The 57,671-nt window shown below is 43.0% G+C and carries 59 protein-coding genes, 1 tRNA gene and 1 riboswitch (2 of these 61 cut by a window edge); of the genes, 42 read left to right on the top strand and 18 right to left on the bottom strand.

Annotation, left to right across the window (positions count from 1 at the left end; translation table 11 throughout):
* The 14 genes from rseP to WC743_RS10890 all read left to right on the top strand — a co-directional run.
* Window positions 1–1,219 carry the 3' portion of an RIP metalloprotease RseP gene (rseP, locus tag WC743_RS10825; RefSeq protein WP_373011991.1) on the top strand. 116 nt of this gene lie to the left of the window's left edge, so the window shows 1,219 of its 1,335 coding nt (coding positions 117–1,335); the start codon falls outside the window, past its left edge; its stop codon occupies window positions 1,217–1,219.
* A gap of 3 nt (window positions 1,220–1,222) precedes the next feature.
* The gene (locus WC743_RS10830; protein ID WP_373011992.1) at window positions 1,223–1,822 is read left to right on the top strand and encodes a hypothetical protein; all 600 of its coding nucleotides are present in this window, start codon (window positions 1,223–1,225) and stop codon (window positions 1,820–1,822) included.
* 4 nt (window positions 1,823–1,826) lie between these two features.
* Entirely contained in the window at window positions 1,827–2,429 is a 603-nt protein-coding gene (locus WC743_RS10835) for an HD domain-containing protein (protein WP_373011993.1), read from the top strand.
* 467 nt (window positions 2,430–2,896) lie between these two features.
* Window positions 2,897–3,586, top strand: a complete 690-nt coding sequence (locus tag WC743_RS10840; RefSeq protein ID WP_373011994.1) for a response regulator transcription factor — start codon at window positions 2,897–2,899, stop codon at window positions 3,584–3,586.
* On the top strand, window positions 3,570–4,835 hold the full coding sequence (locus WC743_RS10845; protein ID WP_373011995.1) for a sensor histidine kinase: 1,266 nt from the start codon (window positions 3,570–3,572) through the stop codon (window positions 4,833–4,835). The genes WC743_RS10840 and WC743_RS10845 overlap by 17 nt, the downstream gene beginning before the upstream one ends.
* Window positions 4,836–4,906: 71 nt before the next feature.
* Entirely contained in the window at window positions 4,907–5,527 is a 621-nt protein-coding gene (locus tag WC743_RS10850) for a VTT domain-containing protein (protein ID WP_373011996.1), read from the top strand.
* Between the two features lie 90 nt (window positions 5,528–5,617).
* Window positions 5,618–6,622, top strand: a complete 1,005-nt coding sequence (locus tag WC743_RS10855) for a YncE family protein (protein WP_373011997.1) — start codon at window positions 5,618–5,620, stop codon at window positions 6,620–6,622.
* Window positions 6,619–7,905 (top strand): TolC family protein, encoded by a 1,287-nt coding sequence (locus WC743_RS10860; RefSeq protein WP_373011998.1) that lies wholly within the window; start codon window positions 6,619–6,621, stop codon window positions 7,903–7,905. The genes WC743_RS10855 and WC743_RS10860 overlap by 4 nt, the downstream gene beginning before the upstream one ends.
* Before the next feature lie 6 nt (window positions 7,906–7,911).
* The gene (locus WC743_RS10865; protein ID WP_373011999.1) at window positions 7,912–8,826 is read left to right on the top strand and encodes an efflux RND transporter periplasmic adaptor subunit; all 915 of its coding nucleotides are present in this window, start codon (window positions 7,912–7,914) and stop codon (window positions 8,824–8,826) included.
* Window positions 8,827–8,830: 4 nt separating this feature from the next.
* Window positions 8,831–11,950: an efflux RND transporter permease subunit gene (locus WC743_RS10870; RefSeq protein ID WP_373012000.1), complete on the top strand. Its 3,120-nt coding sequence runs from the start codon at window positions 8,831–8,833 to the stop codon at window positions 11,948–11,950.
* 19 nt (window positions 11,951–11,969) lie between these two features.
* Window positions 11,970–12,593, top strand: coding sequence for a phosphatase PAP2 family protein (locus tag WC743_RS10875; RefSeq protein ID WP_373012001.1), 624 nt, complete (start codon window positions 11,970–11,972; stop codon window positions 12,591–12,593).
* Between the two features lie 11 nt (window positions 12,594–12,604).
* Window positions 12,605–13,018: an EamA family transporter gene (locus WC743_RS10880; protein WP_373012002.1), complete on the top strand. Its 414-nt coding sequence runs from the start codon at window positions 12,605–12,607 to the stop codon at window positions 13,016–13,018.
* Window positions 13,018–13,659: a phosphatase PAP2 family protein gene (locus WC743_RS10885; RefSeq protein WP_373012003.1), complete on the top strand. Its 642-nt coding sequence runs from the start codon at window positions 13,018–13,020 to the stop codon at window positions 13,657–13,659. The genes WC743_RS10880 and WC743_RS10885 overlap by 1 nt, the downstream gene beginning before the upstream one ends.
* A gap of 119 nt (window positions 13,660–13,778) precedes the next feature.
* Window positions 13,779–14,447 (top strand): HAD family hydrolase, encoded by a 669-nt coding sequence (locus WC743_RS10890; RefSeq protein WP_373012004.1) that lies wholly within the window; start codon window positions 13,779–13,781, stop codon window positions 14,445–14,447.
* Between the two features lie 24 nt (window positions 14,448–14,471).
* On the opposite strand, the gene WC743_RS10895 is transcribed toward WC743_RS10890, so the two are convergent.
* The 6 genes from WC743_RS10895 to WC743_RS10920 are packed head-to-tail and all read right to left on the bottom strand — an operon-like array spanning window position 14,472 to window position 19,126.
* Entirely contained in the window at window positions 14,472–14,912 is a 441-nt protein-coding gene (locus tag WC743_RS10895; RefSeq protein ID WP_373012005.1) for a universal stress protein, read from the bottom strand.
* Between the two features lie 19 nt (window positions 14,913–14,931).
* Entirely contained in the window at window positions 14,932–15,306 is a 375-nt protein-coding gene (gene crcB, locus WC743_RS10900; RefSeq protein ID WP_373012006.1) for a fluoride efflux transporter CrcB, read from the bottom strand.
* A gap of 8 nt (window positions 15,307–15,314) precedes the next feature.
* Window positions 15,315–15,683, bottom strand: coding sequence for a DUF190 domain-containing protein (locus WC743_RS10905; protein WP_373012007.1), 369 nt, complete (start codon window positions 15,681–15,683; stop codon window positions 15,315–15,317).
* Window positions 15,673–17,073, bottom strand: a complete 1,401-nt coding sequence (locus WC743_RS10910) for a voltage-gated chloride channel family protein (RefSeq protein ID WP_373012008.1) — start codon at window positions 17,071–17,073, stop codon at window positions 15,673–15,675. Before WC743_RS10910 ends, WC743_RS10905 begins: the two co-directional genes overlap by 11 nt.
* An 11-nt stretch (window positions 17,074–17,084) precedes the next feature.
* Window positions 17,085–18,368 (bottom strand): phosphopyruvate hydratase, encoded by a 1,284-nt coding sequence (eno, locus tag WC743_RS10915; RefSeq protein ID WP_373012009.1) that lies wholly within the window; start codon window positions 18,366–18,368, stop codon window positions 17,085–17,087.
* Window positions 18,369–18,397: 29 nt separating this feature from the next.
* Window positions 18,398–19,126, bottom strand: coding sequence for a phosphatase PAP2 family protein (locus WC743_RS10920; RefSeq protein ID WP_373012010.1), 729 nt, complete (start codon window positions 19,124–19,126; stop codon window positions 18,398–18,400).
* 161 nt (window positions 19,127–19,287) lie between these two features.
* Window positions 19,288–19,354, bottom strand: a riboswitch (Fluoride riboswitch).
* Between the two features lie 260 nt (window positions 19,355–19,614).
* On the opposite strand from WC743_RS10920, the gene WC743_RS10925 reads away from it, so the two are divergent.
* Window positions 19,615–20,667 carry a hypothetical protein gene (locus WC743_RS10925; protein WP_373012011.1) on the top strand — a complete coding sequence of 351 codons (1,053 nt, stop codon included), beginning with the start codon at window positions 19,615–19,617 and terminating at the stop codon, window positions 20,665–20,667.
* A 60-nt stretch (window positions 20,668–20,727) separates the two neighbouring features.
* Here the strand turns inward: WC743_RS10925 and WC743_RS10930 are convergent, their stop codons facing one another.
* Complete coding sequence (locus WC743_RS10930) at window positions 20,728–21,087, bottom strand: response regulator transcription factor (protein ID WP_373012012.1); 360 nt, start codon at window positions 21,085–21,087, stop codon at window positions 20,728–20,730.
* A gap of 161 nt (window positions 21,088–21,248) precedes the next feature.
* Between WC743_RS10930 and WC743_RS10935 the strand changes: the two genes are divergently transcribed.
* From WC743_RS10935 to WC743_RS10945, 3 genes are all read left to right on the top strand, one after another.
* Entirely contained in the window at window positions 21,249–23,483 is a 2,235-nt protein-coding gene (locus WC743_RS10935) for a heavy metal translocating P-type ATPase (RefSeq protein ID WP_373012013.1), read from the top strand.
* A 17-nt stretch (window positions 23,484–23,500) separates the two neighbouring features.
* Complete coding sequence (locus WC743_RS10940; RefSeq protein ID WP_373012014.1) at window positions 23,501–23,713, top strand: heavy-metal-associated domain-containing protein; 213 nt, start codon at window positions 23,501–23,503, stop codon at window positions 23,711–23,713.
* Window positions 23,714–23,778: 65 nt separating this feature from the next.
* On the top strand, window positions 23,779–24,300 hold the full coding sequence (locus WC743_RS10945; RefSeq protein WP_373012015.1) for a helix-turn-helix domain-containing protein: 522 nt from the start codon (window positions 23,779–23,781) through the stop codon (window positions 24,298–24,300).
* A gap of 209 nt (window positions 24,301–24,509) precedes the next feature.
* On the opposite strand, the gene WC743_RS10950 is transcribed toward WC743_RS10945, so the two are convergent.
* Complete coding sequence (locus tag WC743_RS10950; protein ID WP_373012016.1) at window positions 24,510–24,632, bottom strand: hypothetical protein; 123 nt, start codon at window positions 24,630–24,632, stop codon at window positions 24,510–24,512.
* A 504-nt stretch (window positions 24,633–25,136) separates the two neighbouring features.
* Here WC743_RS10950 and WC743_RS10955 point away from each other — a divergent pair.
* From WC743_RS10955 to WC743_RS11035, 17 genes are all read left to right on the top strand, one after another.
* On the top strand, window positions 25,137–25,853 hold the full coding sequence (locus tag WC743_RS10955) for a TylF/MycF/NovP-related O-methyltransferase (protein ID WP_373012017.1): 717 nt from the start codon (window positions 25,137–25,139) through the stop codon (window positions 25,851–25,853).
* 51 nt (window positions 25,854–25,904) lie between these two features.
* Window positions 25,905–26,345 (top strand): GNAT family N-acetyltransferase, encoded by a 441-nt coding sequence (locus WC743_RS10960; protein ID WP_373012018.1) that lies wholly within the window; start codon window positions 25,905–25,907, stop codon window positions 26,343–26,345.
* Window positions 26,346–26,498: 153 nt separating this feature from the next.
* Window positions 26,499–27,749: a hypothetical protein gene (locus WC743_RS10965; protein ID WP_373012019.1), complete on the top strand. Its 1,251-nt coding sequence runs from the start codon at window positions 26,499–26,501 to the stop codon at window positions 27,747–27,749.
* An 84-nt stretch (window positions 27,750–27,833) separates the two neighbouring features.
* Window positions 27,834–28,283 carry a hypothetical protein gene (locus WC743_RS10970; protein WP_373012020.1) on the top strand — a complete coding sequence of 150 codons (450 nt, stop codon included), beginning with the start codon at window positions 27,834–27,836 and terminating at the stop codon, window positions 28,281–28,283.
* A gap of 74 nt (window positions 28,284–28,357) precedes the next feature.
* The gene (locus WC743_RS10975; protein ID WP_373012021.1) at window positions 28,358–28,858 is read left to right on the top strand and encodes a DUF3347 domain-containing protein; all 501 of its coding nucleotides are present in this window, start codon (window positions 28,358–28,360) and stop codon (window positions 28,856–28,858) included.
* Window positions 28,859–28,926: 68 nt separating this feature from the next.
* A complete protein-coding gene (locus tag WC743_RS10980; protein WP_373012022.1) occupies window positions 28,927–29,526 on the top strand; it encodes a DUF3347 domain-containing protein in 600 nt (199 codons plus the stop codon).
* Between the two features lie 8 nt (window positions 29,527–29,534).
* Window positions 29,535–29,993, top strand: coding sequence for a heme-binding domain-containing protein (locus WC743_RS10985; RefSeq protein WP_373012023.1), 459 nt, complete (start codon window positions 29,535–29,537; stop codon window positions 29,991–29,993).
* Between the two features lie 11 nt (window positions 29,994–30,004).
* Window positions 30,005–32,662, top strand: coding sequence for a multicopper oxidase domain-containing protein (locus WC743_RS10990; protein WP_373012025.1), 2,658 nt, complete (start codon window positions 30,005–30,007; stop codon window positions 32,660–32,662).
* Between the two features lie 12 nt (window positions 32,663–32,674).
* Window positions 32,675–34,753, top strand: a complete 2,079-nt coding sequence (locus WC743_RS10995; RefSeq protein ID WP_373012026.1) for a copper-translocating P-type ATPase — start codon at window positions 32,675–32,677, stop codon at window positions 34,751–34,753.
* A gap of 127 nt (window positions 34,754–34,880) precedes the next feature.
* Window positions 34,881–35,210: a hypothetical protein gene (locus tag WC743_RS11000; RefSeq protein WP_373012027.1), complete on the top strand. Its 330-nt coding sequence runs from the start codon at window positions 34,881–34,883 to the stop codon at window positions 35,208–35,210.
* Window positions 35,211–35,552: 342 nt separating this feature from the next.
* Window positions 35,553–35,921 (top strand): hypothetical protein, encoded by a 369-nt coding sequence (locus tag WC743_RS11005; protein WP_373012028.1) that lies wholly within the window; start codon window positions 35,553–35,555, stop codon window positions 35,919–35,921.
* A gap of 117 nt (window positions 35,922–36,038) precedes the next feature.
* Entirely contained in the window at window positions 36,039–36,287 is a 249-nt protein-coding gene (locus WC743_RS11010; RefSeq protein ID WP_373012029.1) for a heavy metal-binding domain-containing protein, read from the top strand.
* 45 nt (window positions 36,288–36,332) lie between these two features.
* Window positions 36,333–37,607 carry an efflux RND transporter permease subunit gene (locus tag WC743_RS11015; protein WP_373012030.1) on the top strand — a complete coding sequence of 425 codons (1,275 nt, stop codon included), beginning with the start codon at window positions 36,333–36,335 and terminating at the stop codon, window positions 37,605–37,607.
* On the top strand, window positions 37,604–39,496 hold the full coding sequence (locus WC743_RS11020) for an efflux RND transporter permease subunit (protein ID WP_373012031.1): 1,893 nt from the start codon (window positions 37,604–37,606) through the stop codon (window positions 39,494–39,496). Before WC743_RS11015 ends, WC743_RS11020 begins: the two co-directional genes overlap by 4 nt.
* On the top strand, window positions 39,496–40,719 hold the full coding sequence (locus WC743_RS11025) for a TolC family protein (RefSeq protein WP_373012032.1): 1,224 nt from the start codon (window positions 39,496–39,498) through the stop codon (window positions 40,717–40,719). Before WC743_RS11020 ends, WC743_RS11025 begins: the two co-directional genes overlap by 1 nt.
* 10 nt (window positions 40,720–40,729) lie before the next feature.
* The gene (locus tag WC743_RS11030) at window positions 40,730–41,962 is read left to right on the top strand and encodes an HlyD family efflux transporter periplasmic adaptor subunit (RefSeq protein ID WP_373012033.1); all 1,233 of its coding nucleotides are present in this window, start codon (window positions 40,730–40,732) and stop codon (window positions 41,960–41,962) included.
* Window positions 41,955–43,160 carry an efflux RND transporter periplasmic adaptor subunit gene (locus WC743_RS11035; protein WP_373012034.1) on the top strand — a complete coding sequence of 402 codons (1,206 nt, stop codon included), beginning with the start codon at window positions 41,955–41,957 and terminating at the stop codon, window positions 43,158–43,160. The genes WC743_RS11030 and WC743_RS11035 overlap by 8 nt, the downstream gene beginning before the upstream one ends.
* A gap of 6 nt (window positions 43,161–43,166) precedes the next feature.
* On the opposite strand, the gene WC743_RS11040 is transcribed toward WC743_RS11035, so the two are convergent.
* The 10 genes from WC743_RS11040 to WC743_RS11085 form a co-directional block, all read right to left on the bottom strand.
* Window positions 43,167–43,823, bottom strand: coding sequence for a metallophosphoesterase (locus WC743_RS11040; protein ID WP_373012035.1), 657 nt, complete (start codon window positions 43,821–43,823; stop codon window positions 43,167–43,169).
* 1 nt (window position 43,824) lies between these two features.
* Window positions 43,825–44,583, bottom strand: coding sequence for a metallophosphoesterase (locus WC743_RS11045; protein ID WP_373012036.1), 759 nt, complete (start codon window positions 44,581–44,583; stop codon window positions 43,825–43,827).
* Window positions 44,580–45,662 (bottom strand): ACR3 family arsenite efflux transporter, encoded by a 1,083-nt coding sequence (gene arsB, locus WC743_RS11050; RefSeq protein WP_373012037.1) that lies wholly within the window; start codon window positions 45,660–45,662, stop codon window positions 44,580–44,582. Before arsB ends, WC743_RS11045 begins: the two co-directional genes overlap by 4 nt.
* Before the next feature lie 42 nt (window positions 45,663–45,704).
* On the bottom strand, window positions 45,705–46,331 hold the full coding sequence (locus tag WC743_RS11055) for a hypothetical protein (RefSeq protein WP_373012038.1): 627 nt from the start codon (window positions 46,329–46,331) through the stop codon (window positions 45,705–45,707).
* Window positions 46,332–46,395: 64 nt separating this feature from the next.
* The gene (locus WC743_RS11060; protein WP_373012039.1) at window positions 46,396–46,818 is read right to left on the bottom strand and encodes an arsenate reductase ArsC; all 423 of its coding nucleotides are present in this window, start codon (window positions 46,816–46,818) and stop codon (window positions 46,396–46,398) included.
* Window positions 46,815–47,267: an arsenic resistance N-acetyltransferase ArsN2 gene (gene arsN2, locus WC743_RS11065; RefSeq protein WP_373012040.1), complete on the bottom strand. Its 453-nt coding sequence runs from the start codon at window positions 47,265–47,267 to the stop codon at window positions 46,815–46,817. The genes WC743_RS11060 and arsN2 overlap by 4 nt, the downstream gene beginning before the upstream one ends.
* A complete protein-coding gene (locus WC743_RS11070) occupies window positions 47,251–47,820 on the bottom strand; it encodes a DUF6428 family protein (protein WP_373012041.1) in 570 nt (189 codons plus the stop codon). The genes arsN2 and WC743_RS11070 overlap by 17 nt, the downstream gene beginning before the upstream one ends.
* 56 nt (window positions 47,821–47,876) lie before the next feature.
* Window positions 47,877–48,206: an ArsR/SmtB family transcription factor gene (locus WC743_RS11075; protein WP_373012042.1), complete on the bottom strand. Its 330-nt coding sequence runs from the start codon at window positions 48,204–48,206 to the stop codon at window positions 47,877–47,879.
* 407 nt (window positions 48,207–48,613) lie between these two features.
* A tRNA-Ala gene (locus tag WC743_RS11080) sits at window positions 48,614–48,687 on the bottom strand.
* Between the two features lie 163 nt (window positions 48,688–48,850).
* Entirely contained in the window at window positions 48,851–50,029 is a 1,179-nt protein-coding gene (locus tag WC743_RS11085) for an alginate lyase family protein (protein ID WP_373012044.1), read from the bottom strand.
* 829 nt (window positions 50,030–50,858) lie between these two features.
* Here WC743_RS11085 and WC743_RS11090 point away from each other — a divergent pair.
* The 7 genes from WC743_RS11090 to WC743_RS11120 form a co-directional block, all read left to right on the top strand.
* Complete coding sequence (locus WC743_RS11090) at window positions 50,859–52,055, top strand: MFS transporter (protein WP_373012045.1); 1,197 nt, start codon at window positions 50,859–50,861, stop codon at window positions 52,053–52,055.
* Between the two features lie 78 nt (window positions 52,056–52,133).
* Window positions 52,134–53,222: a class I SAM-dependent methyltransferase gene (locus WC743_RS11095; protein ID WP_373012046.1), complete on the top strand. Its 1,089-nt coding sequence runs from the start codon at window positions 52,134–52,136 to the stop codon at window positions 53,220–53,222.
* 333 nt (window positions 53,223–53,555) lie between these two features.
* Complete coding sequence (locus tag WC743_RS11100) at window positions 53,556–55,259, top strand: HAD-IIB family hydrolase (protein WP_373012047.1); 1,704 nt, start codon at window positions 53,556–53,558, stop codon at window positions 55,257–55,259.
* Between the two features lie 204 nt (window positions 55,260–55,463).
* Window positions 55,464–55,658 carry a cold-shock protein gene (locus WC743_RS11105; protein ID WP_373012049.1) on the top strand — a complete coding sequence of 65 codons (195 nt, stop codon included), beginning with the start codon at window positions 55,464–55,466 and terminating at the stop codon, window positions 55,656–55,658.
* Between the two features lie 326 nt (window positions 55,659–55,984).
* A complete protein-coding gene (locus WC743_RS11110) occupies window positions 55,985–56,716 on the top strand; it encodes an acyl-CoA desaturase (RefSeq protein ID WP_373012050.1) in 732 nt (243 codons plus the stop codon).
* Window positions 56,717–56,759: 43 nt separating this feature from the next.
* Window positions 56,760–57,083: a hypothetical protein gene (locus WC743_RS11115; protein WP_373012051.1), complete on the top strand. Its 324-nt coding sequence runs from the start codon at window positions 56,760–56,762 to the stop codon at window positions 57,081–57,083.
* A gap of 46 nt (window positions 57,084–57,129) precedes the next feature.
* On the top strand, window positions 57,130–57,671 hold the 5' portion of the coding sequence (locus WC743_RS11120) for a fatty acid desaturase (RefSeq protein ID WP_373012052.1). 502 nt of this gene lie beyond the right edge of the window; only the first 542 of its 1,044 coding nucleotides appear in the window; it begins with the start codon at window positions 57,130–57,132; its stop codon lies beyond the right edge, outside the window.

Raw genomic sequence — 57,671 nt, forward strand, 5'->3', positions numbered from 1 at the left:
TTATTTGTTCTTTGATGCCTGGGGTTTGAGCCTGTTTAAATTTAAAAGAAATGGAACCGAATACGGTATAGGCTGGTTACCCTTGGGTGGCTACCTGCAAATGGCTGGTATGCATGAGGTTGACGATGATTTGGACAGCAACGTCCCGAATGGGGACATCGCGTCATTCCGTACAAAACCTGCCTGGCAACGGCTGATCGTTATGTCCGGAGGCATAATCTTAAACCTGCTGCTGGCGGTGCTGATTTTCTCCGTGCAAATGGCGATATACGGCAAAAATTATATAACCAAACTAAAAGCAGATTATGAAATATTGCCCGGCGAGATCGGTTTAAAAGCCGGATTATTGCCGGGTGATAAGATAATTGCGCTTAACGGGGACTCTGTCTTTTACCAGGATGAATTATTGAGTACACGTATCCTGAAAGGCAACACGATACTGACGGTGGTTAGGACCAAAGCCAACGAAAAGGTGCATATGCATCTCAAAATCTCTCCGGAGATCATGCGCCTGCTGGCGGATAAGGCACCGACCGAATTCTTCAGGTTGGGCACGATCTTTAAATTCGATTCTATTTATACCAACAGTGACCTCAAAACTGCCGGGATCCAGAAAAACGATCGTGTGACTGCACTTGATGGAAAGCCGGTGAATTTCTATGAGGATTTTCTGGTAAGATTACAAAAAAACAAAAAAAAACAAATTCAATTGACCATTATCCACGATGGAAAAACAAGCCAGGTAATAGCCCACAAGGATAAAGACGGGCACATCGGCTTTTCATTGCAGGCCATCCACCCTCAAATTAAGCCCGTGGAGATCAGTGTCCCGCAGACCTTGTCATATGGTGCCGAACGTACATGGTCGGCGTTTTCAGATAATGCCAAAGGACTAAACGATATCATGAGCGGCAGGGTAAAAGTTGCCGACGCGGTAACCGGCCCAATAGGTATAGCTATGTTGTTCGGCGGAAGCTTTGATTGGCTCCGGTTCTGGCGGCTGATCGCCGTACTTTCTACGGCAATAGCATTTTTTAATTTGTTGCCGCTACCTGTGCTTGACGGTGGACAAGCTTTTTTTATAGGAGTCGAAGCGATCAGAGGAAAGCCGATCAGCACTACGATAACCGCTTACCTGCAGATCGGCGGGTTAGTCATTCTGGCACTGCTGGCAATTTATGTATGCTTTATAGATATAATGAGACTTGTTAATATATAATAAATGAAAATCATCATCATAGCTTTATTGATTTACGGCAGTTTGGGCGTAACCCATGGTGTTCAAGGCCATTCAATTCCTTTAAAAAGTAATAACTTTCAGTCAGTCGATTCCTCCCTGAGCAAATTGCTCAGCGCGCGCGTTGCTAAATTCAAAGCGATCCCAGTGGAAAGCGGTACGGACAATTACTACATTAAGCTCATGCTGGCTTTGTACGATGGAGCAAACGACATGGTAAAATTCCAAATAAGGAATGGGCAGTCAAACAGCCTTTCACAACAATCGGCATTGTTTCAGCGATTTCATAGCCAAATGAGTAACCGCTTTGTCGGATTTATGTCGGTTAGATCCAAAGAAACAACTGTAGACGCACGCTTTAAATTAACAGTTGATGCCGCTTTACAGCATTTCAGCAGGTTCAACCACCAGCCAAACATCAAATCCGGCAATCCATTGGCAGCTGTCCTAATTGAATTCTATGAAAACATGGACCAGATCAGTGTGGCTTTTGTATCAATGGGGCAAAGTGAGCAGTTGAAGGAACTGGCCTGGGACAGTATTAAAAAGCAAAATAAATTGATTGAACTTTTAAAACAAAGGTAAGGGGATGTTAGAAGTAGTGAAAAGATCAAAAATATTTGTCAGGGAATTTCTAACAACCAATCTACCGGCAGACATGCACTTTCACAATATTGGTCACGCGGAGGATGTAGCTTACGCTGTTAACCGGATTGGCTTGAACAGTTCGTTGCATGAAGGCGATCTGGATGTCCTGACCGTAGCGGCCTGGTTTCACGATACCGGTTATTGCTTTGAATACGAAGGGCACGAAAATTCCAGCATTGATATTGCAACTGGTTTTCTGAACAACGAAAATTGCGAACGATCTTTTATTGAAAAAGTATTGAGCTGCATTTGGTCGACCCGGTTTCCCCAAGAACCGAAAACTTTATTGGAGCAGATCATTTGCGATGCCGATCTCTATCATTTTTCAAAAAAAAATTATATCGATTATGCTCGGCATCTTCGAGCGGAATGGTCTTTAGTTTTGCATAAAACCTTTACAGATCGGGATTGGAATTTACAGAATCTCGATCTGTTGAGGAAACACCAGTTTCATACAGATTATGGACGGCAAATTCTGGAGAGAAGAAAACAGGTAAACATCAAAACACTGAGTTCCGCGATTGTTAAAAAGGACATTGGTTAATAGCTTATTATATAAGTATTACATCGTGAGTCATAATTTGATTTTTGAAAAGAAGCATTTTTATATAAATATTTTTTTTCAAGCATTTAATTAGGTATTGTATTTACGTTTCTGCTAAAACAAAACAAGGAGGCTTTGTGGATCTGTAAATAAAACTTGCATCGATCTAACTACCTATGCGGTATGTTGCCAGTTATGCAACGTCAGTTTTTCTGGTAGTTGCTTAAATATATTCTTCACATAATTTTCCACCAGATCAATATCTATCAAATTTCCCATGATTTCAATTTGGTGTAAATAACGGAGGCAATTCTGAAAAGAATTAGAAATAAGGCCTGAAAAACTTATTTTTCAGAAAGTGTTCAGATTTCATATAGAATATTGCCGCATCGCTTAGTTAATTGATGATCAATATCTGAAGCAATAGATTAATGCGATATTTAAGTGATGAAAACTAACTTCGTAAGATGAAAATCCTGATCGTAGAAGATGAGCCGGAATTATCAGGAAGTATTGCTTCCTATCTTCAGCATGAGCAGTACCGCTGTGAAACTGTACTGGATTTCCCGGAAGCGAAAAACAAGATCATAGATTTTCAATATGATTGCGTGATCGTGGATGTTGGCTTGCCTGGAGGTAACGGCCTTGAACTCATCAAACTGATCAAGAGCATGAAGCGGAACGACGGCATTATTGTGATCTCTGCCAACAGCGGCCTTAATGATAAATTAATGGGCCTTAACCTGGGGGCTGATGATTACCTGGCCAAGCCTTTCCATTTATCTGAATTAAGTGCCCGGTTAAATTCTGTGATCCGCAGAAGAAATTTTCAGGGTTCCAGCACATTTAATTTCAATGAATTACAGGTAAACATCGATGACAAAACAGTGCTGGTACATAGTAAACCGCTGTCGCTGAATAAAAAGGAATTGGATCTTTTGTTATTCCTGGTGGCCAATAAGAACCGGGTCATTTCCAAATCCGCAATTTCGGAGCATTTATCGCAGGATGAATCAGGTTATTATCGCGGGTATGATGTTGTTTACGCACACATGAAGAACCTTAAAAAAAAGCTTGCTGAGGCGGGCAGCAAGGATTATATAAAAACGATCTATGGTGTAGGTTATAAATTTGAATGTTATGAAGCTGCTGGATAAAACGGTCAGAAACTTACTGGGCTACGCCGTTGTGGTACTACTGATCAGCATTCCGGTTTTCTATTTTATCATCGAGGAATTGTATTACCAGGATGTCGATGATGCTTTGCGCCTGAAAAAAAAGGAACTAATCATCCGCACCCATAGCTTGAAAAATGAACATGACATGCGCCTGTGGCTGGGTATGGATCAAGAGGTACGGATGTACCCTTTGCCGAAAGGCGACGTATCTGGGGATACTATATATCCTAAATTATATTTGGACACACTGGACAAGGAAATGGAACCTTACCGGGAACTGCGCACCACGTTAACAATTAATGACAAAACCTATTTAACCACGATCCGGCGTTCATTGGTCGAAAGCCAGGACCTTATTGTGGGCATTGCGGAAGCCCAAGCCATCTTACTGATCCTGCTGTTTGGCGGGTGGATTATCATCAACCGTCAAACTTCGCGCAGGATCTGGTTGCCATTCGAAAGGATCATTGAGTGGCTTAAAGATTATGAGATGGGAAAAAACCCGCAATCAGGTATTCCTTCTTCCGGTATTTCGGAATTTGATACCCTGAACGAAGTAGTGAATGATCTGATCCAAAAAAATCACGGGATCTTTACCCAACAAAAGAACTTTATTGAAAATGCTTCCCATGAGATGCAAACGCCGGTCGCTATCCTTCAATCTAAACTTGATCTTTTAGTGGTATCGGAAGGCCTAACAGCAGAGCAGGCCAGGTATATTCAGTCGCAGTATGAAGCCATCGAACGGCTTAATCACCTGAACAAAAGCTTGCTTTTACTTTCACAGATCGAAAACCACCAGTTTGAGGAGACTTCTTCGGTTTCTGTAGAAAATTTGACCAACAAAATACTCGGTCACCTGGAAGAAGCTATTCATGACAAACAAATTAGCGTAAACACAGTCATTACTGTGGATAAAATACTACAAGGCAACCCCATGCTGATCGAGATCTGCTTATCAAACTTATTAAGTAACGCCGTAAACCACACACCTGAAAAAGGTACTATAGAAATTATTTTGGATGAGAACATACTGCGCATCCGTAATTCAGGGCAGCCACTTGGTTTTAGTGAGAAGGTCCTTTTCACTCGTTTTGGAAAAGACAAAGCCAGCAAACATGGGGTTGGGCTGGGATTGGCTATCGTACGTCAGATCACAGATTTGATGAAGCTGAGCGTAGATTATACTTATATTGCAGATAACCATCAATTTACCATACGTTTTTAAACGCCTGTTCAGAATCTTTTCAGTATTGACTGTTTTATTTGAGATGGACATTATACCAATTGACCATATCTATGGATTTTCTGCTACACATTGATAAATATCTTGCCGGCCTGATCGATCATTATCATAACTACACCTATCTTATTTTGTTCGGTATGATCTTCATTGAAACAGGGATCGTTATTGCTCCGTTCATACCCGGAGATTCATTACTTTTCGCTACCGGAGCACTGGTAGCGGGCGGGCATACCGGTCTGAACATTTACCTGCTGGCCTTATTACTTATTATCGCTGCCTTCTCAGGAGATGTATTGAATTATCGTCTTGGCGGCTATTTCGGCCCACGGATCTTTAAGCAGGGCAATAAGATCCTCAAGCCAGAGTATTATCATCGTACAGAAACATTTTTTAAGCAGCATGGTGGTAAATCCATCGCATTGGGAAGATTCATGCCGGTAATCCGGACATTTGTACCATTTGTCGCCGGCGTTAGCCGCATGTCAACTGCAAGGTTTCTTGGGTTTAATATAACCGGAGGCAGTATTTGGGTGCTCTTGTTCCTTTCCCTCGGCTACTTCTTTGGGATTATCCCCCTGATCAAAAATAATTTTACGCTTTTTATCATTGGTATAGTGATCATTTCTCTGATCCCAGTTCTACTGGCCGCTTTCAGCAAAAAAAAGAAGGAATAAAGATTTTTAATCTGGACTTACGTTTCAGAAACTTTTCAGATTGTTACGGCAGTTTTGTCCCGGCAGCATCAATCAACTGCCGCTAAAACGGTGTATACTTTAAAAAAAAAGGCTATTTGCAATCTCCTTGGTTTGGGATTGCTATGGCTGACAAACAGCGGACAGGCGCAAACGAAAGTACAGGCACTGATTCCACAAGACGAGATTGTGATGCCCGCAGTAAAAGGCGGCTTTGATCTGATGGCTTACGATTCACGGCATCAACGACTTTTCTTATCTGCACAGGATAACCATTCTGTAGAAGTGATCGATCTCAAAAATAATAGACCTGTTAAAAGCCTTCCCGGCTTTAACGAACCGAAATGGGTTTTCTATCATCCGGAAACAAACGTGTTGTATGTAGCTACAGGTAAGGATGGCAAAGTAACGGCTGTGAATGCAGCTAACTATAAAACAATAAAAACCTACGCATTCAAAGAAAAATGTAATAACCTCCGGTATGATCATCGCACCAACCAGCTTTTTGTGGGGGTTGGTGACACCTTTGGCGCTATTGGTATCATAGACCTTAATAAGCATAAAATTACTTTGCAAATTCCTTTGGCAGGTTTTCCCAAGCAGTTTGAATTGACCCGAGACCGCATTTACGTGAATGAGCCAGGCAAAGGTCTCATAGAAGTGATCGACCGTAAAACGTATAAAGTGGTTACCACCTGGCGCGTCAACAATCATAAGGATAATGTACCGATGGCAATTGATCAAACCAAGCAACGCCTGTACATCGGCTGTACAGGTGGTCATTTAATCACATTATCGATGCTCAATGGAAAAGAGGTCAATAGGATCACCATTCCAAAAGATGTGGACGGAATTTATTTAGACAGTAATCGTGCGCGCTTATACGTATCCTGCGGCGAAGGTTTTTTAGATGCTTTCAGCGTCAAAAGGGACGAGCTTTCGCTTATCCAGCAAATCCGTACCCGAAATGGCGCGGGTACAAGCCTGCTCATACCCGCAGCGAATCTTTACTTACTGGCGGAACCCCAAACAGACCTCCTTCCAGCAGCCCTTAGAGTATTTCAGCCAGCCTTATGAAGAATATATATATAGCTGTAACTATCCTGCTTTTCTTGTCGGTTACCCGTCTGCAAGCACAGTCCAACCTTCCGGACTTTTTAAATCTGGCCTATACCAACAGCCCGCTGATCAATGACAACAAGAATCAGCAGATCAATAACCAGGCGGAAGCCGAACGGATCAGGGCAATGACTACCAAGTTACAGTTGAGCCTCAACGCGAATTATTTATTTGCGCCGGTGTATGTCACCGATGCGGGCCATAAGGGTTTTGATCTTAATTCAACAGGTGCTACTAATTACTACGGTTTTGATCTTGGCACCACGAACGGCGGTAGTATGCAGGGCCTGGTTACCGTTAATCAGCCTTTATTCGCTGCCAAACGTGCGGAAATACTCGCTGAACAATCGCGGGTAAGCTCTCTGATCAATACCAATGCCATAAAGCTCACCCGGCATGACCTGGAGAAATCTATTACTGACCAGTATATTTTGTGCCTGTTGGATAAAAAGCAAATTAACAATGCTTCGGAAAATATGAAGATCATCGATCAGCAGCGGATCATCGTTAAAAAACTGGTTAATGCCAGCTTACTTAAAAACTCCGATCTCATCCTGTTGAATATCGAATACGAGAATAACCAGAACGTTTTCCTAACCTACCAGGCGGCCTATCATAAAGATTTGCTCGAACTACAAATCATGAGTGGCAGCAGAGATACCACCGCAATTGAATTGGATACGCTTCAATTGGAACTCAAAGCACCGGCGCAACAATCGGCCTACGTGGAAAAGTTCCGGCTGGATAGCCTGAACCTGGTTGCCACGCAAAAAGCATTTGAAACCAGGTACCAACCACAGTTAAGCGCATTCGGAAATACCGGTCTTAACGGCACACACTTCAATACCTTGCCCAACCGCTTTGGTTTAAGTGCCGGACTCAACCTAACCTGGAGCATTCTTGATGGCCATCAGAAAGAGATCACCCGGCGAAAGACAGCGGTTCAATTACAAACGGTCGCATTCAGTAAAAACAACGCGCAGTTTCAGAACGACCTGCGCCGTACGCAGGCGCTTGATGAACTGAAGTCCTATGAGGCAAGGGTGCAAAACCAACGTAAGCAACTAAGCGAGTATCAATCGCTTCTGAACAGTTACCGAACTCAGGTAATTCAGGCACAATTATCAGTAATCGATTTTATCAATGTTTTAAAAAACCGGACAACTGCTCAACGGGATCTGCTGCAATTAGAGACCAACCGCAATCTATTAACCAACGCATATAATTACTGGAACTGGTAACAACCTATGAAAATATCAACAACTGTATTATCAGGCTTGCTTTTATTGAGTGCCTGTCATAACAACAACTCCGCGCCGGCAAACGAACCCAAGCCGAGATCCAATGTCCAAATTACTGTTATCCAATCGGGCAATATCAGTGATAACCTTGTACTTTCAGGGACTTCTGTTTACCTGAAAAGGAATATGGTGACATCTTCCATCGCCGCCTTTATCACCAATGTTTACGTCAAATTAGGCGACCACGTGAAAAAAGGACAGGCGCTTTATCTGCTGGAATCAAAGGAACGCAAAGCATTAGGTGCTGATATCAGCAAGGTAGATCCCTCACTGAAAGGGTTTGGTTTGATAAGAGTTACCGCTCCGGCCTCGGGCATTGTAACTACTTTTGATAAACAACAAACAGGCGAATATGTACTGGAAGGCGCGCAACTATGCACCATTGCCGCCAGCAATGACCTTGCCTTTCAGGTAAATGTACCTTATGAATATACTGATCTGGTGAAACCGGGAAAGAAATGTACGATAACGCTGCCTGACGGTTCACAACATACGGCCACGATCACTACACCGCTGGCTACGATGAATGTAACCGAGCAAACACAAGTATTGCTGGCACGCCCGGACCAGAACTTGTTCCTGCCGGAAAATCTCCTGGGCAAGGTGCAGTTTAATCGCTCGGCTCCCGGCAATCAACAGCTGCTCCCTAAATCATGTGTGCTTAGTGACGAATTGTTGAAGGAGTTTTGGGTGATGAAGTTGGTCAATGACAGTATGGCCGTCAAAGTTCCGGTTAAGACCGGCAGCAAAGACCTGCGATTAATCGAGATACGATCTCCGAAATTTCAGACTGGCGACAAAATCCTGATCAGTGGTAATTACGGATTAGCGGATACTGCCCTGGTCATGGTAAATAAATAAGGCCATGGAAGAAAAAAAGAACTATTTTAAAAAGTTTTCGCGGCCAATCCTCTTTGTTGGTGCGATCCTGGTGGCTGCAGGTGCTTACTTCTATACGCACATGCAAACTAACCTTTTCCCGGAAGTGCTGTTCCCGCGCGTTGCCATTATTGTTGAGGCCGGACAGCTGCCCATTGACCGCATGATGCTCACGGTTACCAAACCAATCGAAAGCGCGGTGAAAAAAGTGCGGGGTGTAACTATCGTCAAAAGCAGTACCAGTCGCGGCAGTGTAACCATTGATGTTTATTTTGATTGGGGATTGGATACCTACGCGCAGAAAACCCAAATCGAAAGCCGGGTCAACGAGATCAAAAATTTCCTGCCTGCCGGCATCAATATGTCCATCGAGGCGATGAATCAATCGCTGTTCCCGGTTTACGGTTATACCCTTTCGAGTAAAACACATGGCCAGGTCGCCCTCAAAGATCAGGCTTATTTGACCTTGCGGCCGATTTTTTCACGGGTAAAAGGTATCGCGAATGTGGTCACGCGTGGCGGGCGGTCTAAAGAATTTGTGATCATTCCGGACCCGGTGAAAATGTCCGCTCTGGGTATTACTCCCGCAGCGGTAACCACAGCTTTTGCTAATAATAATTATGTGCTTTCCAACGGGAACCTGGCTGATTTTAATCGCCTTTACCTCACCTTGACCGATACCCGCGTGATGGACGTTGACGCACTATCCAATCTGACCATTCGCAACGATGGCTCCCGGTTGATCAAACTTCGGGATTTCGCTACAGTAGATGTGCAGGAGCAACAAGAATTTGTGATCGTAAATGCCAACGGTAAAAATGCCATACAGATCGACCTTGTTAAACAGCCTGGCGTCAACCTGATCGATTTCGCCAAAGACGCGGCCGCAAAAGCGGAGGAAGTGCGCAAAGCTTTACCCGATGATTACGAACTCACACCCTATTATGATCAGAGTGCATTTGTCGGCGACAGCATCCACAGCGTGATCAAAACGATTTATGAGGGCTTGATCCTGGCTATAATCGTGATGATCTTTTTCCTGAAATCATGGCGGTCCAGCCTGGCGGTAATGCTATCCATCCCGGTTACGTTAGGCTTTACAATTACTGTACTTTATTTGGCGGATATCACCATTAATATCATGTCGCTCGGCGCTATTGCAGCTTCTGTCGGGCTGGTCATTGATGATGCCATTGTGATCATTGAACAGATCCACCGGGAGCATGAAGAATATCCGGATAAGCATATTTATCAAATCGTGATCGATGCCATCAAAGCCTTATTTCCGGCGATGATCGGTTCCTCGGTGGCAACTATCGTGATCTTTTTTCCATTCCGTTTGATGAGCGGCCTGGCCGGTAGTTTTTTTAAGGAGTTATCTGACACCATGCAGATCACTTTGGTCTGTTCGTTCCTGGTGACCTGGCTGTTGCTGCCTGTATTGCATATGGTCGTCGGCTACCGCCCGCACAAAGGTAGCGAGCACAGACACAATGACTTTACGACCAATAAGCTTTCGTGGCTGACCTGGACGTTTAAAAAACCGGGCTTTGCGCTGGTATTTATCGCTCTATTAGGTATATCAGCTTATATCGCTTCCGGTAAGTTGGAAACCGGCTTCCTTCCAAATTTGGATGAAGGAACGATCGTGTTAGACTATTTCTCACCCGCCGGAACTTCCCTGGAGGAAACCGACCGCTTATGTAAGCAGATGGAGAAGATCGTTACCGCTCAACCCGAGGTGGAGACTTATTCCCGCCGTACCGGGGTGAAAATGGCGTTTAAAACTACCCAACCAAACTTCGGGGATTATTCCATACAACTGAAAAAAGACCGTAGTAAAACCACCGATGAGGTGATCGGAGAGCTACGGGATAAGTTATCCGCCCATGTGCCGGTGATGCATATCTCTTTCGGACAGCGTATTTCGGATTTATTAGGAGATTTAATGAGTACGCCAGCACCTATCGAGATCAAGATCTTCGGTGACGACTATGCCAAATTGCAAGAACTGGACAAAAAAGCCACCGGTATCTTGCAAAAGATTCCGGGCGTTGCCGATTTGGATGATGGATTGATCGCCGCCGGGCCTTCACTTGAATTTATTCCTGATCAGGATAAACTTGACCTGTATAACATTCCGTTGACCGACTTCCAAATGCAGCTGACCGCCTATACGGGCGGTGTTCCGCTGGGCATGAACTCAAACATCGCGGAACCATCGGCCTCACAGGCAGCATTGACCGGCGGCATACAGATCGGCGAATTGCAGGACGGTCAGCAAATGCGCAAGATACTATTGCGTTTTACGAATTTCAAAGACAATGACCTGGAGCATATCAAAAAGCAACTGATCTTTTTACCAAATGGGAAAACCCGGCCGCTGTCCTTTTTCTGTGCCGTAAATGTTTTACCGGGCGAAGTGCAGCAAACGAGGGAGGATCTCAAATCAAATATAATTTTAACGGCGAGGCTGGATGGCCGCGACCTTGGCAGCGCTGTCACGGAAATCCGGCAAAAGCTATCGACTGGGTTAAACCTCCCTAAGGGATATTTTATCAGCTATGGCGGCGCTTACTCGGAGCAACAACAATCATTCAATGAATTATTATTAATTCTCGGTTTGGCAGTGGTATTGGTGTTTGCGGTTTTGCTTTTTCTGTTCCGTGACTGGTTGCTGGCGAGCTTGGTGATCCTGATCTCGGTATTGGGTATTGGTGGCAGTATTCTGGCGCTGTTTATCTGCAATATTCCGCTTAATGTGAGCAGTTATACCGGGATCATTATGATTGTGGGCATCATTGCCGAGAACGCCATTTTTACATTGAACCAGTTCCGGTTTAATCTGGCGGATAGCGGCGATGTAGACACTTCTATCAATTACGCGATCAGCTTGCGTATTAGGCCCAAATTAATGACTGCGATAGGCGCGATACTGGCGTTGATGCCGCTGGCTTTAGGTATTGGCCTGGGGGCGCAGATGCAGCAGCCTTTAGCCGTAGCTGTTATCGGCGGTTTTATCGCTGCACTGCCTTTATTGCTATTTGTATTTCCGTCCCTCATCCGCCTGGGCTATCGTAAGCATATGAAAACTCATGAAGTGTAAATTGGCTAAACACCCTTATATGAAATATTCTATCAAACTATTGTTGGCCCTCCTGCTGGTTACCGGCACTTTGCAAAGCAAGGCGCAAAGCTGGGATTTACGTTTATTAGAGCACATTAACGGCCCAGTTAATCCGGGGCCGGATTCCCGCTGGCGTTTTGTGACCAATACGATGGCACCAGTGGCTGTTGCTGAACCGCTCGGCTTATTGATTGCCGGTCATTTTGGTCATAACGAATATCTAAAACAACAGGCACTGGTTGGCCTCGTTGCTATTGGCGGGTCGGCGATATTGAGCACAGGTGTCAAACTGATCACGCACCGCGAAAGGCCATATCTTGCTTATCCCGATCTAATCACAGGCAAACATGGTCCGACCGATTACAGCTTTCCATCCGGGCATGTAACTACAGCCTTCGCCACGGCAACTTCTTTAAGCCTGGCTATTCCTAAGTGGTACGTGATTGTGCCCTCCTATACTTACGCCGCCGCGGTGGGTTACTCACGCATGTATCTTGGCGTGCATTATCCCAGCGACGTATTGGGCGGCGCCATCCTGGGTTCAGGTACCGCTTTCCTGACTTACAAAGCCAATCAATGGTTGCGGGGAAAAAAGAAAAACAAAACATTTAACTCAAATTAAACAAATAAGCTATGTGGTGGATCTATGCCCTGTTGTCCGCGTTTTTTGCTTCATTAACCGCCATCTTCGCCAAAATTGGCGTAAAGGATGTCAACTCAGACCTCGCTACGGCTATCCGAACGGTAGTGATACTTGTCATCGCCTGGAGCATCGCTATGGCCCGTGGTGAGGTAAAAGGCATCAGTGATCTCTCGAAAAACACTTGGATCTTCCTGGGACTGTCCGGTCTGGCGACCGGGCTATCCTGGATATTTTATTATAAGGCGCTGCAAATAGGCAAAGTATCGCAGGTTGCTCCGGTAGATAAGCTAAGTGTGGCCCTAACCATTATTTTATCAGTTATTTTCCTCAAAGAAACCGTTTCGCTTAAGGCCGCAATCGGAGCAGTTATGATCCTTGGGGGAACGCTCGTTTTGATCTTCTAATGATGACGAACAAATCTTTTTCCTACCCTAAGATCGGCTTGTTGTTGCTTTGTTTTCTGAGTTTCTCAGTAATATTAGCAACAATCTTTTATAACTACGATAAGTCATTGGTGATTCACTTCAACCAACTACGGAATCCGTTCTGGGATTTATTTTTTTTGAATATCACCAATAGTGCTGGTTTTATAGCTTATGGAACATCGATCATTTTATTGCTTTTATCCTTTTTAATCAAGGAGCGCGCAGTGAAGTATAAATTTTACAAGATTGCATTGGCCGGAGTTTTTTCAGGCCTGGCGGTTACGCTATTAAAAAATGGGATACAAAGGGTCAGGCCTTTCCAACTTTACCCAGCTATCCATTCGCTTGGTCCTGGCGGTGGGTGGTCTTACCCTTCCGGTCATACTTCCGACGCGTTTTTCCTGGCCGCTATTATATGGTTAGTCTATCCAAATCGGCGCTTACTGATCGTTGCAGTTTACCTTTGGGCGACCCTAGTAGGCATTTCGCGCGTTTATTTAGGCGTACATTACCCGTCGGATGTTCTTGCGGCCGTTGCAGTCGGCAGTGTCTCATCGCTGGCGGCTTTCGTGGTACTGGACTGGTTTATCAAACGTAGTTCAACCGGCCAATTTGGATAGTAAGCTTGCGGACTTATCAATCAAAATCCTGGCGATAAACGATGGTTAAATACCGATAGTGTCTCAGTTTAAAATTAGCCGCTCTGAGCTAAAAATCATATTTTTACTATTTTAGCCGTATGAAAATAAAAGCCGTAATATTTGATTTAGATGGAACTATCGCTGACACATTGCCACTCTGTATTGCGGCATTTAAGAAAAGCATAGAACCGTTGCTTGGCAAAAAACTTAGCGACGAGGAAATTATCGCTACATTCGGCCCGTCAGAAGAAGGGACTATTCGCAAACTTATACCTTTGCAACAAGAGCAGGGCGTTAAGGATTACCTTTATCATTACGAAAGTTTACACGGTAACTGCCCTGTTGTTTTTCCAGGTATTCAAGAACTGTTAAAGATATTGCAAGATAAGGGGTTAAAACTGGCAATGGTAACCGGAAAAGGCATCCATAGTACCAGGCTTTCTCTTAAACAATTTGATATTGTTCCTTATTTTGAAGTGCTGGAAACCGGCTCACCGGACGGCCCCAATAAAGTTGATGGTATTCGAAAGGTACTGGAAAGGCTAAACGTTAAAGCAAATGAAAGCTTATACGTAGGTGACGCACCCAGCGATATACGTTACTGTAAAGAAATTGGTATTCCTATTGCAGCTGCAGCCTGGGCTGGCACTACAAATGCCGACGAGTTAATACCTTTGCAACCGGATCATATTTTTTATACGGTAAAAGATTTTAAAGAATGGATTGTTAGAATCCTGAATATGGAGCAGAATGAAACTTCAAACTGAGACACTACTTGAATTCCAGACAAGTCATTCTTTATCCATGGGTACGATAAACAAAGGTACCTTGGAGTCGCGCAGCACCCCCTCAGCCATGCTACCTTCAAGTAGCCTACTGAGGCCTTTTCTGCCGTGGGTACCGGCAACGATTAAATCGGCCTTCCAGGTTCTTGACATTTGCAGTACCGTTTCCTTGACTTCACCCTCCGGTGCAAACCGTTCCGTTTTAACTCCCTTACTATATTCCTTTTCTATATTGGAAAGAAATTCTTCCATTTGCTGTTTCATGTCATGTTTGGCATCTTTTGGAAATATGCCGGCATCAACATTGCCTTCTGTAAGCGCCTCTTCGACAACACCTAGCAAAGCCACTTTGGCTTTTAATTGCCGGGCCAGTTCATAACCGCAAATGGCGGCTTTCAAAGCTGATGGATTATCGTCCGTAACAATCAGAATTTTTTGATAACTCATAATATCGGTTTGATTAAAATTAAATTTGACGCGATAACAGTATTCCCATATAGGTTGCCGCAAAACCCAGTGCAATACTGCCTAATGTATACAGCAAAACGGTAAAAATGTGATGATCACTCATTAACTGTACATTTTCAAAGGCAAAGGACGAAAAGGTAGTGTATCCGCCACAAAAGCCGGTCACCAAAAATAATCGCCAATTCAGGGCGTTCGGCCCGAACCTTTCTGTATAGAAGACAATGAACCCGATCAAAAAACAACCGGTTATATTAATGATGAAAGTGCCATAAGGAAAGACTGAAGTCACGTGATTGGCTATCCAGCGGTTTACACCATAACGGAGCAAGGAACCCAGTCCTCCGCCAAAAAATATGATCAGGAGTGTTTTCATGTTTTGCGTTATTTAAGCTCCCAAAATTCCACTGCGCGGTAAACGATCATTTTATCTTTGAGAAGTTCCGCATGCTTGATACAAAAGTCTTCCAGCTTTTTCTTCTCGTCGATCAGTTCAATACAAAGTGAAAGGTCTTGGTTATCAAGCTCATAATGATGCGCCCTGATCTCGCCATGCATCGAATAGCCATGATGGGTCTGATAAACCGACGCGTTCATTAGCCGGTCGTCTTTGGCATATTGCACGATCTCCCGGTAAAGCTGTTTGGGTTTCAGGCGGCTCATCAGCCCGCTTCCCGGTAGTTTGTCTTTTGGTTTGAGATAAATTTGGATCTTACCTAAGGTACGTTCTGTTATAACCTGATTATTTGTCATTTTTTTTACGGTATGGTAATCGGTACTTGTTTAGTTTTTGATGAATATAACCACGGCGCTTGTTGGCATCAGCAAGAGAAGTTTCATCTGCATAATCAGCGTCGAAGATCTTTGGAACCACAATCTTTTGCGCGCTGTAAATTCCCGAATGCCCGCTAAAAAAATAAGCAGTAAAACAGGCCACGGCAAACAGCAGGGCGTGTTCACCACCAAATAATTCAATACCCATGAAAGTACAAGCGAGCGGTGTATTGGTGGCGCCGGAAAAAACAGCAATAAAGCCTAAAGCGGCAAATAATCCAACTGGTGCGTTCAGCAGGCCGGATAAGGTATTTCCCAAGGTGGCGCCAATATAAAATAAAGGGGTTACCTCTCCGCCCTTAAAGCCGGTTCCTAATGTAATCGTCGTATAAATCGTCTTCCATAACCAACTCCAGGTATCAGCCCCGCTGGCCTGAAACGCGGAGGGAATGGTCACCGCGCCGGGGTGTTCTGCATCTACACCTAAACTCAGATAGTCTGGTTTGCCCAGTATCAATGTTAACCCAATAATCACCAGGCCGCCAACGACAGGAATCATCCATTTGTGGCTGAACACTTTGCCACAAAATGCTTTGATCTCATGGACCATGCCCGCAAAAATAAAACTGGCTAATCCAAAGAAAGCAGAGGCAATAATCACTTTTCCCAGTAACAGAACGTCGGTATGCAGAAAATTAGATACAAGAAAAGGTGCCTGCGCAAATTGGGCTATGTGATAATGAACATGGTTAACGCCCCAGGCTGCCACGGTGGCATCGCCGATGATGGCAGCGATAAGCGCCGGAATGAGCGCTTCATATTGTATCCGGCCAATGGTAAGCACTTCCATTGCGAAGATCGCCCCGGTGAGTGGCGTGCCGAATACCGCCCCAAAGCCTGCTGCAACACCTGCTGTTAAGATCATGCGCATGTCTACACCTTTCAACTTGAACCAGGAACCAAACATAGCAGCGATACTCCCACCGATTTGCACAGCAGTTCCTTCCCTGCCCGCCGATCCTCCGAAAAAATGGGTAATAACCGTAGTAATCAGGATAATCGGAGCCATTCGTTTAGGCACGCCTCCTCCGGCTTCGTGTATTTGTTCCATGATTAGGTTATTGCCTTTCTCAGAGGATTTACCGACTGATTGATAAATAAAATGGATCAGCACCCCTGCGGCAGGTAGTAAGAATAGTAACCAGTAATGAGTAAACCTAAAATGAATTGCAGCCCCCAGAAGCCATAAAAAGAATGCGACCATGCTGCCTATCGCCACGGCGATGGGTGCTACCAGTAGGGTCCACCTGATTAAATGTTTAAAGATTCCGTAATGTTCCTTTAAGCTGATCTTATCGTTCGTTATCATTAATTTAGCGATTATTTAAACCCTTTGAAAGTGCTTTTACCGGCAAATTTACCGCCCGCACCCAATTCTTCTTCAATACGCAGCAACTGATTAAATTTAGCTACCCGCTCAGTGCGGCAACCGCTTCCGGTCTTAATGTGACCTGCGTTCGTTGCCACCACAAGGTCAGCGATTGTAGTATCTTCTGTTTCGCCACTGCGGTGTGAAATAAAGCAATGATAGCCATTCTTTTGCGCCAGCTCAACGGCCTGTAATGTTTCCCATACCGTCCCGATCTGGTTTAACTTGATCAGCACACTGTTTCCTATACCTGCATCTATTCCACGCTGTATGATTTCCGGGTTCGTACAGAAAATATCATCACCAACAAGTTCAATCTTGTTCCCTAAACGGTCGGTCAGTTTTTTCCAGCCTTGCCAGTCATTCTCCCCCAAACCGTCCTCCAGTGAAATGATCGGATATTTGTCAATCCACGATGCCCATAGTTCAATCAGTTCATCAGAGGTAAAGTTTTGTCCGCTGCTTTTAAAAAGGCTGTATTTGCCGTCTTTCCATAGTTCGCTGGCAGCAGGGTCAAGGCATATGGAAATGTCCTTACCCGGTTCATACCCTGCTTTGCTGATCGCTTCCATAATCACTTCAATGGCTTCCTCATTTGACCGCAGGTTTGGGGCAAAACCGCCTTCATCACCCACCCCGGTGCTGTAGCCTTTTGCTGTTAATAATGATTTAAGACTATGAAATACTTCTTCGCCCATGCGGATGCTTTCTTTAAAAGTAGGGGCATTGTGCGGTGCAATCATAAATTCCTGAAAGTCAACATTGTTGTCTGCATGATGGCCACCGTTGATCACGTTCATACAAGGTACCGGAAGGATATATTGTTCCCGGTCGACCAGCTGGCGGTAGAGCGGGATTTTACGGGAAACGGATGATACCCTTGCAAAAGCAATCGAAGCGGCCAATAACGCGTTAGCACCGAGCCTTGATTTATTAGGGGTTCCGTCCAGTTCTATCAGCTTTTTGTCGAACGCTTCCTGGCTTTCAAATTCCAGCCCGGCTAATTCCTGATTAACCTCTTGATTCAATCCCGAAACAGGGGTTTCGACACCTTTACCTTTATACCTTGCCGGATCGCCATCCCGTAGTTCAACCGCTTCCTTTTCGCCGGTGCTGGCACCAGATGGTGATATGCCACGAGCGGAAGTTCCGTCGGCTAAATGTATTTCAGCCTCTACTGTCGGGTTTCCTCTTGAATCCAGGATTTCCCGGGCTTTGATCTTTTGTATTTTCATAGTTTTAACTTTTAAGTTTATATCGTGTATTATAAGATAAAATATTTGAAGTTGACCAACAGCGTACAGATCGCCGCTGTTCGCATGATGGATATGAGCATGGATTGCCACCATTCGGAACGGCTTTCATACCATGCCTGCGTCTTAGGAAGCAGCCAACATATCAAAAAAACAGCGATAGCAACTCCGATGAGGTTTCCAAAAAGGACATCGCCCGGATAAGACCAACCAACGTATATCCTGGAATAGCACAATAAAAGCCCCACAACGGCGGTAAGCCCCGTTAAAAGTTTTGATCTGCGCGCAAGCCAACCGGTGTAAAGAAAAACGCATCCCACTACAGCAGCATGTGAAGAAGGAAAATCCAATTCAGGTTGTAGTTGCTGGTTTTCTAAAACATGCGTTACCTGCGCTTTCAATACCACAGAAGGGCTTTTCCAGTCCGCGAAGTGATTATATTTAATGGCGATTGTGGTGTACCAGCAAATAAAGATGAGTAAAATTGCAAACAGTGTGTTAGCAGGTGCAGAACGGGCATTAATTAAAACAAAAAATGATGCAATGACGTACCCTCCGCTAAGTTCTGTCATCCACAGGACAGGGTGGTCAATCAGCTTGTTATAAAGTCCATTCAGCCATAAAAACCCCTGAATATCACCGCGGCGTATCAGTAATAAACCAACTACTATCCATGCGAGAGCCAGGGGTAGAAAATACCAGCCCATTTCATGAAAAAAAGTCATGATCCTATTTTTCATGAACTAAGATTGTTTACAATTAAATCTTTCTTCGGTACGCGAATTTGCGCATCATTAAGACCTTTAATCGGAAAATCTAACTGATTTGGTTGCTGATATGAATTGTTTTTTTCGCTCACCTACAAATAACTTAAGGGCAGGCGAAATTGCCTGTCCGGTTAATTTTTGTAGGCGTCATCAGCACGAGGCGGTTATTTTGAACGGAAGAACACCATTTCCGTTATTTACGATTCAAACTTAGTAAAATAACATTGTATAACGAAAAACTGTTTCACAATTTTTAGGTTATTAGTAATTAAATCATTATCTCAATTATTCATTTTAAACGGCCGCATGAACGCTACGAGATTATGCAGATTTGTCTTATGCCATAAACTGTTTTTGCACATCAAAATATAGGGCCTTTGACCGCAATGTTTATCTTTTTGTACTTACATTCCCTTATATCGTTCAATATATTTAACTTACAAGATTAACCTGCCTGCCAAATGAAAAAGTTCCTCTTCCTGATTTTGCCCGCATTGGCATTTTTTAGTTTATCTTCATTATCCAACCTCCCTATTAATTCTATAGGAAACGGACAGCAGCCGCAGATAAGTGTTGACACTAAGGGAATCGTAAGGGTTGTATTCGGCTTGGCCGATCAGATCTTTTGCGCCACTTCCACTGATCATGGCGTATCTTTTGGCAAACCGCTACTGGTTGCCAAAGTTCCGGAAATGCACCTGGGTATGTCGAGAGGCCCGCAGTTCACCAGTTCTAAGAATTTCTCGGTGATCACAGCCATGGACAAAACCGGGAATATTCACTGGTATCAGCTCAATCATGCTACTGCCAAATGGAAATATATGGGTCTTGTCAATGACCTGAAAGATTCAGCACCCGAGGGACTGATGAATATCGCAGCTGACGATAAAGATAATTTCTATGCGGTTTGGTTGGATACCAGGACAGGGAAGCATAACCAGATCTATTTTTCATCGTTGACAGATAAAGCATTTAAATGGTCAAAAAACATCATGGCCTACCAGTCACCCGACCAGCATGTCTGTGAATGTTGCAGACCAAGCATTGCCGTTAAGGGAACAAGTGTAGTGCTGATGTTCAGGAACTGGCTGAACGGTTCAAGAGACCTTTACGTAACCCGTTCATCCGATCAGGGGAAAACTTTTTCTCCGGCAGTCAAAATGGGAATGGATACCTGGAAACTGAACGGCTGCCCGATGGATGGCGGCGGTCTGCGCATTAACCCGTCAAATGTTGTTCAAACTACCTGGCAGCGAAAAGGAATGGTGTATTATTGCCAGCCTGGTCAGCCGGAGGTCTTTATTGCAAACGGGAGAAGCTGCGCCATTTCGGGAAGCGGGGACAATACTTTTATCACTTATCAAAATTCAGATACTGTAAAATTAGTATCGGTAAAAAGCAGGCTTACCACCCCGATAGGCAACGGTGGTTTCTTAAAATCAGCCGTGTTGCCCAACGACAAAATCATCTGTGTCTGGGAGCAGGATAAAACTATCAAGTTTAAAAGTATTTAAGCTTTTTGATCTTTCGGATCAGTAAAAAGTTGCAAAAGTAACGGGAGCGGGTGTCACTGATCAGGATAATTGAATTTCAACCGCATTAACTAATTCAGCGACATCAAAAGGTTTGGGCACAACCTCATCAGCGCATACTTCTTTGATAGTCTTCATTACTTTAGGATGGGTAGAGTAAACAATAACAGGAATATGCTTTGTTTTATGGTTCGCCTTTAGTGTACGGCATATTTCTGTTCCATCTTCACTTGGTCTGATAATATCAAGTATGATGGCATCCGGCTTATAATTCTCAATCGTGTCAAAAATGAGAGCTTGTGTATGTAATGTTTTGACTTCATAACCTTCATCTTCCAGCACATAAGTCACGATCTCCAGGAGTGCTTCATCGTTCTCAATAACAAGGATCTTTTTCTTCATTGCTTAAACAAACATTAAATATAATAAATTATACAGATTAAATACAATATGTTCGTTTGTGGCGGCTGTTTTTCTATCGCAATATTATATAAATCTTTCTCGAAATCCTGTAAAATCCATAGCCCGAACCCGGCGTAAATTTGTGCTGTTAAACAAAAGACATGTCAGCACTACAATTACAAACTCTTACGTTCCCAGTTACCGGCATGACCTGCGCCGCCTGTGCATCCAGCGTAGAATCGATGATCGGCGCACAAAATGGCGTTGAAAAGGCAGAAGTGAACTATGCCACACAATCCGTTAAAGTTGCCTTTCATCCCGAAATTATTCAGCCAGTCAATTTGCAGCAATCGGTTCAGTCGGTTGGTTATGATCTGATCATCGATACGGTGAATGGCAAAGAAAAACAAGCGGAAGCGCAGCAAAGTCATTACCAGCAGTTGAAGATAAATATTACCTGGGCCATTATATTGACGCTTCCCGTAGTACTGATCGGGATGGTGTTTATGGACATACCTTATGCCAATTATATCATGATGGCATTAACTGCACCGGTTCTTTTTATAGCAGGCAAAAACTTTTTTATCAACGCCTGGAAACAGGCCAGGCATGGCCGGGCTAATATGGATACGCTGGTCACCATGAGTACCGGCATTGCCTTTTTATTCAGCGTTTTCAATACTTTCTTCCCGGAGTTTTGGCATCGCCAGGGACTGCACCCGCACGTTTACTTTGAGGCAGCTTCCGTAGTGATCGTTTTTATCATGCTGGGGAAATTATTAGAAGAAAAAGCAAAATCCAATACCTCGTCCGCCATTAAAAAACTGATCGGCCTACAACCCAAAACAGTGTTGCTCATCACTGCAGAAGGTGAAAAAGAAACAGCTATTGCAGATGTGCAGATCGGCGACCGCCTGTTGGTTCGGCCAGGTGAAAAGATCCCGGTTGACGGCATAGTTGATGAAGGCAACTCTTTTGTGGATGAAAGCATGATCACAGGTGAGCCTGTCGCTGTAGAGAAAAAAGCAGGCGACTCTGTTTTTACCGGCACCTTAAACCAAAAAGGAAGTTTCCGGTTTACGGCAGAAAAGGTTGGTGGCGAAACCTTGCTGGCCCAGATCATTCAATTGGTGCAGGACGCGCAAGGCTCTAAAGCCCCTGTACAAAAATTAGTGGACAAAATCGCCGGCATTTTTGTTCCTATGGTCATGCTGATCGCTTTATTAAGCTTAGGTGCATGGCTGGTATTTGGCGGGCAACATGCCCTAACACAAGGCTTACTGGCGATGGTTACGGTACTGGTGATTGCCTGTCCCTGTTCTTTGGGGTTGGCTACCCCAACCGCCATTATGGTGGGTATTGGAAAAGGTGCAGAAAACGGCATTTTAATCAAAGATGCCGAAGGATTGGAATTAGGCCATAAGGTAAATGCGGTGGTACTGGATAAAACCGGTACAATCACACAGGGAAAACCCGTAGTTGCTGACCTGCTTTGGGCAAAGTCTCTTCCAATTGATCAAAGTCAATTACAGGGATTATTTTTAGCGTTAGAACAGCAATCCGAACATCCTTTGGCTGAGGCAATCGTAGCTCACCTGAAACCCGGCAATAACCTTTCTGTAAAAATAAATTCATTTAATAGTTTAACCGGGCGTGGCGTTGAAGCGAATTTTGATGCCCAGCTTTACTTTGCCGGAAGCCATAAACTGATCGGGGAAAGAAATATAGCGGTACCCGAAGATTTGAAAATTGCTATCGGAACCCATTTAAACCAGGCGAAAACGGTGATCTACTTTGCCAATCAAACGCAGGTATTGGCAATTGCCGCCATAGCCGACCCTATCAAAGCCGGCTCGGCAGCAGCCGTTGGCCAGTTAAAGAAACAGGGGATTGCTATTTATATGTTGACCGGGGATAACGCACAAACCGCAGCTGCTATCGCAAAAGAAGCGGGTATCGACCATTTCCAAGCCGACACTATGCCATCAGACAAAGCGGACTTTGTTAAAAAACTGCAGGCTGAAGGTAAAATCGTAGCTATGATCGGTGACGGCATCAACGACAGCCAGGCCTTAGCACAGGCTGATGTAAGTATAGCAATGGGCAAAGGTTCCGATATCGCGATGGATGTAGCCAAGATCACGCTGGTCTCGTCAGACCTGCAACAAGTACCCAAAGCATTAAGGCTTTCCAAACTGACCGTGCGCACGATAAAGCAAAACCTGTTCTGGGCTTTTATTTATAATCTGATCGGCATACCTATTGCCGCCGGTATACTATACCCCGTGAATGGTTTCTTACTCAACCCGATGATCGCTGGCGCGGCCATGGCTTTAAGCTCTGTATCGGTGGTTAGTAATAGCCTGCGGTTGAAACTTACAAAACTTAATCTTTAATTTTTAAAATAAAAAACGTGGAAACTTTAAAATTCAAAACAAATATCAAATGCGGTGGCTGTATTGCAACCGTAACCCCGGCTTTAGATAACCTGGAAGGTATAGAAAAATGGGAAGTGGACACCGCCAACCCGGATAAGATCCTTACGGTCGAATCGGATAATGGATTAAATGCAAATGAAGTGATCAGCGCTTTAAAAACCAAAGGTTATAACGCTGAAAAAATTTAACCGTAATATTGCTAAATAAAAATATGATCCTGCATATTAAAAATATGGTTTGTGACCGCTGCATTATGGTGGTTAGACAACAGTTGCAAAACATTGGGCTGAATGTGAGTGAGGTAAACTTAGGTTCCGCTACCGTTCAGCCCGAACAGGACAGCGAGCAATTGAGCCTGATCTCGTCGCAACTTAAACTACTGGGCTTTGAATTACTGGACAATGAAAAGGACCGCATCGTAGAGCGGATCAAAAGCCTGATCATTGAAAAGGTACACCATAGTGACCTCGCCGATACCCATTTGAATTTCTCACAATATCTGTCGGAAGGTTTGAATAAAGATTACGCCTACCTTAGCCGAATGTTCTCCGATGCTGAAGACACGACCATCGAAAAATTTATTATTCAGCAAAAAATAGAAAAAGTAAAAGAATTGCTGGAATACAAAGAATTAAATTTAAACGAGATCACTTGGAAGATGGGTTACAGTAGCAGTGCGCATTTATCAGCTCAATTTAAAGCAATCACTGGTTTAACCCCAAGTCAGTTTAAAGCTTCAGGAAAAACTAATAGAAAAGCGATTGATAAGATCTAAGAATAAATATGAGTATCCGGGCGATGATCCTATCGGCAAAAGAATTTATGAAAACGAGCATAAAACTTGTTGTGGATAGTTATTATAAATATCTTTAAGCGATATACCCTGCGGGCTTAATGAGGAAATTTTGTGCTTTATTGATGACATCGTTTTACCTGTTGTTAACAACAGGTGCTTACGAGTGCCTATTGCATTGCACAGCTGATTTAGTATTTTCTCAATTTAACGAAAGCCGCCAGTTGCATCCGGCAAACGACGATCACGATCAGGCTAAACAAGCGGACGATGATGATTGCAAAAAGGGTGACTGTACCTGCTGTTACCATCATGGAAATTATGTAGTAAAAGAGAACTTTAGGGCCACTATTGACTTTCAGTTTTCCGTTAGTCAAATCGCGTTGGCTCCCCGGAATCAGGAAAGGTATTCTTCATTCATATCGGAAATTATCAAGCCGTCCATCTGTTGGCCAAGATCAACGGGGCCACCCTTTTTATTCCGGCAACCTATTTATATCTCTAACAGAACTCTTCTTATCTGATCAAGCGTTGCTGCCACCCAGGCGGCTGGATATCCTATTATCTGTTAACGCTGAATGATCATAATTACACCCACAAGGCTGATGCTTTCAATAAGCACCTTATTGGGGATTACTGATCTTACCATCCGCTAATAAAAAACATTGAATCACCTATTGTTTAGGGCGGCAATGGATTAATTATAAACCAGCGGGCGATCCTTTTGTTCTACTGCATCAAGCGTGTTGAAATACCAGGCGAGTAACAAGATAATCTTTGAAAATCAATCATAAAGTTATCATCCTAATCACATTATAATGAGCAATTATTTTATTACTCAACCTCCTTTCGGTAAAAGAAAGGGAAAATCTTATTTTATTTCATTTATAAACAAGGTGTTAAGATTTTCAAAAATCGGATACACGGTAAGCCCCGTTGACACGATAGTTGATATGAATACTATTGAACAACGAATTAACTATTACCATTTATTAGATAATGTTTTATCAAATAATGTCGCTGGTGATATAGTTGAATTAGGTTGTTTTACAGGCCAGTGCGCTATGTTGTTTCAAAAGGTCATAGAACAACACCAGTCGGAGAAAAAACTTCATTTGTACGATACTTTTGAAAATAAATATACCATACAGGGCGAGGTAGAAGATCAACTGATCCGCAATTTCAACGATGCAGGTTTGAAGTTACCTGTTTTGCATAAAGGGTTATTTCAAGATACCCTCCCTGGACAATTACCTGATCAAATTTGTTTTATACACATCGACTGTGGTTTTGGAGGCGATCAATCTTTACATAAAGACGTTATTTTAAACTGCCTAAAAGAGGTTTATCCCCGAATGCCAACGGGCGGGGTCTGTGTGCTTATGGATTATTATGATGAGCAAGTTAACGGTGTTGGATTTGATGCCCACCCCGGTGTTAAGCTTGCATGTGATGAATTTTTAGCTGATAAATCCGAAAAGGTCGGTTGCCTATTTGGCAATCAATATTATCATGGTTTTTTCAGGAAAGATTAAATACGGACAGGTCAGTAAAATATAAACGTTACCGCTAAAAATCATTCAAGTATGATGGATATAAGAAAAATAGAAAAAGAAGATATAGATAAATGTGTTGACCTATGCATCGAATCGTGTAATCGCCCGCCTTGGAACCATCAATGGGACTATGATACCGCATTAAAATATCTCCGGGAATTCGCTGCCCAAACCCGGTTTGTCGGATTTATTTTATATGAACGCGGTAAGATAACAGGTATATTACTGGGACACTTAAAGACATGGTGGGCAAATGATCTGCTACACATTGATGAGATATTTATTTCTCCCGACAAACAAAAAATGGGGTATGGAAAACTTTTGTTAGAACATACCGAACAATATGCCCGTGAGCAGGGATGCGATGTTGTAAGTCTAATGACAAGTAAGCAAATGCTGGCCACTGAATTTAAGAACGATATTAATTACCATCATGCGGAACACTATATTTTCTTATTTAAAACTGTTTAATTTATGGTGTTGGAAATCCATATTGATAACTATATAAATTAAGTAAAGGCAATGAAAAAAGTAAAGGCCGGTCTGGTATGGTTGTTAAAATTTTTGTTTGTTAAAAAATGCTGCCGGTAGGGATTTGCATATCTTAGTTCTTTATTCCTAAACATGAGCGAACATTTACAGTCTATTATCAGTCAATATAAAAACGACCAGGAGTCAGTTTATAATACCTGGTTTATCAATAATGAAGAACGATTGAAAGCGTTTCGCTCTATTCGCCGGGGAGTATTACAGGTTATTGATGACATTAAAACGAAGCGCTTTGGGAACGATTTTAAAGGAACCTCACTTGAATTTGTTTTGAGTTGCATAACAGAGCAAAAACAGGTTTTTGAAGGGGCATCACATCCTTTCTATTGGAAACCCAAATTACGGATTCCCGATATTTACGAGAACCAGCCTAATAAGATCGCTTTTGGACAATTTTTAGAGAATTGTATTAATGCAAAAAATGAAGAACACATCATCAGGGAAATTAAAAAACTGGATGCTTTAAAGATCAAAGGTTTGGGGCCTGCTGTGGCCAGCATTCTTTATTTTTTGCATCCCACATTGATTCCGCCGTTTAATACCGCGATCATTAATGGGTTCAACTATCTTTTTAAAGACAAAAAGAAATTAGGTAGCTGGAGTGAATATCTCAAGATAAGGGAAGTCATTATGGATCTGAATCGTCAACATTGCAATGAGCTGTCTTTGGACACCGGGGCATTCGCAGGCTTGTTATTCGAGATCGGCACACAAAAGTTGCTGTTAGGTAAAGATGAATATCTTTCGGAAACTGAACGCACAAGGCTTGAAAGGTTGATCGAAAAGCGGCATAAGGACAAACGGGTTGAAACGGAGGACGAACATTTGCATAATGAAATGCAGTATCATTTGTTAAAGATCGGCCATGCGCTCGGATATGATGTGATCGCAGCCTCTAATGACCGGTCTAAATCATGGGGCGGTAATAAGTTTACGTTTATTTCACTGGCAGACTTTCCAGACTTAGTGTTAGACAAAGAAGTCTTAAATACCGTTAAATTAATTGACGTACTGTGGTTTGAAAAGGGAACTGCTAAAGTTATCGCTGCTTTTGAGGTCGAAAAGAGCACCAGTATCTACTCGGGAATTTTGAGGCTAACTGATCTAAGTTGCAGCGTGAACAATAAAGAAGAAGTATTATACCTGGTGGTTCCTGATAACCGGGAGAAAGATGTAATTATGCAGTTATCCCGCCCGTCGATCAAACAAGGAAATATGCAAATGAAATACATCTGCTTTAGCGATCTGAGGCAACATTGCGATGCCTTATGTAAATTCGGTGATGATCATGCTATTATGCAAAAGATAGCCCGGACAGTGGCTTAGTACGATTTTTATAATAGAGTATAAATTTAAAACGTAATTATATAAAACAATTTGACAACCTGTTGTTTAACTTTGTAGTTGAAGATGAAAAGTAAAGCACTTTTATTTTTATTCATATTCCTGCTAAACACCGCTACGGGGTTCGCTTGTGCTTTACGTATGTCCGTCCATGAGCATGATGAATCTACAGAACATCACCACGAAGGTAACGAAGCTACGGAACACCATCATGAACATGATGAGAAAGAAATGGCTCCTGTTAAGCATCAGCTACTGCTATTCAACCAGACTTCGCTTGCTCAAAGTGACCCTTGCTGCCAGGGGGCTGTTAATAGCTTTAATACGTTAGCTAAAATTACCCCGCAATCAACGCAAATTATTTTATTGGCCCCTTTTACTTATATAGGTGCTTATTATCAATTCTTTTTAAATCCGGTTACCGTTAGTCAATCAATCCGATTGGTGTTAGTTGACGGACGACGACGGCCTCCTACATACCCTATCCGCATCGCGCTGCAAAGCTTTCAGATTTGATTAATTGATAGAACATTAAGACTACATGGCTTCGTCATGTCAAAATTTTTCTATTACATTAATTAATTCAGATCATGAAAAAGATATTTTTATTGGTTGCTTTAATGGCAACAGTTTCTACCCAACTACTTTTTGCGCAGGATAACAAATCAACTTCGCTCACACCTTTATTGGCATCTTATTACGATATTAAAGATGCTTTGATCAAATCAAATAGCGCCGATGCTGCTACTCATGCCGGAACGTTTTTAAAAGCGGTTAACGGCGTAGATATGAAGTCGCTGCCCGCAGCGGATATGTCCACTTTTATGGCGGCGCATGAAAAACTGGCTTTCGATGCCAGGCATATTTCCGAAAGCAAGGATATCGCCCACCAGAGGGAGCATTTTGCCAATTTTTCAGTTAACTTTTTTAAATTGGCCAAGGCTGTAAAATTAACGGATAAACCTGTTTACTATGCTTATTGCCCAATGAAAAAGAGCTATTGGTTATCGGCCGAGGATGTGATCAAAAACCCTTACTATGGCAGCCAAATGCTCACCTGTGGTAAGGTTGCTGAAACCCTGAATAAATAACTAACAAGTTGCTAATTAATAAGTTATATATTGGAAGCGGTGTATATTAACCCCAACACTATTTATATATGAAAAATCTAATCATTCTTTCAACTATTGGCTTGCTGTCATTTTCAATGATTGCCTGTAATCAAACTAATAAATCAACTTCCGGTAACACCGAGAAGGATACAACTGTTGCAACAAACACAGCCGCTGCCGCGTCACAATCAAAATCAGGGGTTGATCCGAAAACGACTGCTTCTGTAAAGGAAATGGTTGGAAATTACCTGCAATTGAAAAATGCACTGACAAAAGATAATAGCAATGATGCGGCAACTGCCGGCAAAGCACTATCTGATGGTTTTGCAAAACTTGATCAGTCCGTACTTACTCCAACGCAAAAGAAATCCTATACCGATATTGCTGATGATGCTAAAGAAATGGCGGAACATATTGGTATAAGCGCCGGTAAGCTTCCCCATCAACGCGAACATTTTGATATGTTAAGTAAAGACATGGTTGACCTTGTTAAACTATTTGGCGCGGGGCAGCCTTTATTTGTGGATCATTGTCCGATGTACAATAATAACAAAGGAGCGGATTGGCTGAGCGAGACGAAGGACATCAAAAACCCTTACCTGGGCACCAAGATGCCTACCTGCGGTTCTGTTAAAGAAGAGTTATAATAGCTACCATGAAACGTGCCCTGAAAATTACACTTGTCGTAATAGGAATCCTTTTTCTTGCGGTTCAACTGATCCCGCGTGATCACAATGATGGAAGAAGTGTGCAGCCGAATAACCTGACCAAAGTATTCCCTGTTCCGGCAAGTGTTGGCGCTATCTTAAAAAAATCATGTTACGACTGCCATAGCAATCGCACCAATTATCCCTGGTATGCACAAATACAACCATTCAGGTATATGCTTGACGACCATATAAGAGGTGGAAAAGCAGAGTTGAATTTTGATGAATTTGGGAGTTATACACCCAGAAAACAACGCAGCAAGTTAAGGGCAATTGGTGAAAGTTTGGATGAGGGCTCCATGCCTTTATCCTCTTATACCCTGATACACAGAAATGCCATACTTTCCAAAGAAGACAAGCAGTTGCTGGTTAATTGGGTAAAGTCAACCAGCGATAGGCAGCATTAAAAGATATAAAGATGAAAAAAATTATAATAGTATTATTGATGCTTTGCTTCAGGCAATTGGCATCTGCACAAACCGATATGAAGGACATGACCGGAATGCAAAAGCAGCAGCCGGTTACCTATACCTGCCCGATGCACCCGGAGATCCATGCTACTAAGCCGGGTAACTGCCCTAAATGCGGGATGAAACTGGTTAAGGAAAAGCCCAAAGCTACCGTAAAAAAGCCCGCTGGGATGAAAACGCCAGCAAAAAAAAGCGATATGAGCGGTATGAAAATGGATCAGGGAAAACCAACATCTACTTCTGAAAAGGCTGACGGTATGAAAATGCCAATGAAAGATCCGGGCAAAAAAGCCGATGACATGAGCGGAATGAAGATGGATGGGATGAAAATGGGGGGTGATGCGACAGCAGATGAAATGAAAATTGCAAAAGCTAATTTAGGTCCAATTAAAACACTCGTCAATAATACACCTCCACGTACCGTTCGTTATGACCTGTATATTGCAGATACCACCGTAAATTTTGCCGGGAAGCCAAAGCGTGCTATCGCGGTAAACGGAAGCATCCCGATGCCGACCCTGACATTTACAGAAGGCGATACCGCGGAGATCTATGTGCATAATAAACTGAAGGAAGAGACCTCCCTGCATTGGCACGGACTTTTCCTGCCCAATCGATACGATGGTGTGCCTAACCTAACGCAAATGCCGATTATGCCGGGAGAAACGCATCTATACAAATTTCCGATCAGGCAGCATGGCACCCATTGGTACCATAGCCACACGGGTTTACAGGAGCAAATTGGCATGTACGGTGCATTTATCATGAACAAGCGGAAAGAATGGAATATACCCACCTTACCAGTGGTGCTGAGTGAGTGGACAAACATGAACCCCAAAGAGGTTGATCGCAGTTTACACGCGGCATCCGATTGGTTTGCCATACAAAAAGGCACGACACAAAGCTATTTGGAGGCGATTAAATCAGGCCATTTTAAAACAAAAGTAGCGAATGAATGGAAACGGATGAATGCAATGGATGTGAGCGATGTTTACTACGATAAGTTCCTGATCAACGGTAAAAATCAGAACGAACAGCCCCAATATAAGGCCGGTGATAAAGTAAGGCTGCGGATAGCCAATGGCGGCGCTACTTCTTACTTCTGGTTGAAATACGCCGGCGGTAAAGTTACCGTCGTCGCTACTGATGGTAATGATGTGGAGCCTGTTGAGGTGGATAGGCTAATCATCGCGCCATCCGAAACATACGATGTGGTAGTGACTATTCCGGATAATAAAAGCTATGAGTTTTTGATAACACCGGAAGACCGTACTAAATCAGCTTCGCTTTGGTTAGGGAAAGGTCAGAAAGTGCCTGCCGCAAAAATGCCAAAGTTGAAATACTTTGCCGGGATGAAAATGATGAACGACATGATGGATATGAATGGCAACATGGTACAAATGGATGGCATGAACATGCAGAACCAGATCATGGACATGAATACCGTGATGTATCCGGAAATCACCGGCGAGGAAAAGCCTGGTAAGAAAGAGGTAAACGCAGCCATGCCAGGTATGCAGATGGCGAATGACAAGAGTATGTCGGGAATGAACATGGCTGCCGATAACCCGGACATAGTAACACTCAATTATAATATGTTGCGTGATCCGCACAAGACCACATTGCCCAAAGGCCCGATGAAGGAACTGAAGTTTGACCTGACCGGCAACATGAACCGTTATGTATGGACACTGGATAATAAAACCGTATCCGAATCTGATAAGATCTTAATAAAAAAAGGAGAAAACCTACGGATCATCTTATATAACAACAGCATGATGCGCCACCCGATGCACCTGCATGGCCACGACTTCAGGGTAATCAATGGTCAGGGCGAAAACGCACCCATGAAAAACGTGATCGATATTATGCCAATGGAGCGGGATACCATTGAGTTTGCGGCCTCTGAAAAGAGTGGCGACTGGTTTTTTCATTGCCATATTTTATACCACATGATGAGTGGCATGGGCCGGATATTCAGCTATGAAAACTCGCCCCCCAACCCGGATGTTCCCGATCCTAAACTGGCGCAGCGCATGTTAAATCGCGACGATCAAATGCCCCATCTGATGGGCAAGATCGGCCTGGAAAGTAACGGTAGTGACGGGCAGATCATGCTGTCAAATACGCGCTGGAAAGCCAGCACGATGTGGCATTTAGGTACCAATGCGATGATGGGCTATGAAAGTGAAACCATGATCGGGCGTTATATCGGCAGGATGCAATGGCTGTTTCCTTATGTAGGTTTTGATTATCATTATAAGAAATTTGACCCGGATGAAAAAAATATATTTGGTAGCGATGCTAAAAATCTCTTCGGCCAAATAAGCAATAAGGAAAACCGCCATACGGTCGTAGCGGGTTTGGCTTATACGCTACCTATGTTATTCGTAGCAGATATGCGGATTGACGGCAATGGCAAACTGCGCTTCCAGTTAGGGAGGGATGATATACCGGTTTCAAGTCGTTTACGCTTTAATATCATGGTCAATACCGATAAGGAATATGCGGCAGGTTTGCGATATATTATAACCAAATACTTTTCTTTGTCAACGCATTACGATAGCGACATGGGTTTAGGCGGTGGATTAACATTAACTTATTAAAACTTTACAGCTATGAAAAATCAACACGAACGTCATACTATGGGAGGGGATAAAATGCCTGCCGGTAAACATATGGCTCATAACGATGATGTTATGGATCACAGCAAATTGAAACATGGTAGCAATGCTCACATGGGGATGTCGGAGCATGACCACCATGCCATGATGATCGCTGATTTTAAAAAGAGGTTTTATGTGGTGTTGGTATTGACCATTCCGGTCATGTTGTTGTCTATGCAAATTCAACAATGGCTACATCTGGACATTAACTTCAGCGGCTCATCTTATCTGCTTTTTGCTTTAGCTTCTGTTGTATTTGTTTATGGCGGCTGGCCGTTTCTAAGTGGCTGGATGAGCGAAATGAAGGGTAAAAATCCCGGCATGATGACCTTGATCGGTTTTGCGATAACGGTAGCCTATGCTTACAGTGCAGCCACAGTATTTGGACTAAAGGGCATGGATTTCTTTTGGGAACTGGCTACGCTGATCCTGATCATGCTTTTAGGGCACTGGATAGAAATGCGTTCGGTGATGGGCGCGTCAAATGAACTGGAGCTATTGGTTCAATTGATGCCAGCCGATGCGCACATGGTCATGGGCGATCAAATTCATGATGTAAAAACCGATACCTTAAAGGAGAACGATGTTATTTTGATAAAGCCGGGAGAAAAAGTTGCGGCCGACGGAATTATACTGGAGGGTGAAAGTTATTTGAATGAATCCATGCTGACCGGGGAATCCAAGCCGGTACAAAAAGTAAAGGGTGATAAAGTTATTGCCGGTTCTATCAACGGCAATGGCTCCTTTAAAGTTACGGTGTCTCATGCGGCCAAAGATTCCTATCTATCGCAGGTGGTTAAACTGGTAGATGATGCGCAAAAGTCAAAATCACAAACGCAGCTATTAGCCGATACTGCAGCCAAATGGCTAACCGTGATCGCCTTGGTAACCGGCATCGGCACTTTTCTTTACTGGTATTTAACCGGCCAAACTTTAGCATTCGCGATGGAGCGAATGGTGACTGTTATTGTAATTTGCTGTCCCCATGCGTTAGGACTGGCGGTGCCATTAGTCGTTGCCAAATCAACGGCGTTGTCGGCAAAACATGGCTTACTGATCAAGAACAGGACGGCATTTGAAAACTCCCGCAAGATCACCACCATTGTGTTTGATAAAACAGGTACGCTTACGGTAGGCAAATTTGAAGTGTCAAAGATCGTGCTGCTGGATAAAGACCTGAACGAAAAAGAGCTTGTCCGTTTGGCATCGGCACTCGAACAAAACTCAGAACACCCTATCGCTACCGGTATCTTGCAAAAAGTAAAGGATTTAAAGATCACTATTCCGAAGGCAGAGAGCTTTAAAGCCATCACTGGTCAGGGCGTTGAAGCTACGGTAGCAGGTAAAAAAATCAGGGTGGTTAGTCCGGGTTATTTAAAAGAACACAAGTTAACTATGCCGGATGGCTTTACTGCCAATGATACGGAAACGGTCGTATTTGTATTGATCGACAAGAAACTGGCCGGATATATCGCTTTATCAGATGAGATCCGTCCCGAATCAGCAGAAGCTATCAAAACCCTAAAAGATGAAAACATCAAATCTATCCTGCTTACAGGGGACAATAATAAAGTAGCCGCCAGCGTGAGTAAAACTTTGGGCATGGATAGTTTTATCGCCGAAGTGCTACCGCATCAGAAGCTGGAGAAGATAAAAGAATTGCAGGGAAAAGGTGAATTTGTAGCGATGACCGGCGATGGTGTGAATGATGCGCCTGCACTTGCCCAGGCGGATATTGGAATCGCGGTAGGATCGGGAAGCGATATCGCCGCAGAAACCGCAGGAATTGTTTTGGTGAACAGTAATCCTAAGGATATTGTCAGTTTGATCTTGTTTGGCAAAGCGACTTACCGGAAGATGGTCCAGAACCTGGCTTGGGCCACCGGCTATAATGTAATTGCTTTGCCATTGGCTGCCGGTGTACTTTACAATCAGGGTATTGTACTAAGCCCGGCAGCAGGTGCAGTTTTAATGACTGTCAGTACCGTTGTCGTAGCGATCAATGCCAGCTTGTTAAAAGTAAAAGTTTAGTACAATAGGATATAAATTTTTAACGGAATTATATAAATGATCAATAAGGGTTGCCCCTATATTTACAGAGGAATATTTAAGTAGCCAATGCTGCAATATTTTAAACAATAAGCGTTTTCATAAGAGCATGAAGTCTTTAGCTGTTTTTCTCATTTTGAATATATTGCTTTTATCCTCGTTTTCGGGTATGGCAAACATTCGTCATGAAAAAGCATCTTGTTGCATAGCAAAAACGCAAAAAGATTGTTGTCGCCATCAAAGACATAGTTCTGATGATGATTGTGCCAAAGGAAATTGCAACGCCATGCTGTCCTGCGGAACGTGTGGGTTTATCGTAACTCAGCCAGTATATTTTTCACCTGCGGTTATTGATCTTCATCAGCAATCTACCCACCCATTTAAAACAGGTGAATTATCAGATTATCACCATAATGGCTGGAACCCGCCGAAAGTTTAATAATTCAATCTGCATATCGGTCGTTTCGTGGCCGCGCTATTCAATTAATTATTAATCTTTAAATTCAAAATCATGAAAAAGTTTCTTTTCATCACCATGGTGATGCTATTGTCTGCTATATCTATTACTTATGCCAATACCCCTTGCTGCAACAGCAAAATAACCTGCTCTAAATGCGCAAAGGGATGCGGGCCAAACTGCAAAGATTATTGCAGTAAAAGCTGTAAGGATTCAGGAGAATGTAAGACTAAGTGTAAGTTATAAGTAAAAAGGTAGCCGTCCCGTAATCGGGGCGGCTCTGCTTACCTGTCTTTAATCAAATAAAAATAGTAATTTCGATTTGTGAAACGTACCGCACTCATATTTCTAACGGCCATTTATCTTTTATCCCTTGTGGGTATTGGGATAAACCGTTTTTATTGCTGCGGTAAGCTGACTTCGGTTACATTGACCTATGCTTCGGCAGATCACACGGATCAAAATAATTGCTGCAAACACGACACTAAAAGCTTCAAGGTAAAGGATAGCCATGTAACTGCCGTTTCATTTGTTTTTAGTGAACTTTCCGCGGCAATTATACCAGCACCCGCTAACTGGACTTTGGTTACTTTCGCTACCGAACAAGTTGATCATACCAACTATCAAGCTAATGCCCCACCAGGTGAACCTGATATACCGATCTATACCTTAAACTGCACCTACAGGATCTGACCTGTTTCTCTTAGCCCGTACTTTCTGTACCCGGCTATCATACTTTCGTAATCCATCTTAATTCATAATCTGTGTAGGCTTTCCTATGCTATTTATCCATTTTCAAATTTTAACAACATGAAAAAAGTAATGCTGATGGCTGTTGCCATCCTGTTTTCTGTCGCGACCGTTTTTGCTGCACATTCGGGCAATCCAGTTTCTGACACTACCAAAACTAAAAAGGTAAAACCTGCCAGCAAAGTACAATACACCTGTACCATGCACCCGGAAGTAATTAGTGAAAAACCCGGCAAATGCCCGAAATGTGGTATGACGCTGGTTGAAAAAAAGCCAGCGAAAAAGAAAGCTGAACCGATGAAAATGTAAAACCTATCAGCCCCGCAAACTGCGGGGCTGATTAAAGCAATTAAGATGATTAATCAATTGATTTCCCTGTCCTTAAAAAACAGGTATATCGTGCTGCTGATCGCCATCGCTTTGTTTGCGTGGGGAGTTTATGCAGTCCGTGAAAATCCTATAGATGCGATACCCGACCTGTCGGAGAACCAGGTGATCGTATTTACCGAATGGCAGGGTCGCAGCCCGCAGGTGATGGAAGACCAGGTGACTTACCCATTGGTAAGTAATTTACAGGGTATCCCAAAAGTCAGGGCTATCCGCGCTACTTCCATGTTCGGGATGAGCTTTGTTTATATTGTATTTGAAGATAAAGCTGATGTGTATTGGGCACGAAGCCGGGTACTGGAACGACTGAACTACGCGCAGCGTTTATTGCCGCAAGGGATTACCCCAACGCTCGGACCAGACGGCACTGGTGTGGGCCATATTTTGTGGTATACTTTGGATGCTAAAGGCATGGACTTAGGTGAACAACGCGCCTTGCAGGATTGGTATGTAAAACTGGGTTTGCAAACGGTTTCAGGTGTGAGCGAAGTGGCTTCCTTCGGCGGCTTTGAAAAGCAATACCAGGTCAGCATTGATCCCAATAAACTAAATTATTATCATATCCCGCTATCACAGGTACTCAAATCCATCAAAAGTAATAATAACGATGTGGGCGGGCGCAAGTTTGAGATGAACGGCACGGGTTATATTGTCCGTGGGCTGGGCTATGTTAAAAGTTTAGCCGATGTGGAAAGCATCCCGGTAGGGGTGATCAATACCATACCTGTTAAGATCAAAGATATTGCGACAGTTCAAATGGGTGGGGATGAACGCTTGGGTATTTTTGACCGAAACGGGAATGGTGAAGCGGTAGGTGGTATCGTGGTAATGCGTTACGGCGAAAATGCCGACAAAGTGATCCATGCCGTTAAGGCTAAAATGGCAGACATCCAAAAAGGCTTACCTGCGGGTGTTAGCTTTAAGATCGCATATGACCGTAGCGAACTCATTGAAAATGCCGTTGGTTCTGTTAAACATACGCTCATCGAAGAAATGATCACGGTATCTATTATCGTTATCCTGTTCTTATTGAGTATTAAAAGCGCATTGAGCATCATCATACAAATACCGATCACCATCGCGGCCAGCTTTATTTTGTTAAACGCATTTGGCATATCATCTAACATCATGTCATTAACCGGTATCGCTTTAGCCATTGGGGTGATCGTGGATAACGGCATCGTCATGGTAGAAAACTCGCATAGGAACTTATCCATTGCACAAGAAAAGGAAAAGTTATGACCACAGCAGAAAGAATAAAAATTATCGAGGCCTCCTGCAAGCAGGTTGGCCGTGGCGTGTTCTTTTCTACGCTCATTATCGTTGCTTCATTCCTGCCGGTATTTTTGTTGGAAGGGCAAGAGGGCAAGCTATTTGGCCCGTTAGCCTGGACAAAGACATTCATATTGGCTATTGATGCGATACTCGCGGTAACGCTCGCACCCGTACTGATCTCTTTTTTCCTGAAAGGGAAATTAAGGACAGATGACCATAATCCGCTCAACCGGGGACTGGAAAAGATTTACCGCCCCGTACTTAACTGGTGCGTGACCTGGCGTAAAACCACCATTGGGATCAATATCATTGCTTTACTCGTTAGCATACCGCTTTTGCTAAGCTTAGGGAGTGAGTTTATGCCTCCATTGGATGAGGGGACTATCTTGTTTATGCCGGTTACCCAGCCGGATGTGTCGAATGCCCAAGTCAAACAGCTTTTACAGGTACAAGATAAGATTATCAAAAGCCTGCCCGAAGTGGCTAATGTGTTGGGCAAAGCAGGCAGGGCGAATACCGCTACCGATAATTCACCGATCAGTATGACAGAAACCATCGTGCTGTTAAAGCCAAAAAGTGAATGGCGCGCGGGTATTAAAAAAGAAGATATTATCAATGAATTAAACGCAAAGCTGCAAATACCCGGTGTTGTCAATGGCTGGACACAGCCCATTATCAACCGAATTAATATGCTTTCTACAGGCATCCGCACAGATGTAGGTTTAAAGATTTACGGTCAAAACTTGGATACAATCAGTACCCTGGCTAACCAAATGAAACAAGCTTTAACAGGGTTGAACGGTGTAAAAGATCTGTATGTCGACCCGATCACCGGCGGGAAATACCTGGATATCCAAGTGAACAAAGATGCTATTGGCCGTTATGGACTGAGTGTAGATGATGTGAACGAAGTAGTGGAGAGCGCTTTGGGTGGGATGAATTTAACAACGACCGTTGAGGGCAGGCAGCGATTTAGCGTTAATGCACGACTTGCGCAGGATTACCGCAATAATTTAGAGGCTATCAAACGCACACTCGTACAAACAATGAATAACGGCCCTATACCTTTATCATCGGTTGCCAATATTAAGATAAGTGATGGCCCAGCGATGATCCAATCAGAAAATGCGTTGTTGCGGGGCACCGTATTGTTTAATGTACGTGACCGTGATTTGGGCAGTACTGTTCAGGAGGCACAGGATAAACTAAATAGCCTCGTTAAAAGATTGCCTAAAGGGTACTATATTGAATGGAGTGGCCAGTACGAAAACCTGATCCGTGCAGAGCACACATTAAAGCTGATATTACCCATTGTACTCATTATCATCTTTGCTTGTTTGTATTTCGCTTTTCATTCCATCCGTGAAGCGTTCTTTAGCCTGATCTCTATCCCATTCGCTTTGATTGGCGGGGCGTATATGGTGTATTTCTTCGGCGTTCATCTATCCGTTGCGGTAGCCGTGGGCTTTATCGCCCTTTTTGGCATCGCCGTGGAAACAGGTATTGTGATGGTCATTTATTTGAATGATGCCATGCAACAGTTGGTTACTTTAAAAGGCAATTCTAAGGAAACCATTACTAAAGAAGATTTAAGATTTTACGTAATGAACGGCGCGGTAAAACGCCTGCGCCCAAAATTGATGACTGTTTGCGTAGCCCTGTTTGGTTTAGTGCCGGTACTGTGGGCAACGGGGACAGGCAGCGATGTGATGTTGCCCATTGTGCTGCCGATGATCGGCGGGGTATTAACTTCTTCCACGCATATTTTATTGGTTACCCCGCTGATCTTTTTAATGGTGAAAGAGTATGAACTCAAAAAACATGGTAAGCTGGAAGTATTGGAGGTAAAGGAATAATGAAAAAATATCAAATTATACTAACGGGCTTAATGTGTGCAGCAACAGTCGCAAAGGCACAGCGCCTGCCTTTAGACAGTGTTTTAGCCCGTGTGGTCGCTAATCCGGCGTTAATGGCTTATGATGCAAAGGCAAGCGCGCAGGATGTTTACGCAACCGGGGCGAAAAGTTTGGATGCGCCCAAAATCAGCGCAGGACAATACCAGGTGCCTTATCAACTCAATCCTAATGGCGGTGCCTTTATGATCCAGGCCGAGCAAATGTTTACCAATCCTGCCAAACTTCGGGCCAAAGAAGATTATATGAAAGGCTTATCCAACGTAACGAAGGAAGATAAGAACTACTTGAAAAATCAACTGATCGCCCAGGCCAGACAATACTATTATGAACGTGTGGTATTGGAAAAAAAGTTGGTGCAATTACAAAATACCGAAAGCTTACTGGAATATATGCTGAAAGATGCCAATATCCGGCTAACCTATGGTAAAGAAAAGCTACCGAATATTTACAAAGCCAAAGCCGACCTGTTTGAATTGGATAACACCAGGGAACAACTCAGCAATGAGATCAGCCAAAAGAATATCATGCTCAACACGCTGATGAACCGGACACAGCAAACTACTTTTACCGTAGATACCACTATTGTGTTGAAAGAGTACGAAACCAGCATTACCGATACGGCCATGCTGGCCGCTGCGCGTAGTGATATTAAGGGGATTAACCGGAATATTGACCTGCAACAACTCAATATGCAAATGGAGTACGCCAAGCGTAAACCGGACTTTGGGATACAGGCGGGGCACATGCAAAGTTATGGCGGTTATGCTAATCAATATATTTTAATGGGTTCGATTACCATTCCTATCGTTCCCTGGGCCTCAAAAGAGTATAAGGCCAACTTGAAAGGCATCCGTTATGAAGTTGAAGAGTTACAGCAAAAGAAACTGGATATCTTAAACCAGGCGCAGGGGCAACTGGCGGGCTATCGAACCGATATGGGCAGTAAGAAAAGGCAGTTAAAGAATTACCAGCTAAACATCATCCCTGCTTTACAAAACACTTATAAAACATCCTTGCAGGCTTATGAGCAGAATACGGGCGACCTGCCATCGGTACTGGACGGTATCAAAAGCTTACAGGCAGCGAGAATGAGTGCATTGGACCGCTTACAGGAATTATTAACCTTACAGGTAGCTTATGAAAGGGAATATGAAAAGTATTAAAACAATCTTAATGGGACTACTTGCCCTCACTATATTGGTAAGTGCATGTTCCAATCCTAAACCCGCACAAGTTACGGCAACCGTGAAAAGTGATGTCAAATACACCTGTCCGATGCACTCACAGATCATGGAAGACCATCCGGGTAACTGCCCGATCTGCGGGATGACGTTGGTAAAGAAATCAGGCCAGGCCAGCGAAGATGCGGGGATTAGCCTGAATACTGTTTTGCAGCCCATTACCAGTAACGTCATTTCTTCGGTTGGCTCTATTACGCCTGTAGAAAAAGTAACCGCTACCGAAATTTCAGCGGATGGTTACTTAGATTTCGACACCCGTACCTTTAACAATATCGCTTCCCGCTTTTCTGGCCGTATCGAAAAACTGTATATCAAATATGCCTTTCAGGAAATACACCAAGGGCAACGCATTTTCGATATTTATAGCCCTGACCTGGTAACAGCGCAACAGGATTTAATTTATCTGGCCAAAAACTCCGCCGAGGAAATGGAATTGATCAATGCGGCCCGGCAAAAGCTTTTATTAATGGGCATGACCACGGCACAAGTTAACCAGGTTGTTAAAACAGGGAAAGCATTTTATAGCTTGCCGGTCTATAGTACTTACGATGGTCATGTGCATGATGTGGCGCATAGTCAGATGGGTGGCACAGCAGATCAAAAGGCTGCTTCGGACTTTTCCAATAATCTGCCATTAGCAATCAAAGAAGGCATGTATGTGACCAAAGGGCAAACGCTTTTCAATGTGGTTAACCCACACCAGCTATGGGCGGTCATAAAAATTGACCAATCAGGGATAGCTGCTTTAAAATTAAACCAGCCGGTTGAAATTACATTACCGGATATGCCCGATAGGACGATTGCGGGGAAAGTGAATTTTATTGAACCTACTTTGCAGGATGGCGACAAAACAACCAGTATCCGGGTATACCTTGATAACATGGATCATGACTTGAAAGTGAACAGCCTTGTTAAAGCAAATATACAAACCGGAACTGTCAAAGGCTTATGGATACCTAAATCGGCTCTGTTGGATCTGGGTAACACCACAGTAGTATGGTTAAAACAGGGTGCTTTATTTAAAGCACATGAAGTCCATACCGGAACTACAAACGGCAAAGTGGTGTTGATCACAAAAGGGCTTATAGCCACCGATAGCCTGGCATCAAACGCCCAATATTTAACAGATAGCGAAAGCTTCATTAAAACAAAAGGTCATGAATAAGATCATATTATTAGCCTTACTGTTCGCCTTATTTTTTGTGGCCTGCAAGCAAAAGCCGCAACAATCGGTGAAACAGGAAACAAAAGCCTATTATACTTGCTCGATGCACCCGCAGGTGCATGAAGACCATGACGGTAATTGCCCGATTTGCGGGATGAAACTCATTAAAGTGGAGTTAACAGATGCGGCCAGCTCCAATACCATCACGTTAAACGCTACGCAATTACAGCTTGCCGGGATACAAACGGACACGATCAGGGAAGAAAATACAGGCAATGAAAAAACACTAACGGGTACCGTAACCACGAATGAAAATACCGCATCTGAACTAAGCGCACGGTTAGCAGGCCGGGTACAGCAATTATTTATACGGGCTGTCGGTGGAAAAATAGCTATTGGACAGCCAGTTTATTCCATTTACAGTGAAGACTTGCAGGAGGCGGAAAAGGAATACTTGTTGGCCAAACAACAGCAAAAGGTATTACATAATCCCGATGTGGATTACCCGCAATTGACCGCTGCCGCAGAAAGCAAATTGAAATTATGGGGTTTATCTGCTTCACAGATCAAAAGCCTGGCAGCAACTCAGAAAGTATCTGCCACCACCACGATATTGAGTAATATCGCCGGTACAGTAAGTGATATTGCCGTTCACGAGGGGGATTATGTAACCGAGGGTATGACGGTGCTGAAAACACAGGGGCTGAACAGTCTTTGGGTGGAAGCGCAGCTTTACGTCAGCGAAACCGGCAATTACAACAAGAACGATGTGGTCAATGTTTCTTTGCCTGATCTCGGCGGCACCGTCATCAAAGGCAAAGTGGAGTTTATCAATCCAGAGCTATCGGACGCATCCAAAGTTGATCTAATCAGAATCAGTATCCCCAACCCGCAAGGTTTGATCCGGCCGGGAATGCAGGCCTATATCGCGATAGGTGGTAGCAATAACCGTTCTTTAGCGGTGCCTGCTTCGGCCATGCTAACTAATGGCAGCGGTAGTATGGTTTATGTGAAAAATACAAATGGCAGTTTTTCACCGAGAATGATCACAACAGGAGTCGGCAATCAAAACTATGTGCCTGTTTTGTCGGGCTTAAACAAGGGCGATATTGTGGTAACCAACGGGGCCTATTTATTGAACAGCGAGGCCATCTTTAAAAATGGTAGTAATAATAAGATGGCTGGGATGAAAATGTAAGTTGGCTTAATACGCTTTTCTTAATCTATCCGCGAACTCGTCTGTCAGTGGGCTGGCCTCAATTGCATGGACGGCTTTTTCTACATCATAGGCAAAGCGGATGAAATCGACTGTGGTCGTATCCGCGATGGTTAGTAATACATAACCTCCCATCGGGTTGCCATCTTTTGGCTTACCGACTGAACCGATATTGATCACCTGTTTATTGCCAATCACGCGATGGTACGGCAAATGCGAATGTCCTACACAAAGGATATCCGCATTTGCTTCGTTCATCATTTGCAGGACGTACGCTTCATCCAGATCTTCAATTATATATTCATTGATGCTACGGGTGCTGCCATGTGTCAGGACGATATTTAATTGGTCATTGTTAAGTTTGCATTCCAGTTCGATATGTGCAGGGAGTGTATCCAGATACGCGCGGTTGTCTGCAGTAACTAATTCGTATGCGTAACCGTTGGTTTTAAGATCATGGTTACCAGCGAGCGTTGCAATACCGCGCCTTCGTATTTCTGCAATAACTTCGTTAGGCCAAATGTTGTAACCGATCATATCGCCTAAACAATAAACCGCATCTACCTTACGACTGTCCAGATCAGCCAGGAATGCCTCAAATGCCGGTAGGTTGGCATGTATATCTGAAAAAAGTGCGATCCTCATCTTACCCGTTCCTTAACATATCTGCGTATTCATTTGGAAGCGGGCTGTCTTCAACTGCTTTGGCTGCTTTCTCAACGTCATAATCAAAGCGTATAAACTCCACCTTGATACTATCTTTATCTGTTTTGGAACTGTTTTCATTGATGTGTAATAACACATAGCCGCCACGCGGGTCTTTATCTTTCGGTTTACCTACCGAGCCGATATTAATGGCATGGTAGAACTGGTCATTTGCTGTCAGTGTTCGGTGATATGGCTGATGGGTATGGCCAAAGCATAGCACATCCGCATCAGCCGTTTCCATAATGCGTAGCATGCTTTTTTCGTCCCTATCTTCAAAAAGGTATTCGTTCACTTTCCGTGGACTGCCATGTACGAACAATACATTCAGCTTGTCGCCATTCAGTTGGTATTCTAACCTGATATGGGCGGGCAGTGTGCGCAAATAAGCCCGCTGTTCATCTTTTACAACTTCGTTGGTATAAGCAATAGATACTTTACCTAAAGCTTTCTCCTCGTCTGTTTTATAAGCGCAGCCACAATCATCGCTATGCCTGCCGATACCAAAGTCATAGTTACCGGTAATGCACGGAATGTTACGCTTACGTATCTCATCGATCACTTCGTTAGGCCAGATGTTATAGCCTACCAGGTCGCCGAGGCAGTAAACAGCATCAGGCTTTTGTAATTCGACGTCGGCAAAAAATGCCTCCAGCGCCGGTAGGTTAGCGTGTATATCGGAGAAAAGGGCTATTTTCATTTAGTTACAGATAATGGTTTGTTATAATATTTCTTACGGAAGTAAAAGGCCAGGTTCACCAATGCGATCAGAGCAGGCACTTCTACCAAAGGGCCGATCACCCCGGCAAAGGCTTCACCTGAGTTGATGCCGAATACGCCGATAGCCACAGCTATGGCCAGTTCAAAGTTATTGCCGGTTGCTGTAAAGGCTATTGATGTTGACCTCGAATAGTCTGCCCCAAATGATTTACCGATAAAGAAACTCAGCACGAACATGATGGTAAAGTAAATAACCAGCGGTATAGCGATACGTAATACATCAAATGGTATCTGTACGATCAGGTTACCTTTCAGGCTGAACATCACTACGATGGTAAACAGCAAAGCGATCAGGGTTATGGGCGATATGAATGGTACATATTTGTTTTGAAACCATTCTTCACCTTTCAATTTGATGAGTGTACAGCGGCTAATAACACCGGCGGCAAACGGAACACCAAGATAGATGCCTACGCTTTTGGCAATCTCGCCAATAGTGATGTTGACGGCTAAGCCTTTTAACCCGAATAATGGAGGTAGTACGGTAATAAAGAGATAAGCATAAACGCTGTACAATAGCACCTGAAAGATACTGTTCAAAGCGATCAGACCAGCGGCATATTCGCGGTTGCCCTCAGCCAATTCATTCCATACTACCACCATCGCGATACAACGGGCAAGCCCGATCAGTATCAATCCGACCATGTAAGCCGGATGGTCACGTAACAAAGTGATCGCCAAAACAAACATCAGTATCGGCCCGATGATCCAATTTAGGATAAGCGAAGCGCTAAGTACTTTCGTATCCTTGAAAACCTCGCCCATGTTCTCGTATTTTACTTTTGCCAATGGTGGATACATCATCAGAATGAGACCAATAGCCAAAGGAATATTGGTCGTTCCGCTGGAAAATGAATTGATGAAAGTTGATGAAGATGGAATGAAATAGCCTACGGCTACCCCAATGGCCATGGCCAGGAATATCCAAAGCGTTAGATAGCTGTCAAGGAAACTTAGTTTTTTACGTTCGGCCACCGGGGCACAGTTGTTTGCTGACATAATTATTGCTTATATCGTGTTTTAGTGTGAATTGTATATTAACTACTTCCAGTTTTCTTTGAATTTAGTTGCGGCAAAAAGCATTTCTGCTGTGATCAGTTTAGCTTGGGTATCATATTGCTCATCTGTTGCGCCTGTTGTCAAAGCTGGGTATTTCAATTTAACAGCGAACTTATCCGGGCTGGCCAAAAGCGAGGCAGCGTCTGCCTGTACCAATACATGGATCGCATTCGGATTTGAAGGCGAAATCTCCAAAGTCACCGAGCCGCCGGCATCATTGTATTTAGCGCCATCCGCACCTACTTTGAAGCCAAGTTTGGTTAAAGCAGGCGCAACTTTATCTGATGTAGTTGTACCGACTACAAATATTTTAACATCGCTGATACCGTAGGAAGCCAGTGACGTTTTCAATACGGCTTTAGCAATGGGTGCGCTAAAGCCATCGTTACCTATAAACTCTATGATCACCGGCTGCTTTTTGCCTTTAGTAACGATGCCCAATTGCTGGATGCCGTAAAGTACTTCCTGACGGTCTTCGATAATGGGGTTGCTCTTTTTGATCTGTTTGAAAGCTTTTGCCAGTTCAGGATAGATAGGGTCTGCCACAGGTGCGAATGCAGAACTTACCACCAGTAAGCCTGCTAAGAAAAGTAAGGATAAGTGTTTCATGATTTTAAGTTTTATGGTCTAATTGGTTTATTGCTATTTAGCGATTGATAAGTCTAAAAAAAGGTTAGTTAACGTGTTCCTTTACAAAATTAGCCGCGTAAACTTTGATCATATCCCTAACCCGGTGAAACTCGTCCATAATTTCTTTAGGTGTACCGGTTGCTTTTGCGGGATCTGGAAAGTTTTCGTGGAAACGTTCGACCTTACCCGGAAAAAACGGGCAGGCTTCATTCGCGTTATCACAAACGGTGATCACCTGGTCAAATGGGATAGTGATGTATTCGTCTACGTGATTAGAGGTATGCTTCGAGATATCAATATGATCTTCTGCCATTACCTGGATGGCTTTTGGATTAACGCCGTGCGTTTCTATCCCTGCACTGTAAACGTTCGCTTTTTCTCCTGCATAATAGCGCAGGTAACCTTCGGCCAATTGGCTGCGGCAACTATTGCCGGTGCAAAGCACTAATATATTTTTCTTGCTCATAATTCTTTTTTCATGACAATGGCCGATACAGGGCAAATATGGCTGAACTCGGTTGATCCCTGAACCTCGGCAGGCACTTCTTTCCGCATGATTTGGTGGTATTTCTTTCGCTCGAAATAGGCTGGCGCGGTTTCAGTCAGCAGGTACAAAGCTGAAAGGCCATTCTTTTTGCTTACGCTGTCAAGTCGTGACAGTAGCTTGCCAGCAATCCCGGCATTTCTATGTTCAGGATGCACCGCCATAGAACGCAGCAATCCATATTTCCCGTAAACTTCCACACCGCCTACACCAACTACATTCCCATCCTGGATGGCAACAATAAAGTTGTCCAGTGTTTCCGGTAGATCGGCTACCGGCAGCTTTTCAGCGATCAGCAGCTCAAGTATTTTGTCCCGATAAGTTTGTGCCTGGTCGATTATCATTTTTTTAGAGTTAGCAGCAACCACCACCCGGTGTGCAACAAGCTTCCGCAGGTGCAGCCAAGTTCACTAATTGTACTTTTGGTTTTTCCGCAACCGCAGGTGTACAGCATTCTTCACCTTTGTCATCCTTACCGCAACTACCGCCACGGCCTATTGCTTTACATTGTACCGCGTCAGGGCGCAAGTCAACAGTTAAGGCATTGCCATCCACGATCATTTCATTAGGGAACATCTGGCGGGTATCAAACTCCGAATTGCCAAACTCGATCTTTACCGTACCGTTCGGGTTAAGCGGCAGCATTTTTTCCACAATATTCACAATAGATAAAGCCTTACTCACTTTCATCGAACGATCCTGTTGTTCGCCTTCCGGCACCCACAACTGCACGATGATCTCTGTCCAGGCATTCATCACGCCGCCGCAATCTACAGAAGTAATAGGTGCTTGTTTAATCTCGGTTATATGATAGGCCGCATCAACCAATTTGCCTTCTGCATATTGGAATTGCAGGTCAAGGTCGGGATGCTGTAATAAGGTGTCTTTAAAGGTTTTCCAGTTGATCGCTTCTATTTTATTCATGGTGTTTATTCTATTTTGATATTGTAATATTACGATTAATATACTCAAAAAAAACTTTAGCAGCAGGTCGCTTTCAGGTCATAAGTTGCGAAGAAACCGCTCAATTGCTCCTGTAACTCATTCCAAACAGGAGGATTGATGCAATAGCATACGCTGACGCCTTCAATCGTTCCTTGTATCAAACCCGCATTTTTCAATTCTTTCAAATGTTGTGAAATGGTCGGCTGCGCCAATCCCAATTCATCTACCAGGTCACCACAAATACAAGTGTTGGATTTAATGATCTCCTGTAAAATGGCGATACGGGCAGGATGCGCGATTGCTTTTAGCATCACAGCTAACCGGTTCTGTTCTTCGGTGAATATTTCTGTTTTAGTTAAGCCCATACTTTATATTGCAATATTACGATTAATATCTGAATGCTGCTAAGTATTGAATTAATTTAGTCATGTTTAATTTGTAGTTATGATTTGCAAAAAGCGGCGTGTTGGTAGCCATCATAATTCCTGCGCCAACGGTTGCGATTGCTTAATGAATTTTCGTCTGGAAGGATTTTCTTTTTAGTTTTATATCGCTATGAAAGTTAGAGTTTTTGCCGCTTCTCTCTATAATATATTAAGCATTTTTAACTCATTACGGCCATTGAAAAAGGAATTCAGGTCTATACTTAATGGATTCAAACTCCTTGAAGAATTGAAAATGTGTTAACTGAGCATCCGTTCTGTGTTACCTACGTGTTACCTCAAATAAAAAAGACTCTACGAGTAACACGTAAAGTCTTGATTATTAGATGTGGAGAATATCGGAGTCGAACCGATGACCTCTTGCATGCCATGCAAGCGCTCTAGCCAGCTGAGCTAATCCCCCTCAATTGGGTTGCAAATATATTATATAGATCAGTAATTAAAAACTATAATTGATAATTATAGTTTACAGGGATTAAGAGTAACGATATTGTAACCGGAATATATTTCTGATAAACCCTAAAAAAGGTCATACTCAATTGAGTATGACCTTTTTTATTATAATATCATGGTACGTTATAGTGGGTATAGGTGGTAAAGCCTAAAAAGCTGATATCCTGCCCTGGCAAGCTATAAGGTGCGCCCATGTTCCTTAAACTTTGCGTACCGGCGGTATGATAACGCCTGTTGGCAATTTCAATACCCGGCCATATAGGGGTTGATGATACCGCGCATGTTCTGCAACCCTGTCCGTTATATGAATTTTTCAAGTATTCATACCCAGCCAAAAGCCTGCTTTCATTCGCTGTATATACAGAAAGATCATTGTTTTGTATCACAGCCATGTTTGCAGCATAGCTTAAACCTGTTAAGCTGTATTGCGGGTGATGGCAATCCCTGTCACAGAGTTCTTTCATCTTGCCTGTCGCATCAATATTTAACGGTATTTGTGTTTTAATGATAGTCAAACCGTTTTCATACACATTGGGACTATCTAAAAAGATACCAATGGCCATTTTAGCATATCCGGCAGATATATCCCAATTGTTATTATAGTGCATGTCTGCTACATGGTTAATGTAAGTATCCTTTAACTTGTTTATGAAAGTTTTGAACTTAGTATCTTCTGTGCTTGTCCAGCCGCCGCCCTGGCCATTAGCAGGAACATAGTATTTAATAATTTCTGCAGCGGCCACAAAGTTTGGTGCCGCCCAGGCCGCTTCAAGGTATGTTTGGCTAAAACTTGTACCCGATACGGGGCTAATGCTTTGAAAATTGTTTGCCCATCCATCCAATATCTGCTTTACTTGGGTTGCATAAGTAGCGGTGCCTGTTTTAGCCCAGCGTAGGGCCAGCGCATAAGCTAACAGGCCGTCGCCCTTAAACCTTCCTTCATCAGGTGTACCTACGCCTCCCGCAACATCTACAACTGTAGGGAAGGTGCTGGGCACACTGTGCGAATTACAATATGCAAGCACCGTATTGTTATAATCATTATAGCGCCCTGTTGAAGTATTATTGGCTTCGTTGGCAATAAAATTCAAACTTGATGTTGTATTCAATATCCCCGGATGCACAAAAGTTGTAATTGCAAGGGCTTGTATCCCGCTGTTTGTAACCGCCAACTTATTAGCCGGGGTGAGCTGTTGCTCAGAAGTAGCACTTTTAGTACACCTTACTATAAAAACAGATGTTACCAATAATGCTGCTGCAATAAAAAAATAGGAAAGTCTCTTCTTTTTCATAAAAAACATTGATTAAGTAAATAAATGGTTTTGTATAAATCATTACAGTAAGCGCTGCCGCTTGCATATTGCCGTTCTGTTGGTAACATCTACCGCCTTTAAATATAAACGGACTTATAAAGTACACAATTGGTTGGTCGGATACAGGGATGATTCTTAAACAAACTTACAGAATAATAAATCATAAAATACTGATTTATAGGTAATTGAGTAACCGTGAAACACCTAATGCACAATTTGTTTTTTGCAGAAAAGCTTTTTAAATGGTTATGAAAGGGAAAAATTATTTTAATTTTTATTTAATGATACGCCTTAGTCACAATCCCCCTTTTTAATAGTAAAATGGTTGGCGTAAAGCGTATCAGTAAAATCAAATTCTATTAATGAAAGGGCTGATTTTAAGCGATTTGATATCCATATCTTACTGAATAACCACATACCCAATGCTAAAAATTCTCTTCGGGGATGAATGGGTGTGTTTAATAGCCTGATAAGTACTGATAATTTTTTTAAGGCGCTTTATATTAAGTAGTTTACAAAATCTTTTAAAAAAGTAAAGCCCCTGATGGGCAGGGGCCTTTACTAACCAATTATAAACCTAAATTATGAGAAGACTTGTTTGTTATTTTTAATAGTGTAAAAGTAACACTAAGTTTTTATATGCAAAGAATTTAATTGTAATTTTATTGTAACATTTTAATAGATACAACAATTAATTTATTGCATTTGCAATTATACGCATTAAACGTTAATAAGTTTTAAATTAAATGTGAACTTAATATTACCATTTGTTAACAAATGTTTAACATTTTTGTGAATATACTATATAATGACCGTTACAACACATAAACCCGAACTAACTAATATTACCCTTTGGGTAATGACCCTTACTACCGGCCTTGTAGTGGCTAACTTATATTATAATCAGCCACTTTTGAATGATATGGCCAATACGTATCACGTAAGCAATGGTAAAGCAGGGCAGGTATCTATGCTTACACAAATTGGTTATGCTGTAGGGATGTTATTTATTGTACCACTGGCAGATATGGTAAAACGTAAGCGTTTAATGCTGATAAATTTTGCGTTTGTTATTGCAGCATTGCTATTAACAGCACTGGCCCCTAATATTCACGTACTTATATTATCCGGGTTTTTATTGGGTGCAACTTCAATTATCCCACAGTTGCTTATACCTATGGCAGCGCACCTGGCTAAACCACATGAGCGCGGCAAAAAAATAGGCTTTATCATGAGCGGCTTGTTAATAGGCATCCTGCTATCGCGCACACTGAGTGGTTTTGTGGGCGCACATCTTGGCTGGAGGGCCATGTTTTACATAGCGGCGGTTATAATGTTAGTGATGTGGGCCCTTATATATTTCTTACTGCCCGAGGTGGAGCCCGATTACAAAGGCACATATAAAACATTAATGCGATCATTAGTTCACCTTTTTAAAAGTGAACCTAAATTACAATTGGCATCCCTGCGCGGTGCATTGTGCTTTGCCTGCTTCAGCGCGTTCTGGACCACGCTTGTGTTTTTGCTAAAACAGCAGTTTAACCAGGGAAGTGACGTGGCGGGTGCATTTGGCCTTGTTGGCGCCTTTGGTGCTATAGCAGCCGGGTTAATGGGCAGGCTGAGCGATAAGATGGATGCTTACAAACTATCTACCATAACATTAGCGCTGGTACTGGTATCGTTTATAATCTTTCTTTTTTCGGCCAACAGCATTGCGGGGCTCATATTGGGGGTAATTATTATGGATATGGGTGTGCAGGCTACGCATATTTCAAACCAGGCTATTATATTGTCATTAAACCCCGTGGCACGCAATCGTATTAATACTATATATATGGTATCGTATTTTATAGGAGGGGCTCTGGGAACATTTCTGGCTACCCGTGTTTGGGAGACTTATAATTGGTCGGGTGTATGCGTTATTGGCATCACCTTATCTATTATTGCTATCATAATTCATGTATTAACACGCAAAATTATGCAGCGCACTGTTAATATTAATTAAGTGCGAAAAGGGATATCAATCTATATGGTATTATTATTGAAGTTCTTTTAAATAGATTTCTTTAATACTTACCTGTAAGTGGCGTTAGCAGAAATTATCCGGCACCGGATCGGGGAAGAAGGCCCGGTTTCCTTTCATGATTTCATGGAAATGGCCTTATATCATCCAAAATTGGGCTACTATATGGCACCTCCGGATAAAATTGGTAAAAACGGCGATTTTTATACCAGTTCCAGTCTTGGTCCGGTATTCGGGGCCATGATTGGCAGGCAGCTGGAAGAAATGTGGCATCTGACCGGCGGAAACGAATTTACAGTAGTTGAGTATGGAGCAGGAACAGGCGTTCTCTGCCATGATATTTTGGATTATCTCAAAAACATTCCCCAACTATATGATCAGCTTCACTATGCCATTATTGAAAAGAGCCCTGCCATGTGCAAGAAGGAAAAAGCACATTTGCAGGAAAAGGTTAGCTGGTGTAATTCGATTCATGATCTTCCTGATATTACCGGCTGTATCCTGTCTAATGAACTGATCGATAACTTCCCGGTTCATCAGGTAGTAATGATGGATGAACTGATGGAGGTTTTTGTGGACGATAAGAATGGTTTTGTAGAATTACTCAGGCCTGCATCAAAAGCGATCAGGGATTACATGGCTGATTTGAATATTATATTGCCAAAAGGGTTCCGGACAGAGATCAATCTGGAGGCCACTCAATGGATCGCAGTTGTCGCGGCTTCATTAAAAAAAGGGTATGTAATGACCATAGATTATGGTTATCACTCCGAAGAGTTATACAAGCCATGCCGGAACCGGGGTACCCTGCTTTGTTATCATCAACACCAGATCAATGATCAGCCTTTTCATTATGTGGGTGAACAGGACATTACCGCTCATGTCAATTTCTCGGCCTTATGTCACTGGGGGCACCAAAACGGATTAATCTGCTGTGGCCTAACCAGCCAGGCACAGTTTCTGCTGGCGCTTGGTTTTAAAGAATATTTAAGAAATACCGCCGACTTAACCGGAAATGTTGCGCAACTGGCAATGCAGGAGGTTATGCTAACACATACCTTATTAGTTGATATGGGAAGCAAATTTAAAGTGCTCATTCAGCAAAAAGGGATGCCGGTAGCCGAACTTTCAGGACTAAAACTTTCTTAACGATGTTTTACTCACCTTTTTTGCCGGAGCTTTCTTCCCGGCCTGTTGCTGTTTTCCTGTTTTCCTGTTAGGTTAAAAGATCTTCTGATTGCTTATTTTGTCACATTTACTTTACTAAAGTATTACACCAATTTACTAACGGAATTTTAGGATTAGCACGGAATTTGAGCGGTTAACCCAAAAATAGAGATCTATGGCAAAGGTCATTTGTTATATTATTAATACTGGTTGTACTAAACAATAGAACGGCTGTTTCTAAAGCGGGACTTGATAACAATCATCTGAGAGGTTAAGATGAACAGATAAATAAACAATTTTAAACGGCGTTACATTATGCGATACCATGTGCTGGCAACTGATTACGATGGGACACTTGCCAAAAATGAACGGGTTTCACCTGAAATAATTAAATCTTTAGAACGACTCAAGGCAAGTGGTCGTAAACTAATCCTGGTTACCGGCCGGGAACTGGAAGATCTTCAAAGGGTATTTCCGGAATGTGCCTTGTTTGACCGAATTGTGGCTGAGAATGGGGCCCTGATCTATCAGCCGGCTACTTTAATAGAAAAAGTATTGGGAAAGCGGCCCCCGGAATCTTTCATTTTAAAACTGAAAGCGCAGCAAATTAAGCCGCTTTCGGTTGGCCGGGTTATAGTGGCCACCTGGGAACCTCATCAAGTTGCAGTGCTGAATACGATCAAAAAAACCGGATTGGAATACCAGGTGATCTTTAATAAGGGAGCTGTAATGATTTTGCCGCCGGGTATTAACAAAGCGAGAGGTTTACATGAGGCTTTAAAAGAATTGGCGATATCCGAGCATAATACCGTAGCCATTGGCGATGCGGAAAATGATAATGCGATGTTACAGAATGTTGAATGCGCCGTAGCCGTAAACAATGCTTTACCGCAGGTTAAAGCCACTGCCGATTGGACCACAGATCACCATCATGGGGAAGGCGTGGCCGAGTTGATTAATCAAATGATAGAAGATGATCTGGCTGCATTGGATCACCGCTTATCGCGGCATTACCTGGAACTGGGGCAGTGTTTTGATGGTTCGGCTTTTGAGGTTAGTCCTTACGGGCACAGTTTGTTAATGGCGGGCACTTCGGGGGCTGGTAAAACCACATTCACAGCAGCCTTCCTTGAAAAATTAATAGCTAAGCAGTACCAGTTCTGCCTGATAGATCCTGAAGGCGATTATCTGGATTTGCCTGATATTGTAACAATGGGAGATGCAAGCCAGCCACTGGTGATTGAGGAAGTGACCAAATTGCTTATCCAGGCAGCACAAAACGTGGTTGTATGCACCCTGGCCATTCCGTTGAGTGACAGGCCGGTCTTCTTTAAAAAATTGCTAACCGCCGTAGTAGATCTGCGTAAAAATACAGGGCATCCCCATTTTATTATTATGGATGAAGCGCACCACCTCATACCTAAAGAAACTGAAGATAGTTTCTTCAATTTCCCGGAAGACTTTAAAAACTTTTTTGCCATCACTACCAAGCCTGATCTGATCAGTCACATATTTTTGGAAAGAGTAAATATTGCCATTATGATGGGTGATGCACCTGGCAAATTTATGGCTGAATTTGCTGCTATTGTTAATGTGGAAATGGATATCCCTGAAAATATCCAGTTGCAAAAAGGCGAAGTACTGGTATGGCGGAAAGATCAGAACAAAACGGTGCCCGTGAGAAGTGTTATGCCCGGTACTTTACTACGGCGGCATAAACGTAAATATGCTACCGGGGATATGGGGGATAACAGCTTTTATTTTAAAGGGCCCCAAAATAAACTTAACCTGAAAGCCAATAACCTAAACACTTTTACACAAATGGCAGTAGGGGTTGATGATGAAACCTGGCTTTATCATCTCGGGCAAAAAGATTTTTCCAGATGGTTCAGAGGGTCGGTTCATGATGAAGAGCTTGCCCTGCGTACCGAAAAGATAGAAGAACGGGACAAAAACGCCCAAACCTCCAGGGAAGCGATCTTTCAGCTTATCCATGAACGTTATACAGCGCCAGGCTGATAAAATAAGATATTTAAGGTTCATGACCCCGAATGACGTTGTTTTCATCCAGGGCGGTGAAGGGAAATCTGTCAATTGAACCTCAATATGTCTGCACTTTATAATTGCACAGTCATTGTTTAATATATTGTTAATATATTCTACTAAAAAGAAATATTTGCCGATTAAAATGACTACCTTGTATACTTATTAAAATAAAATACAATGCAAAAGGAAGGAACAGTGAAATTTTTCAATACCGTTAAAGGTTTTGGATTTATTTCGCAGAGTGATGACAGAAGCGATATTTTTGTACACTCAACGGGCCTCATCGACGAAATTCGTGAAAACGATCACGTACAATACGATGTAGAAGAAGGCAAAAAAGGCCTTAACGCGGTTAATGTAAAAGTCATTTAACCAATAACTATAAATTACTCGTAAAGCACTGCCTTTACCGGCGGTGCTTTTTATTTGCAAAACCCACAACCGGCTGATTAAGCCACAATAAAAGGCCGGATTAATAGTTTATATTAAATAGCCTTTCTATAAAGTACCTGCTGTTTCTGGCACAAATACCCACAAACATTTACCGGTCAATAACAAGCGCAGCTTAAATTTATAGCGCAAGTTTCACCTGGTAAATTCAGGCCAACAGTGAACAATACCCTCTCTGTTTTCTAATACCGTTAATAGTCATGGAATAACCATGCCTGTTATTTACTGCTATCAATAACAATTTTTTTATGATCATACTTATTTTTTTTATAGCGCACTGGTTTCTGTCGCTATTCTTTCAAACATTTTTCCAGCACCGTTACGCTTCGCACCGGATGTTTACGACCAGTAAAACCTGGGAACGGGTGTTTTATGTGATGGCCTATCTGTTTGAGGGAACCTCCTTTTTAAATCCGAGAGCGTATGCACTGATGCACCGGCAGCACCATGCTTTTAGCGACACGGAGAAGGACCCGCATTCACCGCACTTTTTTGTCGACATCTTTCAAATGATGAAGGCTACCATAAATACCTTTGGAGATTATGTAAAGCGTACTAAAGATCCCGAAGCGCAGTTTCCGGGGCATTACCCCGAATGGCCACTTATTGACCGAATGGGGTCCTCGATCTTATCAAGGCTGCTTTTTGCCGCCGCCTATACCTGCTTTTACATCTTCTTTGCCACACATTGGTGGATGTTCCTGTTATTGCCTATACATTTTATGATGGGGCCTATCCATGGCGCAATTGTAAACTGGTGCGGTCATAAATACGGCTATACCAACTTTGACAATAAGGATAAATCTAAAAACACCACACCATTTGATTTTCTGATGCTTGGTGAACTGTTCCAAAACAATCACCACAAGCATCCCAATAGCGCCAATTTTGGCAAGAAATGGTTTGAGATAGACCCGGTTTATCCGGTGATGAAACTGCTGAACTGGATGCGGATAATTACATTACGAAAAGCTTATTAAACAAAAAATCGGGAGTTTATATACTCCACTAAAACATATTAATATGAACACTAAAACCATAGAATATCAAGCCAGGGAGTATCTCTTTGACCTGAACAATGCCGCTAATGAAAATGGCTTTAAAGCTGATGAACACTGGAAGGTGAGCCTGGCCACCGCTGCTGAAAAAGCAGCTATTGAAAGAAGCTATTATCCAACTATATCTACTAAAGTGGTGCCGGAAGTTTTACCGGAGCTGTTCCGTATCGTTAAAGCTACGTTAAGCCAGGGACTGGACAATCTTGAAAAGATCATGGATGCAAATACCCTGGCTAAAAATCAACTGCAATACGTAATTGCCTATAACCCAAACCGGCTGCGCCGTTAAGCGCGCCTCAAATCTTATACAAGCCGTTACTATTAAATTTTAGCAAATGCCATTTTTAGATCATGTACTGCAAGCCCCTTCCTACGGTTGGAAGGACGAACAGGGGACTTTAATTAAGCCCGCTGTCAAACAAATATTAGCCGAATTCTTTTCAAGATTAAACATATTTAAAACCCGGAAGAACTGGTTGCCATTTTTTAGCTGGCTGAAGGTTTTATGCCTTGTGCCGTTTTTCGTGCTGTTTCTTATTTACTTCTTGAGCTGGTGGACAGTGCTCGCCGCCTTTATTTATGGAATGATCATAATGGGAACGCATGGCACCATCTGGCATCACCGTTATTGTACGCACGGTGCTTACACTTTCCGCAATAAATTCTGGCGTTTCATTACGCAGAACCTAACTATCAGCGTTATCCCGGAAGAGATCTATGTGATCTCTCACCATGTGCATCATGCCAAATCTGATCAGCCGGGTGACCCCTATAACGCGCAGGCCGGTTTCCTGTATTGTTTCCTGGCAGATGTGAACCACCAGCCTATTGCCAAAGATTTAAATGTTGGCGATTATAGCCGGGTAAGCAAGCTAAT

This window comes from Mucilaginibacter sp. (assembly GCF_041660805.1).
Lineage (GTDB): Bacteria > Bacteroidota > Bacteroidia > Sphingobacteriales > Sphingobacteriaceae > Mucilaginibacter.

Bases quoted from the DNA above. Each gene is read 5' to 3' on its own strand.
- WC743_RS11020 (WP_373012031.1), top strand. From the start codon at position 37,604: ATGACCACAGCAGAAAGAATAAAAATTATCGAGGCCTCCTGCAAGCAG.
- WC743_RS10960 (WP_373012018.1), top strand. From the start codon at position 25,905: ATGATGGATATAAGAAAAATAGAAAAAGAAGATATAGATAAATGTGTT.
- WC743_RS10985 (WP_373012023.1), top strand. From the start codon at position 29,535: ATGAAACGTGCCCTGAAAATTACACTTGTCGTAATAGGAATCCTTTTT.
- WC743_RS11115 (WP_373012051.1), top strand. From the start codon at position 56,760: ATGAACACTAAAACCATAGAATATCAAGCCAGGGAGTATCTCTTTGAC.
- WC743_RS10920 (WP_373012010.1), bottom strand. From the start codon at position 19,126: ATGAAAAATAGGATCATGACTTTTTTTCATGAAATGGGCTGGTATTTT.
- WC743_RS10905 (WP_373012007.1), bottom strand. From the start codon at position 15,683: ATGACAAATAATCAGGTTATAACAGAACGTACCTTAGGTAAGATCCAA.
- WC743_RS11085 (WP_373012044.1), bottom strand. From the start codon at position 50,029: ATGAAAAAGAAGAGACTTTCCTATTTTTTTATTGCAGCAGCATTATTG.
- WC743_RS10885 (WP_373012003.1), top strand. From the start codon at position 13,018: ATGATGACGAACAAATCTTTTTCCTACCCTAAGATCGGCTTGTTGTTG.
- WC743_RS10950 (WP_373012016.1), bottom strand. From the start codon at position 24,632: ATGATGGTAACAGCAGGTACAGTCACCCTTTTTGCAATCATCATCGTC.
- WC743_RS11090 (WP_373012045.1), top strand. From the start codon at position 50,859: ATGACCGTTACAACACATAAACCCGAACTAACTAATATTACCCTTTGG.
- WC743_RS10830 (WP_373011992.1), top strand. From the start codon at position 1,223: ATGAAAATCATCATCATAGCTTTATTGATTTACGGCAGTTTGGGCGTA.
- WC743_RS11055 (WP_373012038.1), bottom strand. From the start codon at position 46,331: ATGAAACACTTATCCTTACTTTTCTTAGCAGGCTTACTGGTGGTAAGT.
- WC743_RS10945 (WP_373012015.1), top strand. From the start codon at position 23,779: ATGGTGGTTAGACAACAGTTGCAAAACATTGGGCTGAATGTGAGTGAG.
- WC743_RS10865 (WP_373011999.1), top strand. From the start codon at position 7,912: ATGAAAATATCAACAACTGTATTATCAGGCTTGCTTTTATTGAGTGCC.
- WC743_RS10925 (WP_373012011.1), top strand. From the start codon at position 19,615: ATGAAAAAGTTCCTCTTCCTGATTTTGCCCGCATTGGCATTTTTTAGT.
- WC743_RS10875 (WP_373012001.1), top strand. From the start codon at position 11,970: ATGAAATATTCTATCAAACTATTGTTGGCCCTCCTGCTGGTTACCGGC.
- WC743_RS11015 (WP_373012030.1), top strand. From the start codon at position 36,333: ATGATTAATCAATTGATTTCCCTGTCCTTAAAAAACAGGTATATCGTG.
- WC743_RS10930 (WP_373012012.1), bottom strand. From the start codon at position 21,087: ATGAAGAAAAAGATCCTTGTTATTGAGAACGATGAAGCACTCCTGGAG.
- WC743_RS10860 (WP_373011998.1), top strand. From the start codon at position 6,619: ATGAAGAATATATATATAGCTGTAACTATCCTGCTTTTCTTGTCGGTT.
- WC743_RS11060 (WP_373012039.1), bottom strand. From the start codon at position 46,818: ATGAGCAAGAAAAATATATTAGTGCTTTGCACCGGCAATAGTTGCCGC.
- WC743_RS10890 (WP_373012004.1), top strand. From the start codon at position 13,779: ATGAAAATAAAAGCCGTAATATTTGATTTAGATGGAACTATCGCTGAC.
- eno (WP_373012009.1), bottom strand. From the start codon at position 18,368: ATGAAAATACAAAAGATCAAAGCCCGGGAAATCCTGGATTCAAGAGGA.
- WC743_RS11100 (WP_373012047.1), top strand. From the start codon at position 53,556: ATGCGATACCATGTGCTGGCAACTGATTACGATGGGACACTTGCCAAA.
- WC743_RS10975 (WP_373012021.1), top strand. From the start codon at position 28,358: ATGAAAAAGATATTTTTATTGGTTGCTTTAATGGCAACAGTTTCTACC.
- WC743_RS11025 (WP_373012032.1), top strand. From the start codon at position 39,496: ATGAAAAAATATCAAATTATACTAACGGGCTTAATGTGTGCAGCAACA.
- WC743_RS10895 (WP_373012005.1), bottom strand. From the start codon at position 14,912: ATGAGTTATCAAAAAATTCTGATTGTTACGGACGATAATCCATCAGCT.
- WC743_RS10845 (WP_373011995.1), top strand. From the start codon at position 3,570: ATGAAGCTGCTGGATAAAACGGTCAGAAACTTACTGGGCTACGCCGTT.
- WC743_RS11030 (WP_373012033.1), top strand. From the start codon at position 40,730: ATGGGACTACTTGCCCTCACTATATTGGTAAGTGCATGTTCCAATCCT.
- WC743_RS11075 (WP_373012042.1), bottom strand. From the start codon at position 48,206: ATGGGCTTAACTAAAACAGAAATATTCACCGAAGAACAGAACCGGTTA.
- WC743_RS11045 (WP_373012036.1), bottom strand. From the start codon at position 44,583: ATGAAAATAGCCCTTTTCTCCGATATACACGCTAACCTACCGGCGCTG.
- WC743_RS11010 (WP_373012029.1), top strand. From the start codon at position 36,039: ATGAAAAAAGTAATGCTGATGGCTGTTGCCATCCTGTTTTCTGTCGCG.
- WC743_RS10910 (WP_373012008.1), bottom strand. From the start codon at position 17,073: ATGATAACGAACGATAAGATCAGCTTAAAGGAACATTACGGAATCTTT.
- WC743_RS11110 (WP_373012050.1), top strand. From the start codon at position 55,985: ATGATCATACTTATTTTTTTTATAGCGCACTGGTTTCTGTCGCTATTC.
- WC743_RS10880 (WP_373012002.1), top strand. From the start codon at position 12,605: ATGTGGTGGATCTATGCCCTGTTGTCCGCGTTTTTTGCTTCATTAACC.
- WC743_RS11105 (WP_373012049.1), top strand. From the start codon at position 55,464: ATGCAAAAGGAAGGAACAGTGAAATTTTTCAATACCGTTAAAGGTTTT.
- WC743_RS10995 (WP_373012026.1), top strand. From the start codon at position 32,675: ATGAAAAATCAACACGAACGTCATACTATGGGAGGGGATAAAATGCCT.
- WC743_RS10850 (WP_373011996.1), top strand. From the start codon at position 4,907: ATGGATTTTCTGCTACACATTGATAAATATCTTGCCGGCCTGATCGAT.
- WC743_RS10965 (WP_373012019.1), top strand. From the start codon at position 26,499: ATGAGCGAACATTTACAGTCTATTATCAGTCAATATAAAAACGACCAG.
- WC743_RS10990 (WP_373012025.1), top strand. From the start codon at position 30,005: ATGAAAAAAATTATAATAGTATTATTGATGCTTTGCTTCAGGCAATTG.
- WC743_RS10955 (WP_373012017.1), top strand. From the start codon at position 25,137: ATGAGCAATTATTTTATTACTCAACCTCCTTTCGGTAAAAGAAAGGGA.
- WC743_RS11000 (WP_373012027.1), top strand. From the start codon at position 34,881: ATGAAGTCTTTAGCTGTTTTTCTCATTTTGAATATATTGCTTTTATCC.
- WC743_RS10870 (WP_373012000.1), top strand. From the start codon at position 8,831: ATGGAAGAAAAAAAGAACTATTTTAAAAAGTTTTCGCGGCCAATCCTC.
- WC743_RS11070 (WP_373012041.1), bottom strand. From the start codon at position 47,820: ATGAATAAAATAGAAGCGATCAACTGGAAAACCTTTAAAGACACCTTA.
- WC743_RS11035 (WP_373012034.1), top strand. From the start codon at position 41,955: ATGAATAAGATCATATTATTAGCCTTACTGTTCGCCTTATTTTTTGTG.
- WC743_RS10835 (WP_373011993.1), top strand. From the start codon at position 1,827: ATGTTAGAAGTAGTGAAAAGATCAAAAATATTTGTCAGGGAATTTCTA.
- WC743_RS11040 (WP_373012035.1), bottom strand. From the start codon at position 43,823: ATGAGGATCGCACTTTTTTCAGATATACATGCCAACCTACCGGCATTT.
- crcB (WP_373012006.1), bottom strand. From the start codon at position 15,306: ATGAAAACACTCCTGATCATATTTTTTGGCGGAGGACTGGGTTCCTTG.
- WC743_RS10970 (WP_373012020.1), top strand. From the start codon at position 27,834: ATGAAAAGTAAAGCACTTTTATTTTTATTCATATTCCTGCTAAACACC.
- arsB (WP_373012037.1), bottom strand. From the start codon at position 45,662: ATGTCAGCAAACAACTGTGCCCCGGTGGCCGAACGTAAAAAACTAAGT.
- WC743_RS10840 (WP_373011994.1), top strand. From the start codon at position 2,897: ATGAAAATCCTGATCGTAGAAGATGAGCCGGAATTATCAGGAAGTATT.
- WC743_RS10935 (WP_373012013.1), top strand. From the start codon at position 21,249: ATGTCAGCACTACAATTACAAACTCTTACGTTCCCAGTTACCGGCATG.
- WC743_RS10980 (WP_373012022.1), top strand. From the start codon at position 28,927: ATGAAAAATCTAATCATTCTTTCAACTATTGGCTTGCTGTCATTTTCA.